Annotated in this window: 51 protein-coding genes (1 of these 51 only partly in view); 25 read left to right on the plus strand and 26 right to left on the minus strand. The window is 66.8% G+C overall.

What is annotated here, in order from left to right:
- Nucleotides 1-344 precede the first annotated feature (344 nt).
- On the minus strand, nt 345-794 hold the full coding sequence (locus tag AC5P53_RS06860) for a carboxymuconolactone decarboxylase family protein (protein WP_049398766.1): 450 nt from the start codon (nt 792-794) through the stop codon (nt 345-347).
- Nucleotides 795-830: 36 nt separating this feature from the next.
- Nucleotides 831-1727, minus strand: a complete 897-nt coding sequence (locus AC5P53_RS06865; RefSeq protein WP_075076677.1) for an RNA polymerase sigma-70 factor — start codon at nt 1725-1727, stop codon at nt 831-833.
- Nucleotides 1728-1873: 146 nt separating this feature from the next.
- Between AC5P53_RS06865 and AC5P53_RS06870 the strand changes: the two genes are divergently transcribed.
- The 3 genes from AC5P53_RS06870 (at nt 1874) to AC5P53_RS06880 (ending at nt 4548) form a co-directional block, all read left to right on the plus strand.
- Nucleotides 1874-3391, plus strand: a complete 1518-nt coding sequence (locus tag AC5P53_RS06870) for a fumarate hydratase (RefSeq protein ID WP_014647726.1) — start codon at nt 1874-1876, stop codon at nt 3389-3391.
- Between the two features lie 125 nt (nt 3392-3516).
- Nucleotides 3517-3855 carry a hypothetical protein gene (locus AC5P53_RS06875; protein ID WP_046431623.1) on the plus strand — a complete coding sequence of 113 codons (339 nt, stop codon included), beginning with the start codon at nt 3517-3519 and terminating at the stop codon, nt 3853-3855.
- A gap of 57 nt (nt 3856-3912) precedes the next feature.
- The gene (locus tag AC5P53_RS06880) at nt 3913-4548 is read left to right on the plus strand and encodes a glutathione S-transferase family protein (RefSeq protein ID WP_014647724.1); all 636 of its coding nucleotides are present in this window, start codon (nt 3913-3915) and stop codon (nt 4546-4548) included.
- A 71-nt stretch (nt 4549-4619) separates the two neighbouring features.
- Here AC5P53_RS06880 and arsC read toward each other — a convergent pair whose 3' ends face one another.
- The 3 genes from arsC to AC5P53_RS06895 all read right to left on the minus strand — a co-directional run bounded on the left by arsC (nt 4620) and on the right by AC5P53_RS06895 (nt 6719).
- Nucleotides 4620-4961 carry an arsenate reductase (glutaredoxin) gene (gene arsC, locus AC5P53_RS06885; RefSeq protein WP_014647723.1) on the minus strand — a complete coding sequence of 114 codons (342 nt, stop codon included), beginning with the start codon at nt 4959-4961 and terminating at the stop codon, nt 4620-4622.
- Entirely contained in the window at nt 4961-6115 is a 1155-nt protein-coding gene (locus AC5P53_RS06890; protein ID WP_032958894.1) for a phospholipase A, read from the minus strand. The genes arsC and AC5P53_RS06890 overlap by 1 nt, the downstream gene beginning before the upstream one ends.
- 118 nt (nt 6116-6233) lie before the next feature.
- Complete coding sequence (locus AC5P53_RS06895) at nt 6234-6719, minus strand: DUF456 domain-containing protein (protein ID WP_014647721.1); 486 nt, start codon at nt 6717-6719, stop codon at nt 6234-6236.
- A gap of 235 nt (nt 6720-6954) precedes the next feature.
- On the opposite strand from AC5P53_RS06895, the gene AC5P53_RS06900 reads away from it, so the two are divergent.
- On the plus strand, nt 6955-7164 hold the full coding sequence (locus tag AC5P53_RS06900) for a cold-shock protein (RefSeq protein WP_014647720.1): 210 nt from the start codon (nt 6955-6957) through the stop codon (nt 7162-7164).
- Between the two features lie 72 nt (nt 7165-7236).
- Here AC5P53_RS06900 and AC5P53_RS06905 read toward each other — a convergent pair whose 3' ends face one another.
- A complete protein-coding gene (locus tag AC5P53_RS06905; RefSeq protein WP_005417545.1) occupies nt 7237-7731 on the minus strand; it encodes a glycine zipper 2TM domain-containing protein in 495 nt (164 codons plus the stop codon).
- A gap of 136 nt (nt 7732-7867) precedes the next feature.
- Nucleotides 7868-8302, minus strand: coding sequence for a cytochrome c (locus tag AC5P53_RS06910; RefSeq protein ID WP_014647719.1), 435 nt, complete (start codon nt 8300-8302; stop codon nt 7868-7870).
- Nucleotides 8303-8381: 79 nt separating this feature from the next.
- Between AC5P53_RS06910 and AC5P53_RS06915 the strand changes: the two genes are divergently transcribed.
- The gene (locus AC5P53_RS06915) at nt 8382-9206 is read left to right on the plus strand and encodes a tRNA threonylcarbamoyladenosine dehydratase (protein WP_049442438.1); all 825 of its coding nucleotides are present in this window, start codon (nt 8382-8384) and stop codon (nt 9204-9206) included.
- 34 nt (nt 9207-9240) lie between these two features.
- On the opposite strand, the gene AC5P53_RS06920 is transcribed toward AC5P53_RS06915, so the two are convergent.
- Nucleotides 9241-10014: a TatD family hydrolase gene (locus AC5P53_RS06920; protein ID WP_046431615.1), complete on the minus strand. Its 774-nt coding sequence runs from the start codon at nt 10012-10014 to the stop codon at nt 9241-9243.
- Nucleotides 10011-10226, minus strand: coding sequence for a DUF6116 family protein (locus tag AC5P53_RS06925; RefSeq protein ID WP_014647716.1), 216 nt, complete (start codon nt 10224-10226; stop codon nt 10011-10013). Before AC5P53_RS06925 ends, AC5P53_RS06920 begins: the two co-directional genes overlap by 4 nt.
- Before the next feature lie 163 nt (nt 10227-10389).
- Between AC5P53_RS06925 and AC5P53_RS06930 the strand changes: the two genes are divergently transcribed.
- From AC5P53_RS06930 to AC5P53_RS06980, 11 genes are all read left to right on the plus strand, one after another.
- Nucleotides 10390-11235, plus strand: a complete 846-nt coding sequence (locus tag AC5P53_RS06930; protein ID WP_046431690.1) for a glycine zipper 2TM domain-containing protein — start codon at nt 10390-10392, stop codon at nt 11233-11235.
- A gap of 126 nt (nt 11236-11361) precedes the next feature.
- The gene (locus tag AC5P53_RS06935; RefSeq protein WP_032958898.1) at nt 11362-11904 is read left to right on the plus strand and encodes a GNAT family N-acetyltransferase; all 543 of its coding nucleotides are present in this window, start codon (nt 11362-11364) and stop codon (nt 11902-11904) included.
- A gap of 176 nt (nt 11905-12080) precedes the next feature.
- Entirely contained in the window at nt 12081-12737 is a 657-nt protein-coding gene (locus AC5P53_RS06940) for a glutathione S-transferase family protein (RefSeq protein WP_495227195.1), read from the plus strand.
- Nucleotides 12738-12815: 78 nt separating this feature from the next.
- Entirely contained in the window at nt 12816-15095 is a 2280-nt protein-coding gene (locus tag AC5P53_RS06945; RefSeq protein ID WP_046431612.1) for a thiamine pyrophosphate-dependent enzyme, read from the plus strand.
- A 3-nt stretch (nt 15096-15098) separates the two neighbouring features.
- Nucleotides 15099-17042 carry an asparagine synthase (glutamine-hydrolyzing) gene (asnB, locus tag AC5P53_RS06950; RefSeq protein WP_049442440.1) on the plus strand — a complete coding sequence of 648 codons (1944 nt, stop codon included), beginning with the start codon at nt 15099-15101 and terminating at the stop codon, nt 17040-17042.
- Between the two features lie 66 nt (nt 17043-17108).
- Complete coding sequence (locus tag AC5P53_RS06955) at nt 17109-17669, plus strand: NADPH-dependent FMN reductase (RefSeq protein WP_014647710.1); 561 nt, start codon at nt 17109-17111, stop codon at nt 17667-17669.
- Between the two features lie 298 nt (nt 17670-17967).
- Nucleotides 17968-19398 carry a replicative DNA helicase gene (locus AC5P53_RS06960; protein WP_014647708.1) on the plus strand — a complete coding sequence of 477 codons (1431 nt, stop codon included), beginning with the start codon at nt 17968-17970 and terminating at the stop codon, nt 19396-19398.
- A 174-nt stretch (nt 19399-19572) separates the two neighbouring features.
- Nucleotides 19573-21810, plus strand: a complete 2238-nt coding sequence (locus tag AC5P53_RS06965; RefSeq protein ID WP_241887535.1) for a TonB-dependent receptor domain-containing protein — start codon at nt 19573-19575, stop codon at nt 21808-21810.
- Nucleotides 21810-23402 carry an alkaline phosphatase D family protein gene (locus AC5P53_RS06970; RefSeq protein WP_241887536.1) on the plus strand — a complete coding sequence of 531 codons (1593 nt, stop codon included), beginning with the start codon at nt 21810-21812 and terminating at the stop codon, nt 23400-23402. The genes AC5P53_RS06965 and AC5P53_RS06970 overlap by 1 nt, the downstream gene beginning before the upstream one ends.
- Before the next feature lie 210 nt (nt 23403-23612).
- Nucleotides 23613-23825, plus strand: a complete 213-nt coding sequence (locus AC5P53_RS06975; RefSeq protein ID WP_032958903.1) for a hypothetical protein — start codon at nt 23613-23615, stop codon at nt 23823-23825.
- Entirely contained in the window at nt 23822-24070 is a 249-nt protein-coding gene (locus tag AC5P53_RS06980; RefSeq protein WP_053495588.1) for a hypothetical protein, read from the plus strand. The genes AC5P53_RS06975 and AC5P53_RS06980 overlap by 4 nt, the downstream gene beginning before the upstream one ends.
- A 148-nt stretch (nt 24071-24218) precedes the next feature.
- On the opposite strand, the gene lpdA is transcribed toward AC5P53_RS06980, so the two are convergent.
- From lpdA to purB, 6 genes are all read right to left on the minus strand, one after another.
- Nucleotides 24219-25655 (minus strand): dihydrolipoyl dehydrogenase, encoded by a 1437-nt coding sequence (lpdA, locus tag AC5P53_RS06985; RefSeq protein WP_014647703.1) that lies wholly within the window; start codon nt 25653-25655, stop codon nt 24219-24221.
- A gap of 63 nt (nt 25656-25718) precedes the next feature.
- A complete protein-coding gene (gene sucB / locus AC5P53_RS06990; protein ID WP_049442446.1) occupies nt 25719-26927 on the minus strand; it encodes a dihydrolipoyllysine-residue succinyltransferase in 1209 nt (402 codons plus the stop codon).
- Between the two features lie 40 nt (nt 26928-26967).
- Nucleotides 26968-29799, minus strand: a complete 2832-nt coding sequence (locus AC5P53_RS06995; RefSeq protein ID WP_014647701.1) for a 2-oxoglutarate dehydrogenase E1 component — start codon at nt 29797-29799, stop codon at nt 26968-26970.
- Between the two features lie 186 nt (nt 29800-29985).
- On the minus strand, nt 29986-30882 hold the full coding sequence (locus AC5P53_RS07000; RefSeq protein ID WP_241887537.1) for a GNAT family N-acetyltransferase: 897 nt from the start codon (nt 30880-30882) through the stop codon (nt 29986-29988).
- Nucleotides 30883-30891: 9 nt separating this feature from the next.
- A complete protein-coding gene (locus AC5P53_RS07005) occupies nt 30892-32304 on the minus strand; it encodes a ribosomal protein uL16 3-hydroxylase (RefSeq protein ID WP_049420425.1) in 1413 nt (470 codons plus the stop codon).
- Between the two features lie 653 nt (nt 32305-32957).
- Entirely contained in the window at nt 32958-34325 is a 1368-nt protein-coding gene (gene purB, locus AC5P53_RS07010; RefSeq protein WP_111207021.1) for an adenylosuccinate lyase, read from the minus strand.
- A 292-nt stretch (nt 34326-34617) separates the two neighbouring features.
- On the opposite strand from purB, the gene AC5P53_RS07015 reads away from it, so the two are divergent.
- Entirely contained in the window at nt 34618-36045 is a 1428-nt protein-coding gene (locus AC5P53_RS07015; protein WP_032962093.1) for a class II fumarate hydratase, read from the plus strand.
- Nucleotides 36046-36149: 104 nt separating this feature from the next.
- On the opposite strand, the gene AC5P53_RS07020 is transcribed toward AC5P53_RS07015, so the two are convergent.
- The 6 genes from AC5P53_RS07020 to AC5P53_RS07045 form a co-directional block, all read right to left on the minus strand.
- Nucleotides 36150-36575, minus strand: coding sequence for a hypothetical protein (locus tag AC5P53_RS07020; protein ID WP_014647695.1), 426 nt, complete (start codon nt 36573-36575; stop codon nt 36150-36152).
- Between the two features lie 106 nt (nt 36576-36681).
- A complete protein-coding gene (locus tag AC5P53_RS07025) occupies nt 36682-37287 on the minus strand; it encodes a YggN family protein (RefSeq protein WP_049442450.1) in 606 nt (201 codons plus the stop codon).
- A 30-nt stretch (nt 37288-37317) separates the two neighbouring features.
- Nucleotides 37318-38205: a GIN domain-containing protein gene (locus tag AC5P53_RS07030; protein WP_014647693.1), complete on the minus strand. Its 888-nt coding sequence runs from the start codon at nt 38203-38205 to the stop codon at nt 37318-37320.
- A 26-nt stretch (nt 38206-38231) separates the two neighbouring features.
- On the minus strand, nt 38232-39260 hold the full coding sequence (locus tag AC5P53_RS07035; RefSeq protein WP_014647692.1) for an ABC-2 transporter permease: 1029 nt from the start codon (nt 39258-39260) through the stop codon (nt 38232-38234).
- Complete coding sequence (locus tag AC5P53_RS07040; RefSeq protein ID WP_014647691.1) at nt 39257-40132, minus strand: ABC transporter ATP-binding protein; 876 nt, start codon at nt 40130-40132, stop codon at nt 39257-39259. The genes AC5P53_RS07035 and AC5P53_RS07040 overlap by 4 nt, the downstream gene beginning before the upstream one ends.
- The gene (locus AC5P53_RS07045; protein WP_005410261.1) at nt 40132-40491 is read right to left on the minus strand and encodes a GntR family transcriptional regulator; all 360 of its coding nucleotides are present in this window, start codon (nt 40489-40491) and stop codon (nt 40132-40134) included. Before AC5P53_RS07045 ends, AC5P53_RS07040 begins: the two co-directional genes overlap by 1 nt.
- Before the next feature lie 604 nt (nt 40492-41095).
- On the opposite strand from AC5P53_RS07045, the gene AC5P53_RS07050 reads away from it, so the two are divergent.
- From AC5P53_RS07050 to AC5P53_RS07075, 6 genes are all read left to right on the plus strand, one after another.
- Entirely contained in the window at nt 41096-41683 is a 588-nt protein-coding gene (locus AC5P53_RS07050) for a glutathione peroxidase (protein ID WP_014647689.1), read from the plus strand.
- 96 nt (nt 41684-41779) lie between these two features.
- Nucleotides 41780-42757 (plus strand): FKBP-type peptidyl-prolyl cis-trans isomerase, encoded by a 978-nt coding sequence (locus tag AC5P53_RS07055; RefSeq protein WP_032962085.1) that lies wholly within the window; start codon nt 41780-41782, stop codon nt 42755-42757.
- Nucleotides 42758-42780: 23 nt separating this feature from the next.
- Entirely contained in the window at nt 42781-44130 is a 1350-nt protein-coding gene (locus tag AC5P53_RS07060) for a UDP-glucose dehydrogenase family protein (protein ID WP_014647687.1), read from the plus strand.
- Nucleotides 44123-44365 (plus strand): SlyX family protein, encoded by a 243-nt coding sequence (locus tag AC5P53_RS07065; protein WP_005410256.1) that lies wholly within the window; start codon nt 44123-44125, stop codon nt 44363-44365. Before AC5P53_RS07060 ends, AC5P53_RS07065 begins: the two co-directional genes overlap by 8 nt.
- A 10-nt stretch (nt 44366-44375) precedes the next feature.
- The gene (locus tag AC5P53_RS07070) at nt 44376-45056 is read left to right on the plus strand and encodes a DUF2058 domain-containing protein (protein ID WP_111207023.1); all 681 of its coding nucleotides are present in this window, start codon (nt 44376-44378) and stop codon (nt 45054-45056) included.
- A gap of 48 nt (nt 45057-45104) precedes the next feature.
- A complete protein-coding gene (locus tag AC5P53_RS07075; RefSeq protein ID WP_241887795.1) occupies nt 45105-47177 on the plus strand; it encodes an acyltransferase family protein in 2073 nt (690 codons plus the stop codon).
- Nucleotides 47178-47189: 12 nt separating this feature from the next.
- Here AC5P53_RS07075 and AC5P53_RS07080 read toward each other — a convergent pair whose 3' ends face one another.
- The 4 genes from AC5P53_RS07080 to AC5P53_RS07095 all read right to left on the minus strand — a co-directional run bounded on the left by AC5P53_RS07080 (nt 47190) and on the right by AC5P53_RS07095 (nt 53237).
- Entirely contained in the window at nt 47190-48374 is a 1185-nt protein-coding gene (locus tag AC5P53_RS07080; protein WP_241887796.1) for an MFS transporter, read from the minus strand.
- Nucleotides 48375-48460: 86 nt separating this feature from the next.
- Nucleotides 48461-51145 carry a methionine synthase gene (metH, locus tag AC5P53_RS07085; RefSeq protein ID WP_241887797.1) on the minus strand — a complete coding sequence of 895 codons (2685 nt, stop codon included), beginning with the start codon at nt 51143-51145 and terminating at the stop codon, nt 48461-48463.
- Nucleotides 51146-51202: 57 nt separating this feature from the next.
- Nucleotides 51203-52294 carry a homocysteine S-methyltransferase family protein gene (locus tag AC5P53_RS07090; protein WP_014647681.1) on the minus strand — a complete coding sequence of 364 codons (1092 nt, stop codon included), beginning with the start codon at nt 52292-52294 and terminating at the stop codon, nt 51203-51205.
- 13 nt (nt 52295-52307) lie between these two features.
- Nucleotides 52308-53237 (minus strand): ArsR/SmtB family transcription factor, encoded by a 930-nt coding sequence (locus tag AC5P53_RS07095; RefSeq protein WP_014037755.1) that lies wholly within the window; start codon nt 53235-53237, stop codon nt 52308-52310.
- A gap of 153 nt (nt 53238-53390) precedes the next feature.
- Between AC5P53_RS07095 and AC5P53_RS07100 the strand changes: the two genes are divergently transcribed.
- Both AC5P53_RS07100 and AC5P53_RS07105 read left to right on the plus strand, forming a co-directional pair.
- Nucleotides 53391-54539, plus strand: coding sequence for an acyl-CoA dehydrogenase family protein (locus AC5P53_RS07100; protein ID WP_014647680.1), 1149 nt, complete (start codon nt 53391-53393; stop codon nt 54537-54539).
- Nucleotides 54540-54669: 130 nt separating this feature from the next.
- The gene (locus tag AC5P53_RS07105) at nt 54670-54957 is read left to right on the plus strand and encodes a hypothetical protein (RefSeq protein ID WP_277878426.1); all 288 of its coding nucleotides are present in this window, start codon (nt 54670-54672) and stop codon (nt 54955-54957) included.
- A 151-nt stretch (nt 54958-55108) separates the two neighbouring features.
- Here the strand turns inward: AC5P53_RS07105 and AC5P53_RS07110 are convergent, their stop codons facing one another.
- Nucleotides 55109-56783, minus strand: the 3' portion of a protein-coding gene (locus AC5P53_RS07110; RefSeq protein ID WP_046431562.1) for a multidrug efflux RND transporter permease subunit. Its footprint extends 1499 nt past the window's final position; only the last 1675 of its 3174 coding nucleotides appear in the window; its start codon lies off the right edge, out of view; its stop codon occupies nt 55109-55111.

The raw sequence follows: 56783 nt of genomic DNA on the forward strand, positions 1-56783 counted from the left end.
CGTGATACGTGCAGGGGGAGTCAGTGCAGCCGTGTTGCCGGCACCGGGGTCAGATCCCTTCGCGAAGCGAAGGGATCTGACCCTCCTGCATCCACGCACTGCGTGGATCCACCGTGCCGACCAAGGTCGACACCTACCAGCAGCACCGATGAACTGTCGAAGGCGGGGTGGGTCAGGTCGTAGGGGCGTGAGCCGCATGGATGCGGCGACCGAGCTTACATGGACGTACTTGCAGCGTCCCCTGCGACCTGACCCACCCCGCCAACTCACAGTAGTGCCGGTTTTTGATGTTGCTCTGGTTGTTGCCTCTGCGGGTGCCGGGCGGCAGCCCGGCCAGCCCCCCTTTACGGCAGCGGCGGCAGCAACCCCGCACCGAGGCGGTTCCAGGCATTGATCACCGCGATGCCCATGCTCAGGTCACTGATGCCCTTCTCATCGAAGTGCGGTGCCAGGGCATCGAACGCGGCCTGCGACGGCGCGCCGTCGGTCAGCCGGGTCAGCGCCTCGGCCCAGCCCAGTGCCGCGCGCTCGCGGGCATCGAAGAAGCGGCTTTCGTGCCAGGCGGGCAGGGTGTCCAGCTTGCGCGGCTCGATGCCGCCCTTGCGCAGCGCGGTGCCGTGCATGTCCATGCAGTAGCCGCAGCCGTTGAGCTGCGACACGCGCAGGAACACCAGTTCCATCAGGGTCGGATCGATCGAGCTGTCATGCACGGCCTGGCTGGTGGCCAGCAGGCCCTTGAAGGCCTCGGCGGCCAGGCGGGTGTAGGGGACGCGGGGAGAGGCGTGGTCGGACATTTTCGGCTCCACGGCGGCCACGGTGGCCGCCTTTCACTACCAGGACGCCGTACCGTCATCGCGCGTGACAGCACCCGGCAGCTTTTCCGGATTCAACACGCTGTACACGTTGGCGATGCGGCCATCGACCACTTCGATGGTGGTGACCGAATGCAGGCGCTCACCCTGGAAACGCAGGATCGCCGGCTCGCCGTTGACGTAGCCCAGCTGGGCGGGATGCACCGCGCCGCGGCGGGCGATGGCCCAGAACAGGCGGCCGATGCGTTCGGCGCCCAGCAGCGGCCGCACCGCCGCAGTGACCACGCCACCGCCGTCGGAAACCAGCACCGCGTTGGCGTGCAGCAGGGCCTGGATCGCGTCGCTGTCGCCGCGCTGCGAGGCCTCCATGAAGCGCGCCAGCAGCTGCCGGTGCTGGCTGGCATCGGCATTGAAGCGCGGTCGTCCGGCCTGCAGGCGTTGCCGGGCACGGTGCACCAGCTGCCGGCAGTTGGCCTCGCTGTGGCCGATCAGCTCGGCGATCTCACGGTAGTCGTGGTCGAACGCCTCCTTCAGCAGGAAGGCGGCGCGTTCCTCCGGGCCGAGCTGTTCGAGCAGGGTCAGGAAAGCGACCGAGACGTCGTCGGCCAGCGCATGCAGCTGGGCCGGACCGGGCGCCGGGTCCGGCTCCAGGGTGACCGCCAGCGGTTCGGCCAGCCATGGGCCGACGTAGTGGACGCGCTCGCGCTTGGCCGCACGCAGCCGGTCCAGGCCGAGCCGGGTGGTGGTGGTGACCAGCCAGGCCTCGGCATCGCGGACGGCCGCAGGATCGGCGCCGGACCAGCGCAGCCAGGCGTCCTGGACCACGTCTTCGGCGTCGGTGCGGCTGCCGAGCAGGCGGTAGGCCAGCGCCATCAGGCGCGGGCGGTGGGTCTGGAAAGCGGTTTCGGCGTTCATGTGGGCAAAGACGCCGCAGTGGCGCGTGGCGTGACAGAGCGTCGGGGGAATCTTGCCGGCCAGCGGCCGGCACTACCACCCCGGGGCCGGGGGAGGGGGTAAAATAGGTGGATTACCCCCGCCAGCCTCGAGCAAGCGAGCAAGACGTGACATCGATCAAGCAGGAAGACCTCATCCAGTCCATCGCCGACGCGCTGCAGTACATCTCGTACTACCACCCGGTCGACTACATCAAGAACCTTGCCGCCGCCTACGAGCGCGAGGAGTCGCCGGCCGCGAAGGAAGCGATGGCGCAGATCCTGATCAATTCGCGCATGTGCGCCGAGGGCCACCGCCCGATCTGCCAGGACACCGGCATCGTCACCGTGTTCCTGGAAATCGGCATGGACGTGCGTTGGGATGACGCCACCATGGGCGTGGAAGACATGGCCAATGAAGGCGTGCGCCGCGCCTACATGCACCCGGACAACAAGCTGCGCGCCTCGGTGCTGGCCGATCCGGCAGGCAAGCGCATCAACACCAGGGACAACACCCCGGGCGTGGTCAACGTCAAGGTGGTGCCGGGCAACAAAGTCGACGTGATCGTCGCCGCCAAGGGCGGTGGTTCGGAAGCGAAGACCAAGTTCGCCATGCTCAATCCGTCCGACTCGATTGTCGACTGGGTGCTGAAGACCGTGCCGACCATGGGCGCCGGCTGGTGCCCGCCGGGCATGCTGGGCATCGGCATCGGTGGCACCGCCGAGAAGGCGATGCTGCTGGCCAAGGAAGCGCTGATGGAGCCGATCGACATCACCGAGCTGCAGGCCCGTGGTGCGTCCAACCGCATCGAGGAGCTGCGCCTGGAGCTGTACGAGAAGGTCAACGCGCTGGGCATCGGTGCGCAGGGCCTGGGTGGCCTGACCACCGTGCTCGACATCAAGATCAACGACTACCCGACCCACGCGGCCAACCTGCCGGTGGCGATGATCCCGAACTGCGCGGCCACCCGCCATGCGCACTTCACCCTGGATGGCAGCGGCCCGGTGATGCTGGACCCGCCGTCGCTGGAAGACTGGCCGAAGCTGACCTACGACGCATCCAAGGGCACCCGGGTGGACCTGGATACGATTACCCCGGAAGACGTGGCCAGCTGGAAGCCGGGCCAGACCCTGCTGCTCAACGGCAAGCTGCTCACCGGCCGCGACGCCGCGCACAAGCGCATGGTCGACATGCTCAACAAGGGCGAGCAGCTGCCGGTCGATCTGAAGGGCCGCTTCATCTACTACGTCGGCCCGGTCGATCCGGTGCGTGACGAAGTGGTGGGCCCGGCCGGCCCGACCACGGCGACCCGCATGGACAAGTTCACCGAGCAGGTGCTGGCACAGACCGGCCTGCTGGGCATGGTCGGCAAGGCCGAGCGCGGCCCGGCCGCGATCGAGGCGATCAAGAAGCACAAGTCGGCCTACCTGATGGCCGTCGGTGGCTCGGCCTACCTGGTGTCCAAGGCGATCAAGGCGGCCAAGGTGGTCGGTTTCGCTGACCTGGGCATGGAGGCGATCTACGAGTTCACCGTGCAGGACATGCCAGTGACCGTGGCCGTCGACTCCGCCGGCGAATCGGTGCACAAGACCGGCCCGCGCGAGTGGCAGGCCCGCATCGGCAAGATTCCGGTGGTGGTGGAGTAATTCCCGCACGCTTCGGTCCAGACAACGGCGCCCGTGTGGCGCCGTTGCTGTATCTGGAGGCAGGATTAACACGCCTGTAGCCCTGGCTCTGCTACGGTCGGCACACCCTCGCACAGGACGTGTCCATGGCCCTGCATCGCTTCATCGTGGCCGGCGTGCTGCTGGCCCTGGCCGGCTGCAGCACCCCGGCGTCGTACGAAGGCGCGGATTTCCCTGCATCGGCGCAATGCCGCATGCAGTGCCAGGCCGGCTATCGCAGCTGCATGGCGCAGAATGACTCTCTCGGCAGCCGCCAGAGCAATTGCGAGCAGCGGATGGTGCCGGCGCCGGACAAGCGCTGCAAGGACGTGGACAACCCGGACCTGCGCCGTGCCTGCGAACTGAAGACGCATGACTGCACGCTGCGCGCGCCGATGATGTCCTGTGGCGAGCGCCGCGATACCTGCATGAGCAGCTGCGGCTGAGCGACGGCTCCCGCACGGGCGCATAATCGGCCGGCCCACCTGCACAGGATCCGCCGCATGAGCACCACGCTGTATGGTTCGACAAGCACCGCCGCGCTGGTGGTGCACTGGCTGCTGATCGAGCTCGGCATCGAGCACGAGTTGGTGCTGCTGGATTTCGACGCGCGCGAGCACAAGTCGGCGGAGTACCTGGCACTGAATCCGGCCGGCGTGGTGCCGACGCTGCTGATCGATGGCCTGGTACTGACTGAAGCGGCGGCGATCGCCCTGTACCTGGCCGACCGCCATCCGGACGCCGGTTTGTTGCCGGCACTGGGCACGCCGCAGCGCGCCGATGCCTACCGCTGGATGTTCTGGTGTGCCAATACGTTGCAGCCGGCCTATCGCGCCTGGTTCTATCCGCACGAGGTGGCGGGCGAGGCAAACGTGGAGGCCAGTCGCGAGATGGCGCGACAGCGCCTGGAAGCGGCCTGGCAGCATGTGGCCACGCACCTGCTGGCGCATGGGCCCTACCTGCTGGGCGCCACGCCCTGCGTGGTCGACTACATGCTGGTGATGCTGATGCGCTGGTCGCGCAACATGCCCAGGCCCAGTGACACCTGGCCGTCGCTCAAGGCACATGCCACCTCGATGAAGGCGCGCCCGGCGTTCGCCGAGGCCTACCGCCGCGAAGGCATCACCGACTGGCGGTAACCAGAAAAGGGGACGGAGGGGATTAAGTCGTTTGTGCACAAACGACTTAATCCCCTCCGTCCCCTTTTCCGTTACAGGATCTCCAGCACCGTTTCCGGCGGGCGGCACAGCCGTGTGCCCTTGGGCGTGCGCACCACGGGGCGGTTGATCAGGCGCGGGTGTTCGGCCATCGCAGCCAGCAGGGTGGCATCGTCGGCATCTTCCAGCCCGAGTTCGGCGAACTGGGTCTCCTTGCTGCGCACCAGGTCGCGCGCGCTCAGGGCCGACTCGGCCAGCACCTGGCGCAGCGTGGCCGCGTCGGGTGGGGTGCCCAGGTACTCGATCACCACCGGGTCGAAGCCCGCATCGCGGATCAGCTTCAGTGCGCCGCGCGAGTTGCTGCAGGCCGGGTTGTGCCAGATCGTCACGTCCATCAGAACCACTCCAGCAGCGACACGCCCACGCCCACATAGGTGGCCTTGTGGTTGTAGTCGATCATGCTCTCGCCATAGCCGTCGAAGACCTGCACATGGCCACGCAGCAGATTGCTGATCGGAAAGCCGTAATCCAGCTGCAGTGCACCGTGGGAGCGGCTGCCGGTGCGCAGCGAATGACGCGCCATCAGCGCGACCTCATGCCCGTTGCGGTTCCAGATCAGGGTCGCGTCACCCCGGCCCATGTAATCCTCGATGTCCGGATTATTGTCTTCGCTGCGGCTTTCCGGGATGCGGTACCACGGGCGCAGCACCAGCGCCCAGTTCTCGCGATCCAGGCCGATGTTGAGCATGACCCGGTTCCAGCTGCGCGAGAGCGGATCGGCCCGTCCGTTGGACTGGTGGTTGAGGCTGATGCCGGTCATGCGCCCGCGCCAGCCACCGATCGAGTAGCCGTTGCGGAACACCATCATCACTTCGGGTTCGTAGTTGGTTTCGCGGAACGGGCGCGAATCCTCGCTGTTGTAGGCCTGCCAGCGCGAACTCTGGGTGTAGCCAGCCCAGATGTCGCCGTTGTCGCCGAACAGGTTCTCGGCGATCTTGGTCTTGAAGCTGATCTGGAACTTCAGCTCGGTACTGTCGAGTACCTGCGGGGTCGTCACGCTGTTGGCCGGGTTCGGCGAATGCGGCGTGGTGTTGCGGTCGCTGGTCCAGAACGCCGGCAGCAGGTACACCGGCTTGTAGGCACGCAGCTGGAAGGGCCCCAGCTTGGAGTCCTCGGCCAGCTCCCAGCGGCTGTCCAGCAGCGAACCGCGGCCAGCATTGGCCAGCGCGCTGTCCGGTGCCGCCGGACGGAACAGGTCGCTGACCCGCTCGCGCAGCTTTTCCTCGCCCTGGCTCACGCGCGCGGTCTGTCGTTCCTCGCGGCGCGCCTGCGCAGCCGATTCGGCGGCGGCATCGGCGGCGGCGGTGGCCTCCGGGGTGTGCCCGAAGAGGCGGTCATAGCAGGCCAGGCGGGCCGCGTCGGTGGTGATCGCCGCGCAGGCGGCCGGCGAGGTGTCGGCACTGGGCGCGAACTCCTGCGCAGCCAACGGTGCACTGGCCAGGGCAAGCGCCAGCGGCGCCAGACGGGGAAGCAGCGTGGGGAGGGTCATTGCAGCAGGCCCTTCGATGGATACGGGAATCGCACAGTGTGGCGGCTGCACCGGATCGCGGCCAGCCCCACCGTTTATGCACGGCCACGGCGTGCGCGTGGCGTGAAGGCTAGGTGGCTCAGAAGAACCAGGCGAACGCGAACAGGCCCAGCATCGCGATCACCACCGCCAGTTTCAGTGCCAGGCCGAGCAGGATGCCGAGCCAGGTCGCCAGGCCCACCTTGGTCGAGCGGCCGAGTTCGCGGGTGTGCCAGTACTCGCCGAGCAGGGCGCCGAGCAGCGGACCGGCAAACAGGCCGATGGGCATGAAGAACAGGCCGACGATGCTGCCGACGAAGGTGCCCCACAGGGCCTTGCGGCTGGCGCCGACGCGCTGCGCGCCAACTACGGTGGCGAGCACGTCCACCAACAGTGAAAGCAGGGTCAGCACGCCCAGCGCGACCAGGGTGGGCCAGCCGACGTGGGCGAAGCCGTCCGCCCAGGCCGCCAGCAGCAGCCCGATGAACACCAGCGGGATGCCCGGGAGGGCCGGCAGGATGATGCCGGCGATGCCGATCAGGACAAAAATGACCGCTAGCAGATATAAGATGAATGAGAGTCCCATGCTGTCCCGTATGGTGGCCGTTTTGGGGTTGACAGTGAAAGATTTTGCCAGTTGCTTTTTCGTTTTGGGCGGGTTAAGTTGCAGTCGCTGAGCTTGGCAAGGTCACCGTGGATCGTGGCCTGATGAAGCAAGATCTTTCCGATCCGCTGCATCGATGCACCTCGCTTCCCCCTTGCTTGTCAGCCGCCCACCGGGCGTTTCCAACAACAAGAGAGAGTCAAAGGGAGTTAGTGAGATGGCTGAGCGCGAGACCGGTACCGTAAAGTGGTTCAATGATGCGAAGGGCTTCGGCTTCATCAGCCGGCAGAATGGCGAGGACGTGTTCGTGCACTTCCGCGCCATCGAGACCCAGGGCTTCAAGAGCCTCAAGGAAGGCCAGACTGTGAGCTTCGAAGTCGTGCAGGGCCAGAAGGGCCTGCAGGCTGACAAGGTGCAGCCGGTGTAATACCCGCCGCCCGTCGGCATGAAAAAGGCCCGCGCAAGCGGGCCTTTTTCTTTGCCGTTGGCCCGGTGCAGGTCAGCGCAGGATGACCTTGCCATTGACGACGCGCACGTAGGTGTTCTCGCGGATGCCGCCGAGATCGCGCTGGTTGACCACGATGGTGCGGCCATCATCCATGCGCACGCTGATGTCATAGGTATCGCTGGTGACGTTCTTCTGGATCTGGTTGCCGGCCAGGGCACCACCGACCGCGCCTGCGGCGGCGGCGATGTTCTTGTTGCCACGGCTGCCACCGGTGTGGTCGGAGATTTCATGGCCGGCCACGGCGCCGACGATGCCGCCGAGGATCGCGCCGGTCGCGCTGGGCGCGGTGCGGCCCGAGGGCACGGTGTTGATGCGGGTGACGATGCCACAGTCAGCGCAACGGCCCTGGTTGTAGCCGCCATTGTTGCCGTAGCCGCCGTTGTTGTAGCCGTTGTTGTAACCACCGCCGCTGTAACCGGGCGAGGTGGCACAGCCAGCCAGCGCGAGGGTAGCGATGGCGCTGGCGGCGATGAGCTGGATCTTCATGGGGCGTCTCCTGGCCGTGAAGGCGGGTGGGTTGGGTGGTACTGCGTCGTGCAGCAGGGTGGACGAATCCTCTCCTTTCGAACGTGAACAACGCGCCAACCGTGTGCGTGCTGCCCGGCTGCAGGATGAATGCGGCTCAGCGGAAATCCTGGTGGCAGGCGCGGCAGTCCGCCTGCAGTGTTTCCACCAGCTGGGCGAGGGCCCTGCAGTCGCCGGGGGGTGAGGCCAGCGCCGTGTTGAGGTTGCCGCGCAGCTGGCTGGCGTGCTGCTGGAACTGCGCACTGTCCTTCAGCCCGGGAAACGCCTGGTCCAGGTCATTGGACAGCAGGCGCAGCACCTGCAGCCGCGGCACGCTGTCAGCCAGGCTGCAGCGGTTCTGCAGCTGGGCCTGCTGCAGCAGCTGTGACTGCCGCTGCATCACCTGCATCAGGCTGCCCGGGAACGGATCGCGACGCGCCTGCAGGGCGCGGCCGACCATTACCGTGGCGATCAGGCCGATCAGCAGGCCCAGGCAGAGCACGAACAGGTAGCGATGGGCGCTGGACAGGCGGCGGGGCGGGCTGGCATTCATGCGGGCACTCCGGGCGTGCAACGGTGGGTTCGACGCCGGCGTACTGCGGGCGCCAGCACCTGCACGTTAAAATAGCCCGATGAACGAACAGGTCAAACAACGCTTCGCCGGCATCGAACGGCTGTACGGCGTGGGTGCACTCGAGCGCCTGCAGGGCAGCCGCGTGGCGGTGGTCGGCATGGGCGGCGTCGGCTCGTGGGTGGTGGAGGCGCTGGCCCGTTCGGCCGTCGGCCACCTGACCCTGATCGATGCCGACGATATCTGCGTGTCCAACACCAACCGGCAGCTGCCGGCGATGGAAGGCAACTACGGCCGCAACAAGGCCGAGGCGATGGCCGAGCGTTGCCGTGCGATCAATCCGGACATCGGGGTCGACGCGGTGCAGGCATTCCTGACCGTGTCCAACATGGCCGAGCTGCTGGACCGGGGGTTCGATCTGGTGATCGATGCCTGCGACAGCTTCCGGGTCAAGGTCGAGACGATCGCATGGTGCCGCCGCCGCAAGCTGCCGTTGCTGACCGTCGGTGCCGCCGGTGGCCGTACCGATCCGACCCTGGTGCGCATCCGCGATGTCTCTCGCACCGAGCACGACGCCATGCTGGCGCTGATCCGCAAGAAGCTGCGCAGCGAATTCAACTTCCCGAAGAACGCCAAGCGCTATTTCGGCGTACCGGCGGTGTATTCGCTGGAGAATGTGAAGTACCCGCAGGCCGATGGCAGCGTCTGCGGCATCCGTCCGAACCTGGGCGCCGATGCGGCGTTGAAGCTGGACTGTGGTGCCGGCCTGGGCGCGGCAACCCACATCACCGGCGCGTTCGCCTTCGCGGCGGTTGGCAAGGCGCTGGAGATGCTGCTGGAGCCGAAGAAGGTGAAGGTGGATGCGGTAGAGGCCAGCGCGGTGTGATGGATCGTGCCGGCCAGCGGCCGGCACCTACCCGTTACATTGCCGGCAGCGCGAACAATCGCCGCGCATTCTCCGTCGTGGCCTGGGCCACGGCTTCCAGCTCCATCCCGCGCAATGCGGCCACGTGCCGGGCAATGGTCGCCAGCCGCGCTGGCTCGTTGCGCTGGCCGCGGATGCCGGCGTCGGGCTGGTCGGGCGCGTCGGTTTCCAGCAGCAGCTGTTCCAGCGGCATCTCGCGCACCAGCCGCTGCAGCCGTTGCGCGCGATCGTAGGTCAGTGGGCCACCGAGGCCGAGCAGGAAGCCCTGCCTGTGCAGTTGCGCGGCCTGTTCCGGGCTGCCGGAAAAGCTGTGCACCACGCCGCGCAGGCCGCCGACGCGGCGGATGGCGGCGATCACCGCATCCACCGCGCGTCGCGCGTGCACGATCACCGGCAACTCGAATTCGCGGGCCAGTTCCAGCTGGCCGATGAAATACGCCTGCTGGGCGTCGGCGTCCAGCCCTTCGACAAAGAAGTCCAGGCCGCATTCGCCGATCGCACAGGGGCGTTCGCGCTCGATCCACTCGCGCAGCAGTGGCAGGTGCCCGGGCTGGTGATCGGCCAGGAACATCGGATGCAGGCCGTAGGCCGGGTACAGCCCCGGCGCCTGCTGGCAGACCTCACGCAGCTTCGGCCAGCTGGCCGCGGTCACCGCCGGTACCACCTGCTGGCGCACCCCCGCGGCCTGCGCACGCTCGATCACCGCAGCGCGGTCACGGTCGAACCCGCTGGCATCCAGATGGCAGTGGCTGTCAACCAGGATGCTCAACGCTGTTCCAGCGGCGGAGGTGTTGCGGCGTTGCGGCTCTTCCAGTTGGCCAGCAGCAGCGTGCCGAAGCCCAGCACCAGCTCATCGACGAACGGGATCGGGTCCGGGATGAACAAGGTCAGCACGAACAGGCCGGCGGTGAGCTTGAACAGGGTGGGGTAGCGCAGCCGGCGGGCCCATTGCAGTACCGGCAGCAGCATCGGGTTGGCCATGGCGGGAAGCCTCGTGGGGAATATGCAAACGCTACCACGGGCCCAGCATTTCCCGATGCTGAATGGGTTATCGGAATGAGCAGGAAATGTGGAGATTCCGTTCAGGCAGCGCATGCTGCAATCTGCCCCGAGAACGTTGCGGATGGTCCGCAAGGAGCAGGTCATGAAAAGCACAACTACAACTGTCCTGGTCGCAGCGGGCGCGCTGCTGGTCGGTGGCATCGCCACCGCCGCCTTCATGAAGAGTGGTGACAAGTCGCCCGATTCCATCAGCGCCGGAACCCCCAATGGTGAATCGCGCCTCGTTGAAGGTAACGCTTCTGACGACGGCGCACGTGGTGACAAGCTGGACCCGTCCGCGCCGCGCGGGCTTGAATATGCCGATGTGCTGAAGGTTGACCCGATCACCGAGAAGCAGAAGGCCTACGCCACCGTGATCGGCACCGATCCAGTGCGCGAGACCTCCACCACCCAGACCCCGCACGAGGTCTGCCAGGACGTGACGGTGCAGGAACGCCTGCCGGAACGTGATGGCAACGTCGGCGGCACCGTGGTCGGCGCTGTGGTCGGTGGCCTGCTCGGCAACCAGGTCGGTGGCGGCAACGGCAAGAAGGCCGCGACCGCCGCCGGTGCCGTGGCCGGCGGCTTCATCGGCAACCAGATCGACAAGCGCCATGTGGGTGGCCGCGTGGTCAACCGCACCGAGCGCCAGTGCCACACCGAGACCGCCACCTCCGAGTCGAGCCGCGTCACCGGCTACAACGTGACCTACCGCAATGAGGACGGCACCACCGGCACCATGCGCATGGCCAGCAAGCCGGGCAACCGCATTGCCATGGGTACCAACGACGTGGTGAAGGGTTACAACGTGACCTACCGCTATGACGGCGCGGAGAAGACCGTGCGCATGGACAACAAGCCGGCCAGCGATCGCCTGCCGGTGGTCGATGGCCAGCTGGTCACGCAGACCGCTGCCGCCGGTGCCACTGCCGCAGCCACGCGCCAGTAATCCCGGCGCAGCATGCAGTACCTGACGGGCCGGCTCATGCCGGCCCGTTTCATTGCGACCGGCGATATTCATCCGCGCAGCGAAGCCATCCTCCATCATGGGTGCCCCCTTCGACATGGAGCCGGCATGAGCATCTTCGACCTGCGCATCGAAACCGAGCGGCTGATCCTGCGCCCGCTGCTTCGCGAGGACTACGAGCCGTACCTGGCGTTCTGCGCCGACGAGGCCACGATGCGTACCCTGGGCGGCGTGCAGCCACCCTCGGTAGCCTGGCGCGGTTTCTGCAGCCTGGCCGGCGCCTGGCAGCTGTTCGGCTTCTCGATGTTCAGCGTGATCGAGAAATCCAGCGGCGACTGGATCGGGCGGATGGGACCGTGGCAGCCGCAGGACTGGCCGGGTACCGAGGTTGGTTGGGGCATCCGTCATGCCAGCTGGGGCCGGGGCTATGCGCCGGAGGCGGCGGTCGCGGCGATCGACTGGGCGTTCGATACGCTGGGCTGGGCTGAGGTGATCCACACGATCGCCGAGAACAACGACAACTCGCGGGCCGTGGCACGCAAGCTGGGAAGCACCCTGCTGCGCATGGGGGAGTTGCCAGCGCCATACAACGACAAGCCCATGCAGATCTGGGGCCAGTCGCGCGAACAGTGGCGGCAACGCGCGCGCTGAGCGTGGCTTGGTAGTGCCGGCCGCTGGCCGGCAATCGCTTGGATCCAGCTGCATCGAGGATGCCGGCCAGCGGCCGGCACTACCGTGTAGTCATGCTGCACCCGCGCTTGGCATTCACTGGCGTGCTTGCCAGACTGCACGCAGCCGGCCGCCGGCCGGATCCGAGGGAGCAGGCAATGGTGGAAGAGCGCGTCCCGTTGACGGTGCACGGCATGTCGGTGTCAGGCAATTGCCACAAGGTCCGCCTGCTGCTGGAGCAGCTCGGCAGCCGCTACCGCTGGGTGGAAGTGGACAGTGCCCACGGCCAGACCCACACCCCCGAGTTCCTCGCGCTCAATCCCAATGCCAAGGTGCCGTTGATCGTCCGCGACGATGGCCGCGTGCTTACCGAGTCCAATGCGATCCTTTTCTGGCTGGCCGAAGGCACGCCCTACCTGCCCACCGATGGCTGGGAGCGCGCGCAGGCACTGAGCTGGATGTTCTTCGAGCAGTACACGCACGAGCCGCGCGTAGCGGTCGCGCGCTTCATCCGCGGCTGGACCCCGCCTGGGTCGCCGCGCCGCGCCGAACTGCCACGCCTGCACGAGCGCGCCGCCACTGCACTGGCGGTGATGGAGCAGCACCTGCGTGATGCGCAATGGTTCACCGGCAGTGGGTACGGCATCGCCGACATCGCGCTGTTCGCCTACACCGACGTCGCAGGCGAGGGTGGAATCAGCCTGCAGCCGTTCCCGGAAGTTCGCGCCTGGTTGCAGCGCGTGCGCGGGCAGCCGCGCTTCCTGCCGATGCCGGCGGTGACCGCCGAGGTGCGCGCCCGCTTCGAGGCCGCATGACTCTCACCAAGGTGATCCCCACAGGGTAGCGCCTGGCCAACCCCGGGCGGAATGCAACAACGACACGGAGGGTGTTCGATGTTCGCTGTGGTTCCAGATCCGATTCCCGCACGCATGCGCGTGCTCAACCGCGCCGACGTGTGCGACGCCAATTTCCTCGACGCGGTGCGTGGCTGGCGCGGTACCCCGCGCCCGCGCCCGGCGCCGGATGCGCCGATCCTGCCGGGCAGCACGCTTACCGCCGCCGCGTTTGGCGAGCTGTTCGATTCGCAACTGGCCAGCCGCCAGCTGGACCTGATGGCGCGCGTGCTGCGCGTGCAGAACAAGGTTTTCTACACCATCGGTTCATCCGGCCACGAAGGCAATGCGCTGCTGGCGCGGGCCTGCCGGCATACGGATCCAGCATTCCTGCACTATCGCTCCGGTGCCTTCATGGCCGAGCGCTCACGCCAGGTGCCGGGGATCGACCCGCTGCGCGATGCCGCGCTGTCCTTTGCTGCCAGCGCCGATGACCCGGCCAGCGGTGGGCGGCACAAGGTGTGGGGCAGCAAACCGTTGTGGGTGCTGCCGCAGACCTCGACCATCGCCTCGCATCTTCCGAAAGCGCTGGGCACCGCGCTGGCCCTCGAAAGCGGCAAGCGGCTGGGCCACGAACTGCCCATTCCGGCCGACAGCATCGTACTGTGCTCGTTCGGCGACGCCTCGGCCAACCATGCCACCGCGCAGACCGCGTTCAACACCGCGATGTGGTCGGCCTACCAGAAGCTGCCGGCACCGGTCCTGTTCGTCTGCGAGGACAATGGCCTGGGCATCTCGGTGAAAACGCCTGAAGGCTGGATCGCCGAACGCTTCAGCGGTCAGCCCGGGCTGGACTATTTCTACGCCGATGGCCTCGACCTGGCCACCGGCCATGCGCAGGTGCAGGCGGCGGTGGAGCACTGCCGGCGTACGCGGCGGCCGACCTTCCTGCATCTGCGCACCACGCGCCTGATGGGGCACGCCGGCACCGACTTCGAGGTGGAATGGCGCGCGTTGCCGGAGCTGTGCGCGGCCGAGGCGCAGGATCCGCTGCTGCGCTCGGCACAGATCGCGATGGAATCGGGCTGGATGGATGCGGCCGCCATCGAGGTGGCCTACGAGACGATGCGCGCGCGCTGCATGGCCGCCGCCGCCGATGCCGAAGGACGGCCGAAGCTGCAGTCGCTGCGGGAAGTGATGGAGCCGCTTGCGCCCTATACGCCGGCTGCGGTGCAGGCCGAAGCACGGCGCGAGGTGCCCGCCGGAACGCGTGAAGCGCTGTATGGCGGTGCGGAGGCGTTGCCCGAACGGCAGGCGCCACGCCACCTCGCGATCCAGATCAACCATGCCCTGCAGGAACTGCTGGCGAAGTATCCGCAGAGCCTGCTGTTCGGTGAGGACGTCGCACAGAAGGGCGGTGTCTACACCGTCACCAAGGATCTGCTGCGCCGCTTCGGCCCACGCCGGGTGTTCAACACCCTGCTGGACGAGACCATGATCCTGGGCATGGCTCAGGGCCTGGCCAACCTGGGCATGCTGCCGATTCCGGAGATCCAGTACCTGGCCTATCTGCACAACGCCATCGACCAGGTGCGCGGCGAAGCGTGTTCGCTGCAGTTCTTCTCCAACGACCAGTACCGCAACCCGATGCTGGTGCGGGTGGCCGGGCTGGGGTACCAGAAGGGCTTCGGTGGCCACTTCCACAACGACAACTCGATCACCGCGTTGCGCGACATCCCGGGGCTGGTGGTGGGCTGCCCGTCGCGTGGCGACGATGCGGTGATGATGCTGCGCACGCTGGCCGCACTGGCGCGGGTGGATGGGCGCGTGGCGGTGTTCCTGGAGCCGATCGCGTTGTACATGAGCAAGGACCTGCACGAAGCCGGCGATGGCCAGTGGCTGTTCGACTTCCCCGCACAGGGCCAGTCGCTGGTGCCGGGGGAGGGCCGGGTCTATGCGCCGGAGGCCGGCGATCTGGTGATCTATACCTATGGCAACGGCGTGCCGATGGCATTGCGCGCATCGCGGGCGATCGAGCAGCAGCTGGGCTGGCAGGTGCGGGTGGTCGACCTGCGCTGGCTGGTACCGCTGGACGCCGGTTTCATCGCTGCCCAGGCCGCCAGCGCACGGCGGGTGCTGGTGCTGGATGAAGGCCGCCACAGCGGCGGGGTGGGCGAGGGCGTGGTCACCGCGCTGGTCGAGGCCGGGTTCGGCCATCTGCCGTTGCGCCGGGTCTGCGGTGCCGACACCTACACGCCACTGGCGGGGGCAGCAATGTTCGGGCTTCCAAGCGACAATGCGGTGATTGGCGCCGCCCTCGACCTGGCGCAGGAACCCTGATGCATGTGTGGATTGGCGGGAATGTTGTTGCCGGCGCCGGTGGCGTCGGCCGAGGCGCTGCAGGCGCAGGCCCTGGCCATGGGCCTGGCGCTGCACCACCGCGGGCCCGATGATGGCGGCAGCTGGGTCGATGCCGAGGCGGGCATCGCGCTGGCGCATCGCCGCCTGAGCATCCTCGACCTGTCCCCGCTGGGCCACCAGCCGATGGCCTCGGCCGACGGCCGCTACGTGATGGCCTACAACGGCGAGGTCTACAACTTCGCCGCCCTGCGCGAGGAACTGGAGCCGCTGGGGCATGCCTTCCGCGGCCATTCCGACACCGAAGTACTGCTGGCGGCGATCCTGCAATGGGGCGTGGAAGACACCCTGCAGCGCTGCAACGGCATGTTCGCCATCGCGCTGTGGGACCGCCAGGAGCGTTGCCTGTGGCTGGCCCGCGATCGCGTCGGCAAGAAGCCGCTGTACTACGGCTGGGCCGGCGACACGCTGGTGTTCGGTTCGGAACTGAAGGCGCTCTGGCAGCACCCGGCGTTCGACAACGACATCGACCGCGATGCGCTCACCTTGCTGCTGCGGCTGGATTACATCCCGGCGCCGCACAGCATCCACCAGCGCTGCTACAAGCTGATGCCGGGCCGGGTGTTGCGCCTGGACGCGGCGGCCGTCGCTGCCGGCGCATCCGCGCATCGTCCGGAACAGGCACAGCGGCCGTACTGGGATGCGCGCGCGCGCATGCAGGCGGCGCTGGCCGCACCCTTCCAGGGCCGCATCGAGGACGCCGAGGAACAGCTGGACACGCTGCTGCGCGACGCGGTGGCGCTACGCATGGTGGCCGACGTGCCGGTCGGCGTATTCCTGTCTGGTGGCACCGATTCCTCACTGGTGGCGTCGCTGATGCAGGCCCAGAGCGGGCAGCCGGTGCACAGCTTCAGCATCGGCTTCACCGATTCGGGACATGACGAGGCGCCGCTGGCCCGGGAGCTGGCGGCCCACCTGGGCTGTGACCATACCGAGTTGTACGTCAGCGGCGCCGACGCGCTGGCGGTGGTGCCGCAGTTGCCGGCGATGTTCGATGAGCCTTTTGCCGACGCGTCGCAGGTGCCGACCGCGCTGGTCGCCCGGCTGGCGCGGCAGGGCGTGACCGTGGCGCTGTCTGGTGACGGTGGCGATGAGCTGTTCTTCGGCTATACCCGGTATGTACGCGCGCTGCGCAACTGGCAGATGCTCGGCCGCGTGCCGGGGCCGCTGCGGCGCTGGATGGGCGCGCGTGCGCAGCAGCAGGGCGAAGCCTCGCGCACCGGCGGCCTGGCCGCGCTGCTGGCCGAGACCGGTGCGCGTGGCATCGGCGACGTCTACCGCAACCGCATCTCGCGCTGGCGCGACCCGGCCGCGGCGGTGACCGGCGCGCGGGCCGCCGGCAGCTTCTACGACCTGGCCGATCCGCTGCACGGCGCGGGTACGCCGGCCGACGCGATGATGCTGGCCGATTTCGTGACCTACCTGCCGGACGATCTGTTGTGCAAGGTCGACCGCACCTCGATGGCGGTCAGCCTGGAGGCGCGCGCACCGCTGCTGGACTGGCGGGTGGCCGAGTTCGCCTGGTCGCTGCCGTTGGGCTTCAAGCGCAGCGAGACCACCAGCAAGGTGCTGCTCAAGCGCGTGCTGGGCCGTTACGTGCCGCATTCGATGGTGCACCGTCCCAAGCGCGGTTTCGGCGCGCCGGTCAGTGACTGGCTGAAAGGCGACCTGCGGCCCTGGGCCGAGGACCTGCTGCAGCCGGCGCGGCTGGAGCGTGAGGGCGTGCTGTCGGCGGCGGCGGTGCAGCCGCTGTGGCAGCAGTTCCTGGGAGGGCAGCGCAAGTGGCATACCCATCTGTGGAACGTGCTGATGTTCCAGGCCTGGCAGGCGCATTGGCGGCAGGTGCGCGCAGGCATTGTGGGCGGCTGATCTTCACCGGCCTGCACGGGCCCGGCGACTAGGCTGGGCCTCCCGCACCATGAGGAGTATGTCCCGATGTCCGTCCCCACCATCGCCGTGTTCGTCGGCAGCCTGCGCAAGGACTCGTGCAACCGCAAGCTGGCCCATGCGCTGGAGAAGATCGCCGGTGATCGCGCACGCTTCCAGTACGTGCAGATCGGCGACCTGCCGTTGTATGACCAGGACTTCGACGCGCAGTACCCGGCGCAGGGTACCCGGCTGAAGGACCAGGTGCGCGCCGCCGACGCGGTGCTGTTCGTCACCCCCGAATACAACCGGTCGGTGCCGGGCGTGCTCAAGAACGCCATCGATATCGGCTCGCGTCCCTACGGTGACAGTGCGTTTGCCGGCAAGCCGGCGGCGGTGATCGGCGCCTCCATCGGGCAGATCGGTACCGCCGTGGCCCAGCAGCACCTGCGCAACACCCTGGCCTTCCTGGACATGCATGTGCTTGGGCAGCCCGAGGCGTTCATCCACTTCAAGGAGGGCCTGATCGATGCCGACGGCACGATCCACAACGAGGGCACGCAGAAGTTCCTGCAGGGCTACGTGGACCGGTTCCTGGCGCTGATCGCGGTGCACGTCAAGGGCGATTGACGCCTGCGGGGTCGGAGTTCCCTGCGTCGCAGAGGGATCCGACCCCAACCACGCCCCGGGGTCGGATCCTGACGCGCAGCGACGGGCTCCGACCCGTGGCGCCTGATCTGCGATAATGCTCCGCTCGGGTGCCGCAATGGCGCCTGTCGCAGGCAGTGCGACGCCCCCACGCCAGTCTGGCCAGGCGCCGGCGGATATCCCCCGTTTCTCCACGGCTTATCCACAGGCTTGTCCATGGTCGCCGGGGTCGGCGCATGCCTACACTCGTCTGGCCCACTTTTGCAGGAAACACCGCAGCATGTCCGCTCGTCCCGGCTTCCGTTCCAACCGCAGAGAGCGCGGTGATGGCTTCGATCGCGATCGCGACGAGTCGCGCATCGACCAGTTGCGGGTACCGCCGCATTCGGTGGAAGCCGAGCAGGCGGTGCTGGGGGGGCTGATGCTGGCGCCCGAAGCGTATGACCGGGTCAATGACCAGCTGACCGAAGGCGACTTCTACCGTCGCGACCACCAGATGATCTATCGGGCGATCCGCGAGCTCTCCGAGCGCGAGCGTCCGTTCGATGCGGTGACCCTGGGCGAGTGGTTCGAGTCGCAGGGCAAGATGGAACTGGTGGGCGACGGCGCCTACCTGATCGAACTGGCCAGTACCACGCCGTCGGCTGCCAACATCGTGGCCTACGCCGAGATCGTGCGTGACAAGGCAGTGTTGCGCCAGCTGATCCAGGTGGGCACCGACATCGTCAACGACGGTTTCCAGCCCGAAGGCCGCGACAGCAGCGAGCTGCTGGCCTCGGCGGAAAAGAGCGTGTTCGCCATTGCCGAACAGGGCGCACGTGGTCGCACCGATTTCGTGGCCATGCCCGGTGCGCTGAAGGATGCATTCGAGGAGCTGCGCAACCGCTTCGAGAACGGCGGCAACATCACCGGCCTGCCGACCGGGTACACCGATTTCGATGCGATGACCGCCGGCCTGCAGCCGACCGATCTGATCATCCTCGCGGCGCGCCCGGCCATGGGCAAGACCACCTTCGCGCTGAACATCGCCGAGTACGCGGCGATCAAGTCAAAGAAGGGCGTGGCGGTGTTCTCGATGGAAATGTCGGCATCGCAGCTGGCGATGCGCCTGATTTCCTCCAATGGCCGCATCAACGCGCAGCGCCTGCGTACCGGCCAGCTGGAAGACGAGGACTGGAGCCGCGTCACCAGCGCGATCAAGATGCTGAAGGAAACCAAGATCTTCATCGACGATACGCCGGGCGTGTCGCCGGAAGTGCTGCGCTCCAAGTGCCGCCGCCTCAAGCGCGAGCATGACCTCGGCCTGATCGTGATCGACTACCTGCAGCTGATGAGCGTGCCCGGCAACAGCGAAAACCGCGCGACCGAAATCTCGGAGATCTCGCGTTCGTTGAAGGGCCTGGCCAAGGAATTGAATGTGCCGGTGATCGCGCTGTCACAGCTCAACCGCTCGCTGGAAACGCGTACCGACAAGCGCCCGGTGATGGCCGACCTTCGCGAGTCGGGCGCAATCGAGCAGGACGCGGACATGATCGTGTTCATCTACCGCGACGACTACTACAACAAGGAAAACTCGCCGGACAAGGGCCTGGCCGAGATCATCATCGGCAAGCACCGTGGTGGCCCGACCGGCTCGTGCAAGCTGAAGTTCTTCGGCGAGTACACCCGCTTCGACAACCTGGCCCACGATTCGGTCGGCTCGTTCGAATAACGGCCATGCCGGCCGCTGGCCGGCAATCGCCTTCCGGACGGTAAAACCATTCGGAACGCAAGGATTCCGCATGTGGCGTGTAAATGACATGTAACGCGCCGCTTCTACGATTCCGCCGCTGCTGCTCTTCGACGCCGCCCTTCGGCGTCCAGCGTGCCCAAGGAATCCGCCTCCATGTCGTCCCACGCTCCGCTTCGCCGCAATCTGCTGGCCCTGCTGGTCTGTGCTTCGCTGCCGTCGCTCGCTGCCGCTGAAACCGCCCCCGACGCACCGTCGGCGACCAACCTCGATTCGATCTCGGTGATCGGCCGTGGCGAAGCCCGCCAGGTGCAGCGCGTGACCGCCGAGGACATGAAGATCCTGCCGCCCGGTGCGAACCCACTGAAGCTGCTGGCCAGCAAGCCGGGCGTTCACTTCGAGTCGGCCGATGCCACCGGCGCCTACGAATGGTCCACCACCATCAGCCTGCGTGGCTTCAACCAGAGCCGCCTGGGCTACACGCTCGATGGCATCCCGCTGGGCAACATGGCCTATGGCAACAGCAACGGCCTGCACATCAGCCGTGCCGTGATCAGCGAGAACCTGGGCGGAGCCGAAGTGTCCACCGGCATCGGCGCGCTGGGTACGCCGTCCACCAGCAACCTCGGTGGCGTGTTCCAGTTCTATTCGATCGATCCGTCCACCGAGTACGGCGTGGTGCTGGCGCAGGGCTTCGGCAGCGACAGCGCGCGGCGCAGCTATGCGCGCCTGGAGACGGGTGAGCACCAGGGCTTTGCGGCCTATCTGTCCGGCGTGTACTCCGAAGGCGACAAGTGGAAGGGCAAGGGCTCGCAGGAGCTGAAACAGTTCAACGGCAAGGCCACCTACAATTTCGGAACGGACAGCAGGATCACCGCGCTGTTCAACGCCTCGCGCCGCGTCGAGGCGGACTACCAGGACCTGTCGCTGGAGATGATCGATCGCCTTGGCTGGGACTGGGACAACTACGCGCCGGACTGGGATCGTGCCGTCGCCGCCGCGCGCGGCAGGTTCACGGGCGGCGTCAACAGCCCCTGGGATGCGTACTACTCCGGCCACGGCCTGCGCAACGATGACCTGTCCAGCATCGCCGGCGATTTCGGCCTGAACGAGTCGATGCGGCTGAAGGTCAACGTCTACAACCACAGCAACCGTGGCCAGGGCCACTGGTTCAGCCCGTCCAATCCATCCAACCCGGGCACCGGTCGCGAGATTCCGATCTCGATCCGCACCACCGAGTACGCGATCGACCGTACCGGCGTGACCTCGGCGTTCACCTGGAACGTCGGCGGCCACGACCTGGAAGCCGGCCTCTGGTACGAGGACAACGGCCACAGCGTGCAGCGCAACTTCTACTACATCGACGGCCCGGTCACCGATGACTTCTTCCTGCGCAACCCGGACCAGCGCGTGTGGCACCAGCGCTACACCACCATTACCCGCCAGTTCTACATGCAGGACCGCTTCCGCCTGTTCGATGACCGGCTGACCATCGACATCGGTGCGAAGTCGCCGCACACCCGCACCCGCGTGCGCACGCCACTGGGCAGCTATGCCAACAACAGCAGCCTGACTTCGAAGAAGGGCCTGCTGCCTCAGGCGGGTTTCAACTTCAAGCTCAACGAAGGCAACGAGATCTTCGGTTCGTTCGCCAGGAACATCGCCGCCTACGCGTTGGGCGTGGGCAGCCCGTTCAACGTGCCGCAGGCGGCGTTCGATGCCAGCGCGCAGGACTTGAAGCCGGAACAGTCACGCACCCTGGAACTGGGCTGGCGCGGCTACGGGAAGGGCTATGAAGCCTCGGTTGCGGTGTACGACGTCAAGTTCGACAACCGCCTGCTGGCGATCGCCCAGTGCGTGGGCATCCTCGGCTGCCCGGCGCTGTTCTCCAACGTCGGTTCGGTGACCAGCCGCGGCGCCGAGGCGACACTGCAGCTGAAGCCGATGCAGGACCTGGCCTGGTCCAACGCGCTGTCCTGGAATGACAGCACCTACGACAACGACTACGTGAACAATGGCGTGGTGCCGACCCGCGGCAAGAAGACCGTCGACACCCCCGAATGGATGTTCGCCAGCACCCTGGCCTGGACCCCGGGCCCTTGGGACATGCGCCTGTCGGCCAACCACGTCGGCAAGCGCTACGTGACCTATACCAACGACGCGTCGGTGCCGAGCTACTGGCTGGTCAATGCCTCCGTGGCCTATGACTTCGGCGCGCTGGGCCCGGCGCAGAACCTGACCATGGCGCTTAACCTGACCAACCTGACGGACAAGCGCTACCTGTCTTCGATCAACACCAACGGCACCTACGCCGCCGACCCGACCCGCAGCCTGGCGACCATGCAGGTCGGCGCGCCGCGCCAGGTGATGGCCACCGCCACCGTGCGCTTCTGATGCGCGGGCCTGTGGATCCGGAACGCCGTCGTCGCCTGCTGCGCATGGCGTGGCAGGGCACGGGGGCGGCGATCGCGCTGGCGGCGATGCCGGGGCTGGCCACGGCCGGCCCACGGCCGCGGCTGGGGCGTGATCCGTTCACCCTTGGTGTCGCCGCCGGTGATCCGGATCCACAGGGGGCCGTGTTGTGGACGCGGCTGGCGCCGGACCCGCTCAACGGCGGCGGCATGCCGTCGCGGGCGGTGCCGGTGCGCTGGTTCGTGGCCGAAGACGCCGGCATGCGCCGGCTGGTACAGCGGGGCGTCGCTGCCGCGGTGCCGGAGCTGGCCCATTCGGTGCACGTGGAGGTCAATGGCCTGCGCCCGGGCCGCGACTACTACTACCGCTTCGCCTGCGATGGCGATGAGGAAAGCGCGGTCGGCCACTTCCGCACCGCGTCGCTACCGGACACGCAGCTGCAGCAGCTGCGGCTGGCCCTGTGCACCTGCCAGGCCTGGAACAGTGGCTACTATCCGGTGCTGCGCGATATCGCACGGAGCGATGTCGACCTCGTGCTGCATGCCGGCGACTACATGTACGAATACAGCCCGCTGCAGAACGTGCGTGGCACCATGCTGGACGCGGCGCGTTTCAGTGGCGAGACGGTGAGCCTGGAGCGCTACCGTGACCAGTACGCGCTGTACAAGCTCGACCCGGATCTGCAGGCGGCCCATGCCGCACACGCCTTCGCGGTGATCTGGGACGATCACGAGGTGCAGAACGACTACTCGGGCATCCATCCGGAGAAGCCCGGCGTGTCGATCGAGGACTTCATCGTTCGCCGCGCGGCGGCCTACCGCGCGTTCTACGAACACCTGCCGATGCGCAGCACGCCTGCGGGCAATGGCGGCCTGCGCGTGCACCGGCGCCTGCGTTACGGCGATCTGGCACAGCTGACCCTGCTCGACTGCCGCCAGTTCCGCCCGGCCAATCCCTGCGGTGTGGGCGAGTCACCGCGCTGCGAAGCGGCGCTGGATCCGCGCATGAGCATGCTCGGCACGGGGCAGGAAGCGTGGTTCACGCAGTCGATGGCCGCCGCGCAGGGCACGCGCTGGAACGTGGTGGTGCAGCAGCTGCTGATGTCGCAGCTGCGGCTGGACGGCGGCACGCCACGCGAGCGCTTCTGGAACGACGCCTGGGATGGCTATCCCGCCGCACGCAGGCGTCTGCTGCAGGCGATGCAGGCGGGCGGGCAGGGCAATGCCATCGTGCTGGGCGGCGACTGGCATTCCACCTTCGTCAATGACCTGAAGCTGGATTTCGACGCGGCCAGCGCGCCGGTCGTGGCCACCGAATTCATCGCCCCGGCGATCAGCAGTGGCGGCGACGACACGCCGTACGGGCCGTACTACGGGCCATCGATTCCGCAGAATCCGCATATCCGCTATTTCGACGGCGACCGCCGCGGCTGGTGGGAGCTGCAGCTGAACCGGCAGACCGTGGACGCCGAGCTCCGCTTCGCCGACAGCGTGCTGCGCCCGGATGCCGCAGTGCGTACCGCGGCGCGATTCCAGGTGACCCATGGCCGCCCGGGCGCGGTGCAGCTCCTGTAGAGCCGAGCCCACGCTCGGCTGTCGCGCGCAGCGCGGGTTTTCTGTGATCGCAACGAAGAGCAGCCGAGCGCGGGCTCGGCTCTACAACGACGGCCCTGCACCGGATTTCATCGCCCCCAGCCCGGGTTTCGTCGCAAACCGTTTGCCGGCGGCGAGGGCAGGGCGCCAAGGTGTCCGCAGGCGGCAGGGTGCCGCCCCAAGGAGACCGTGATGAAGACCCTGTTCGCGCTCGGTGTGTGGTGCCTGCTGTTCGTGCTGTGCTGGCCGCTGGCGATCCTCGCCCTGATCGCCTGGCCGCTCGTGTGGCTGCTGAGCCTGCCGTTCCGCCTGGTCGGCATCACCTTCTCGGCGTTGTTCGCCTTCCTGCGCGCGCTGTTCATGCTGCCGGCGCGGTTGCTTGGCGGCCGGGCGGTTCCCGCATGAGGAGGGTGCTGCTGGCCGGTCTGGTCCTGTTGCCAGGCCCGGTGCTGGCCGCACCCCCGGTACCCCCGTCGGCGTGGCTGGAGCGCGAGCAGAGCGCTGCGGCTGACGAAGCCAATGCAGCGGCGGTCCCTGCGCCGAAAGCCGAGGCGCGCTGCCGGGTGGTCAAGCAATGGAAGGCCGGCGATACGGTGGTACAGCACAGGGTCTGTGAGGATCCACCGAAGAAGCCGGCTGGAAAGGTGTAGCGCCGAGCCCATGCTCGGCGGCCTTTGCCGGGCAGCCGAGCGTGGGCTCGGCGCTACAGGGAAACGGGCAACAAAAAACCCCGCCGGGGCGGGGTTTTTCGTCTGCAGGTGAGTGCCGACCAACGGTCGGCACCTACCATGATGCCGATCAGTTCGCCTTGTGGATGGCGCGCTTGCTGACCGCCATCGCCGCGTCGTGGACCACTTCCGACAGCGACGGGTGGGCGTGGCAGATGCGGGCCAGGTCATCGGCCGAACCGCTGAACTCCATGGTCAGCACGCCTTCGTGCACCAGCTCGGAGACGTTGGCGCCGACCAGGTGCATGCCGAGGATGCGATCGGTTTCGGCATGGGCCAGGATCTTCACGAAGCCTGCCGGCTCGATCATCGCCACGGCACGGCCGTTGGCGGCGAACGGGAAGCTGCCGGCCTTGTACGGAATGCCTTCGGCCTTCAGCTGCGCTTCGGTCTTGCCGACCCAGGCCAGTTCCGGTTCGGTGTAGATGACCCACGGGATGGTGTCGAAGTTGACGTGGCCCGGCAGGCCGGCGATCAGCTCAGCCACCGCGATGCCTTCCTCGAAGCCCTTGTGCGCCAGCATCGGGCCGCGCACGCAGTCGCCGACTGCCCACACACCGTTGACGCCGGTGTGGCAGTGCGCATCGACTTCGATCTGGCCGCGCTCGTTGATCTTGACGCCGGTGCCTTCGGCCAGCAGGCCCTTGGTGGCGGCGCGACGGCCAACGGCCACCAGCAGCTTGTCCACGGTCAGGGTCTTTTCGCCTTCCGCGTCGGTGTAGGTGACGATGACTTCCTTCTTCTTGCCCTTGCCGGTGATCTCGGTCTTGGAGACCTTGGCATTGAGCTTGATGTCCAGGCCCTGCTTCTTGAATTCCTTGGCAGCCGCCTTGGCCACTTCGGCATCGGCAGCCGCCAGGAACTCCGGCATGGCTTCCAGGATGGTGACTTCAGCGCCCAGGCGCTTCCACACGCTGCCCAGTTCCAGGCCGATCACGCCGGCGCCGATCACGGCCAGGCGGTTCGGCACTTCGGTGAAGTCCAGGCCGCCAACGTTGTCGACGATGGTCTCGCCGTCGAACTTGGCGAACGGCAGTTCGATCGAATCCGAACCGGCCGCGATGATGACGTTGGTGCCCTTCAGCTCGACGATGGAACCGTCATGCTGGGTGACCTTGACCACGTTGCCCGGCTGCAGTTCACCGAAGCCGTAGTAGGCGGCGACCTTGTTGGCCTTGAACAGCATGCCGATGCCGCCGGTGAACTGCTTGACGATCTTGTCCTTGCGGCCAACCATCGCCTCGACGTCGATCTTGGCATCCTTGAAGCTGATGCCGTGGTCGCCAAAGATGTGGCCCATGTTCCAGAACTGGCGCGAGGAATCCAGCAGCGCCTTGGACGGGATGCAGCCCACGCGCAGGCAGGTGCCGCCGAGGGCCGGCTTGCCGTCCTTGCCCAGCGCTGCATCGATGCAGGCGGTCTTCAGGCCCAGCTGGGCCGCGCGGATGGCAGCGTGGTAACCGGCCGGGCCGGCACCGATGACGACGACGTCGAATTGTTCAGCCATTGAATTATTCCTTGATGCATTACCAGAACCCCTCCGCGCAGGCGCGGAGGGGCGGGAGGTGTCTTACAGGCCGAACAGCATGCGGCCCGGGTTTTCCAGCTGGTTCTTGATGTCCACCAGGAACTGCACCGAGTCCTTGCCGTCGATGATGCGGTGGTCGTAGGACAGCGCCAGGTACATCATCGGCGCGATCACGACCTGGCCGTTCTGGGCGATCGGACGCTCCTTGATGGCGTGCATGCCCAGAATGGCGCTCTGCGGCGGGTTGATGATCGGGGTCGACAGCAGCGAACCGAAGGTGCCGCCGTTGGTCACGGTGAAGGTGCCGCCCTGCAGTTCTTCCAGGCCCAGCTTGCCGTCACGGGCCTTCTTGGCGTAGTCGGCGATGGTCTTCTCGATGTCGGCGAACGACATGCGCTCGACGTTGCGCAGCACCGGCGTGACCAGGCCCTTCTCGGTCGAGACGGCGATCGAGATGTCCGAGTAGCCGTGATAGATGATGTCGTCGCCGTCGATCGAGGCGTTGACCAGCGGGAAGCGCTGCAGCGCGTTGGCGGCGGCCTTCACGAAGAAGCTCATGAAGCCCAGCTTGATGCCGTGTGCCTTGACGAACTCGTCCTGCAGTTCCTTGCGCGCCGCCGACACCTTGGACAGGTCGACTTCGTTGAAGGTGGTCAGCATCGCGGTGGAGTTCTTCGACTCCATCAGGCGCTCGGCGATGCGCTTGCGGATGCGGGTCATCGGCACGCGCTCTTCCGGGCGTGCGCCACCGGCCTTGCCGGCGCCGCCGTTGCGGGCGAAGTTGACGATGTCTTCCTTGGTGACCGCGCCGCGACGGCCGGTGCCGTCGACATCGGCCGGGTTCACGCCTTCAGTGATGGCGGTGAAGCGGGCGCCCGGCGGCAGCGCATCGGCGGCCGACTTGGCGGCCGGGGCCGGCGCAGCGGCAGCGGCAGCGGCCGGAGCCGGAGCGGCGGCGGCCGGAGCAGCGGCCGGAGCGGCCTCGGCGGTCGGTGCCGGAGCAGCTGCAACGGCGCCTTCCTCGATGATCGCCACGACCTGGCTGGAGGTCACGGTCGAGCCTTCGGCGAACTTGATTTCCTTCAGCACGCCGTCGACCGGCGACGGCACTTCCAGGACGACCTTGTCGGTTTCCAGGTCAAGCAGGTTTTCGTCGCGCTTGACAGCGTCGCCCACCTTCTTGTGCCAGGTGGCGATGGTGCCGTCGGCGACGGATTCGGGCAGTACCGGGGCTTTGACTTCGGTGGCCATTGCGGGAGCTTCCTGGTTTGTCTTCTAAATAGGGGGAGGATTATTCAGCGAACGTGTCGTTGAACGGGTTGACCAGTGCGTCGGCGATCAGCTGCTGCTGCTCGCGGACGTGGTCAGCCATGTGACCGGCAGCCGGCGAGGCCGAACGTGCGCGACCGGCGTAGTGCAGGTTCTGGCCATCGGCCAGGCAGAACTGCAGGTGGTGGCGGATCTGGTACCACGCGCCCTGGTTCTGCGGTTCTTCCTGCGTCCACACCACGTCGGTGGCCTTGCCGTACTTCTTCAGTTCGGCCGCCAGCAGCGCACGCGGGAACGGATACAGCTGCTCCACGCGGATGATCGCCACGTCGTCCTGGCCACGCTTGATCTGGTCCTCCAGCAGGTCGTAATAGACCTTGCCCGAGCACAGCACCACGCGCTTGACCTTCTTGGCGTCTGCGTTGGCGTCGCCGATCAGGTGCTGGAACTCGCCGTTGGCCAGCTCGTCCAGGGTCGACACGGCCAGCTTGTGGCGCAGCAGCGACTTCGGCGACATCACCACCAGCGGCTTGCGGGTGGTCATGTGCAGCTGGCGACGCAGCATGTGGAAGGCCTGGGCCGGGGTCGACGGCACGACCACCAGCATGTTCTCCAGCGCGCACAGCTGCAGGAAGCGCTCCAGGCGCGCCGAGCTGTGTTCCGGGCCTTGCCCTTCATAGCCATGCGGCAGCAGCAGGGTCAGGCCGGAAATGCGGCCCCACTTGGCTTCACCGGCGGCGATGAACTGGTCGATCACCACCTGGGCACCGTTGGCGAAGTCGCCGAACTGGCCTTCCCAGATGCACAGCGTGTTCGGATCGGTGGTGGAGAAGCCGTACTCGTAGGCCATCACCGCTTCTTCGCTCAGCAGCGAATCGATGACGGTGGCCTTCTCCGGCGAATCCACCAGCTGCCGCAGCGGCATGTAGTAGTTGTCGGTCTTCTGGTCGTGCAGGATCGCGTGGCGATGCGTGAACGTACCGCGGCCCACGTCCTGGCCGACCAGGCGCAGTGCATGGCCTTCGTCGAGCAGGGTGGCGTAGGCCAGGTTCTCGGCAAAGCCCCAGTCGCCCGGGATCTCGCCGGCGGCCATCTTGCGGCGGTCGTCATAGACCTTGGCCACGCGCGAGTGCAGCTGCACTTCATCGGGAATGGTGTTGATCAGCTTGGCCAGCTCGACCAGCTTGTTCTTCTCGACCTTGGTCGAGACCGGGTCGGACAGCTTGCCTTCCAGCAGCTTCGGCCAATCGACGAACAGCGGGCTGCTCGGCGGGGTCTTCTCGACCTTGGCCAGCTCGGTGGTCACTTCACCGGCGTCCAGCTTCTCGCGGTAGGCATCGACCATCGCCTTGCCGGCGCCGGCGGCGATCACGCCCGCCTTTTCCAGCTGCTCGGCGTACATCTCGCGGGTGGTCGGGTGCTTGCGGATCACCTGGTACATCAGCGGCTGGGTGATCGCCGGTTCGTCGGCCTCGTTGTGGCCCCAGCGGCGGTAGCACATCAGGTCGATGACCACGTCCTTGGCGAACGTCTGGCGGAATTCGAAGGCCAGCTGTGCGGCGAACACCACTGCTTCCGGGTCATCGCCGTTCACGTGCAGCACCGGCGCGGCGATCATCTTCGCCACGTCGGTGGCATAGCGCGTGGAACGCGTATCCAGCGGGTTGGAGGTGGTGAAGCCGACCTGGTTGTTGACCACGATGTGCACGGTGCCGCCGACGGCGAAGCCGCGGGCCTGTGACATCTGGAACAGTTCCATGACCACGCCCTGGCCGGAGAAGGCCGCGTCGCCGTGGATCAGGATCGGCATGACCTGCTTGCGCGCGGTGTCCTTGCGGCGCTCCTGGCGCGAACGCACGGAACCGGCCACGACCGGGTCGGCGATTTCCAGGTGCGACGGGTTGAACGCCAGCGCCAGGTGCACCGGGCCGCCATCGGTGGCGACGTCGGCGGAGAAGCCCATGTGGTACTTCACGTCGCCGGCCGAGGCGTGCTCGTCGTGCTCGAACTTGCCTTCGAACTCGTCGAACAGCTTGCGCGGGTTCTTGCCCAGGGTGTTGACCAGCACGTTCAGGCGGCCACGGTGGGCCATGCCGATCACCACATCCTTGACGCCATCCTTGCCGGCGTTGCGGATGATGGTGTCCATCATCGGGATCAGCGAATCGCCGCCTTCCAGCGAGAACCGCTTCTGGCCGACGTACTTGGTGTGCAGGTAGCGCTCCAGGCCTTCGGCCGCAGTCAGGCGCTCCAGGGTGCGGCGCTGGGTGTCAGCGTCCAGCTGGTAGTTGCCACCGGCCGCTTCCAGCTTCTTGTAGATCCACTGGCGCTGCTCGACCTCGGAGATGTGCATGAACTCCGCACCGATCGAGCCGGTGTAGGTCGCCTTCAGGCGTGCCAGCAGGTCGCGCAGCTTCATGCGCGGCTGGCCGCCGACGCCGCCGGTGCTGAACTCGCTGTTGAGGTCGGCATCGGACAGGCTGTGGAACGGCAGGCCCAGATCCGGGGTGTTGACCGGTGCGGCCAGGCCCAGCGGATCGAGGCGGGCGTCCAGGTGGCCGCGCGAACGGTAGGCGGTGATCAGACGACCGACATTGCGCTCGCGCTCGTCGCCTGCACCGTTACCGGTACCGGCCTTCAGCGCATCCTTGGCCGCGTCCGCAATGTGGGAGATGACGGCCGAGTGCGGAATGTCACCTGCTTCGCGGCCCTTGAAGCCGTCGAAGTAGGTTTTCCATTTGGGATCGACACTATCCGGGGAGACCAGGTACTGCTCGTACAGGTCCTCGACATAGGAGGCGTTGCCGCCGGCGAGTTGCGAAGATTGCGCAAACTGCTTCAGTTGATTGTCCACGATGGAGGGTGTTGATTCGCTTTGTGGGGTATGGCTTCAGAAGGACCCGGCAGGAAGATGAATAGCCCTGCGCGGGCGCGTTCAAACAGCCAAATTGTACCCCCAACCGGACACGAAGGGGCACCACCACAGGTATCCCGCGTCCGCCGGTGCCGGTTCCAGACAGGTTCGGTCGGCTGTGCCGACTCAGATGCCGAGCGCACGCAGTTCGCTGCAGACGCGCGAACGGTCCCAGACACGCTGCAATTGCTGCTCGAACGGCTGCGAACGTGCTGGCAGCGCGATGCCGGCCTCGCCGTCGAGGCGATGGCCGATCAGACGAAAGTAGAAGTCGCCCGCATCGTTGAGCAGGCAGGCCGAGGCCAGCGCGCGGTCGACCGGATCGCTGACCTCGCGGAACTGGATCACGCTGGGCAGGCGCTGGGCCAGCACCAGCAGCGGCGACCCGGCAGACGCGATCGCGGCGGCGTCGTGCACGATCACCCGCAGCTGCTTGTCGTGGCGGGCGGTGACGAAGCGGCGCAGGGCGGACTGTACCGGGGGCGCATCGAGCAGCCCCGGGTCCAGTTGGCGGCTGTGCAGCCACAGCTGGCGACGGGCGCGGTGGATGATGGCCGTGGTGATCGCCACCGCCTCGGCGCGGCTGTCGATGGCGCTGGCCACGCCCAGCCGGCGGCGCATCTGCTGGTGTCCGATGCCGGCTTCCTCGAACACCTCGCCCTCGGGCAGGAAGCCCTGGCGTGCATAGAAATCGCGCGCGGGCAGCTGGGCGTGCAGGTGCAGTTCGGCCAGGCCGAGCCGGCGCCCGGCCTCGACCAGGGCCGCCAGCAGGGCCTCGCCGACCCCGTTGCTGCGATGGGTGGCCAGCACGGCCATGCGGCCGATGCGGCCGTCCGGAGCCAGCCTGCCGGTGCCGACCGGCTGGCCGTCACTGTCCAGCGCCAGCACATGGGCACTGACCGGGTCCAGCGCATCGCGTTCCAGCTCGGCGGCGATGCCCTGTTCCTGCACGAACACGCGTTGGCGCACGTCGTGGATGGCAACGTGGGCGTCGGCGTGGCTGACCTGCTGGACCCGGATCATGACGATGGCTCAGGCCCGGCCGGTGCTGTCGTCTTCGTCGTCGTCCTCGAAGTTGACGATGACCTCGATACCGTCGTCGTGCACGGTCACGGAGTGGACATCGTCGGACACCGCGTCGGCGTCGATCGCCTCGACGCGGTCGCGGCCTTCGACGACCTCGCCGAGCACCACGGCATCCTCGCTGTCTTCCTCGTCTTCGGCCTCGTACACCTCATTCGGGTCGATCAGCTGGAACACACCCCCGACCAGCAGCTGCTGGACCACGGCACGTCCCTTGTCGGACAGGCCGCGATAGGCGGCGGCGTCGAGCTGCTCGGCGCCGGCCAGGCGCTGCGCGTCCTTTACCGGCAGCGCGAAGTCCTGGCCGCTGACATACAGGCTGGCGCCACGCTTGGCCCGGCGCCAGGCCAGGCGGGCCCACGGGTGGCGCTGCAGCAGCATGCCCGAGGCCAGCGCTTCGACCACTTGCTCCGCGGCCGGCGCGGCCTGGTGGGCCATTACTTCGCCGGCGGCGCGGTAGGTGGTGATGAAGCGGCCGAACCAGTCACCCAGCTTGTCCGGGTCATTCATGCGGATGGCGTTGAGGGCGGTGATCACCCGCGCCATCGCCACCGTGTCGATTTCGTTCGGGTCGGCCGGCACCTTCAGGTCGGCATCCTGGTAGCGGATGTTCTCATCGGCATCGGCGATCAGGGTGTCCAGATAGTCGCTGATCAGCTCGGCAGAAGACGGCGCACGCATGCCGAACGAGAAGGTCAGGCAGGGGTCTTCGGCGACGCCGTGGTGCGGCACGTTCGGCGGCAGGTACAGCATGTCGCCCGGCGCCAGCACCCAGTCGTGGGTGGGCTTGAACACCTTCAGCAGCTTCAGCTCCACGTCCGGGCGGAAGCCCAGCGGCGGCTGCCTGCCCTTGATCGATTCGCTGGCATCGATCTGCCAGCGGCGGTGGCCGTGGGCCTGCAGCAGGAACACGTCGTACTGGTCGACATGGGCGCCGACCGAGCCGCCGGTGGCGGCGAAGCTGATCATCACGTCATCCATGCGCCAGCGCGGCAGGAAGCTGAAGTGTTGGATCAGGGCGCGCACGTCCGGGTCCCACTTGTCCACGTCCTGCACCAGCAGGGTCCAGTCGTGGTCGGGCAGGGCGGGGAACACGTCTTCCTGGAACGGGCCGGTGCGCACGCGCCAGCCGTCCTGGGCCTTGTCGTGCTCGATCAGGCGCGCCAGCACACCTTCCTCGCAGGCCAGCCCGGCCAGGTCTTCCGGCTGTACCGGGGTCTGGAAATCCGGAAAGGCATTGCGGATCAGCAGCGGGCGCTTCTGCCAGAAGTCGCGCAGGAAGGTGGCCGGCGCCATGCCGAGCGGCTGGCCAGGGCGGGCGGTGACTTCGATCAGGGGGGCGGAGGACTTGCGGGCGGCCATGGGGGAATCCTTGCAGCGGAAAGCGGGAGGGGCGGCGTGGCGAGCCGCCAAGGGTTCCATTGTCCGCCGTTCGTCGGGATTGCGCACGTGCGGTGGTTTGTCGCGGGGTGTCCGGCCAACGGCGGAGCCCCTCGTGGCGGGGTCTGGGTTGGTCGCTGAAAGCAAAAGCCGGCCCCTGACAGTTTCCTGCGCGGCCCGCCACGGAATGGAAAGAAGAAGATCAAAGGCAACAGCGGGTCGCGCGCTGCGCTTGCTCATGCCCTTGTAGAGCCGAGCCCACGCTCGGCTTGCTGTTGCCCACGCCCAAAAGCAGCCGAGCACGGGCTCGGCTCTACAAAAGACCCTCAAACAAAGACGGACGCGGCGAAGCCGCGTCCCTCTTTCAAATTCCGTCCCGACAACCCAATGCTCTTCGATCCGTCACCGGGAATCTGCCAGAGGTGGGGCGGGAGGGGCCAGCGGGACCGTTGGCGCCATGGATGGCGCCATCGAGCCCCCATGGATGGGTTCACGGCGTGTCCCGCTGGCCCCTCCCGCCCCACCCAGCTAGCAGCAATCCAGAGCCGCTCTTGACGTTGCTATTGCCGTTGCCGTTGCCGTTGCCGTTGCCTGCCGCAGGCAGCGCCCGCGGCCGCCGCCGCAAAGGAATCCCCTTAAATCTTCTTCGCCAGCGACTCAGCCAGGCCGGTGTAGCTGCCCGGGGTCATCTCCAGCAGGCGCTGCTTCGCATCCGTCGGCAGCTCCAGCCCCTGCACGAACGCACGCATCGACTCGGCGGTGATGCCCTGGCCGCGGGTCAGCGCCTTCAGCTGCTCGTACGGGTTCGGCAGGCCGTGGCGGCGCATCACCGTCTGCACGGCCTCGGCCAGCACTTCCCAGGCCGCGTCCAGATCGGCATCCAGGCGCTGCGGGTTCACTTCCAGCTTGCCCAGGCCCTTGGCCAGCGAATCCAGTGCCACCTGGCTGTGGCCGAACGCGGTGCCCAGCGCACGCAGCACGGTGGAATCGGTCAGGTCACGCTGCCAGCGGCTGATCGGCAGCTTCGCGCTGAAGTGCTCGAACAGCGCGTTGGCGATGCCGAAGTTGCCTTCCGCATTCTCGAAATCGATCGGGTTGACCTTGTGCGGCATCGTCGACGAACCAACTTCGCCTTCCTTCAGGCGCTGCTTGAAGTAGCCCAGCGAAACGTAGCCCCAGATGTCACGGGCCAGGTCGATCAGGATGATGTTGGCGCGGCGTGCGGCATCACCGATCTCGGCGATGTTGTCGTGCGGCTCGATCTGCGTGGTGTACGGGTTGAACACCAGGCCCAGGCCGGTCACGAAGCGCTCGGCGAAGGCTGGCCAGTCCACGTCCGGGTAGCTGGCGATGTGGGCGTTGTAGTTGCCCACCGCGCCGTTGATCTTGCCGGTCAGTTCGACCGCGGCAATCTGCCGGCGCTGGCGCTCCAGGCGCGCGACCACGTTGGCCAGCTCCTTGCCCAGGGTGGTCGGCGAGGCGGTCTGGCCGTGGGTGCGCGACAGCATCGGCTGGCCAGCCTCGGCGTGGGCCAGGGTGCGCAGGGTGCTGGCGATGCCGTCCAGGGTCGGCAACAGCACCTCGCGGCGCGCCTGTTCCAGCATCAGGCCGTAGCTGAGGTTGTTGATGTCTTCGCTGGTGCAGGCGAAATGCACGAATTCCAGCGCCGGGGCCAGCTCGGCGTCGTCCTTCAGCTGTTCCTTGATGAAGTACTCCACCGCCTTGACGTCATGGTTGGTGGTGCGCTCGATCTCCTTCACGCGCGCGGCCTGGGCCGGGCTGAAGCTGGCGGCCAGCGCGCGCAGGCGGGCGATGGCAGCGTCGGAGAACGGAGCCAGTTCGACGATGCCCGGCTCGGCGGCCAGGGCCAGCAGCCATTCCACCTCGACCGTGATGCGGGCCTTGATCAGGCCGTACTCGGAGAAGATCGGGCGCAGGGCGTCGACCTTGCCGGCATAGCGGCCATCGAGCGGGGACAGGGCGAGCAGGGCGGAATCGGACATGTCGGCAGGGCTGGGACGAGCGGCGGGGCCGATATTCTACGACGTGCCGGCGGGGCGTGCCCTGTAGAGCCGAGCCCACGCTCGGCTGCTTCGGAGAATCCGGCGCCCCGCGGGCAGCCGAGCATGGGCTCGGCTCTACAACACGGCCCTGCGGACGGAACGATCTGGCCCGTCCTCGTCATCCCACGCTGCGGGCAAGGGAGTATCGTTGGCGCAGCCGCCAGCCCGGGAAGCGACACCCTGCCAGCCGCCGCTTCCCTTTCCCCAACTGAAGTAGTGCGGAGTTGATGCAATGAGCAGAGCTGCAAGCAAGGGTTTCAGAATCGAACACGACAGCATGGGCGAGCTGCAGGTGCCTGCCGACGCCCTGTGGGGCGCGCAGACCCAGCGTGCCGTGCAGAATTTCCCGGTGTCGGGCCAGCGCATGCCGCGCGGTTTCATCCGTGCCCTGGGCCTGGTCAAGGGCGCTGCCGCTGGCGTCAACGCCGAGCTGGGCCATCTGCCCAAGAACGTGGCCAAGGCCATCCAGACCGCTGCCGCCGAAGTGGCCGCCGGCACCTGGGACGCGCAGTTCCCGATCGACGTCTACCAGACCGGTTCTGGCACGTCCTCGAACATGAATGCCAACGAGGTCATCGCCACCCTGGCCAACCGTGCCGGCAAGGCGGGCAAGACCGCGGTGCACCCCAATGACCACGTCAACCAGGGGCAGAGCTCCAATGACGTGATCCCGACCGCGTTGCGCGTATCGGCGGTACTGGCGGCACATGAGCAGCTGCTGCCGGCGCTGGTGCACCTGCGCAAGACCCTCGACAAGAAGGGCCGCAGCCTGCGCAAGGTGGTCAAGACCGGCCGCACGCACCTGATGGATGCGATGCCGCTGACCTTCGAGCAGGAGTTCGGCGCATGGTCGGCACAGCTGGCCTCGGCACAGGAACGCATCGAAGACAGCCTCAAGCGTGTGCGCCGGCTGCCGCTGGGCGGCACCGCCATCGGTACCGGCATCAATGCCGACCCGCGCTTCGGCGCGCAGGTGGCCAAGGCGTTGAAGCAGCAGACCGGGTTCAAGTTCGACAGCGCCGAGAACAAGTTCGAGGGCCTGGCCGCGCAGGATGACGCGGTGGAACTGTCGGGCCAGCTCAATGCACTGGCGGTGGCGCTGATCAAGATCGCCAACGATCTTCGCTGGATGAACGCCGGTCCGCTGGCCGGGCTGGGCGAGATCGAACTGCCGGCGCTGCAGCCGGGCAGCTCGATCATGCCGGGCAAGGTCAACCCGGTGATTCCGGAAGCGACGGTGATGGCCTGCGCGCAGGTGATCGGCCACCACACCGCGATCACCGTGGCCGGGCAGACCGGCAACTTCCAGCTCAATGTCACCCTGCCGCTGATCGCGGTGAACCTGCTGGATGGCATTGGCCTGCTGGCCAATGTGTCGCGCCTGCTGGCCGACAGCGCGATTGCCGGGCTGAAGGTGCGTGAGGATCGCGTTGCCGAAGCATTGGCGCGCAACCCGATCCTGGTCACCGCGCTGAACCCGATCATCGGCTACGAGAAGGCGGCGGCGATTGCCAAGCGTGCCTACAAGGAGCAGCGTCCGGTGCTGGATGTCGCGCTGGAGGACAGCGGCCTGGATGAAGCCGAGCTGCGCCGCCTGCTGGACCCGGCCGCACTGACTGCCGGTGGCATCCACGCGGGGGGCGGTGGCGGCGGCGGTTGATCTGCCGGTCGTAGGGCCGAGCCCATGCTCGGTTGCTTCCTGGACCTGGGCCGAGCATGGGCTCGGTTCTACAAGAGGAAACGCCGCCCAGGGGCGGCGTTTTTTCAGCGACGGTCGGCGACGATGTTGCCGAAGGTGTCGGTGTAGTCCTTGAACTCGGGGATGCGCTGGACCAGGTCGGCCGGGATCACTTCCATGCCTTCCGGCGGCTGGATCTTCACCGGCTGCATGTTGGGATCGGCCGGGGCGGCGACCAGGGTGTTCTGGCGCAGCACCTGCAGCTTGCCGAACATGGTCTGCAGCATCTGCTTCTGTGCCTCGTCCAGCGGAATCTGGATCTCGTCCACCTTCATCGAACCATCGCCGAGGATGATGATGTTCGGCGCCGGCGGGCGACGCACAGTGACCATGCCTTCGCTGACGGAGATCTTTGGCTTGCCGCGCTCGGCGCGGTGGTTGCGGTAATCCTTGTCACAGCCGACCAGGCCCAGGCAGAGCAGGGCGGCCAGCAGCAGGAACAACTTCTTCATGGCATTCGGTTCGGGGGCCTCCGGGGCCGCCATTGTAAGCCGGCCGGCGCACGACGGCCGGCAGCGGGGCGCCGCTGCCGGCCGGGTGCGCTGATCTGTCACAGGCCTAGCGTTGGACCACGGTGTCCTTGCCGCAGTCGTCGACGTCACTCTGGTCCATCGTTGCGTAGGGCTTGAACGCCGGCAGCTCGCGCGCCAGTGCCTGCTGGCTGGCCAGCATCGCCGGCAAGCGGTTGCAGATGCGCTTGGCCTGGGCTTCGATCTTCTCGGCCTCGGCATTGATCCGCTTCTCGATGCCTTCGCTGTCGCCGCTGAAGATGCCCTTCAGTGCCTCTCCGGCAGCGCTGGCGCCGAGCTTGGCGCCGGCCAGGCCGACATCCATGCCGTCCATCGCAATGGCGACGACGTGGCCGCGGTACTCCAGCAACCGCTGTCGCTGGGCCTCGTTGGCCGGCACGTCCTTGCCGTCGATCAGCAGGTGGCCATCCGGCGTGATCTCCGCACGCGGCTGCTTGTCGGCGGAGATGTTGATGTTGCCCTGGGTAATGTCCTTCCGGGCATCAACCATGGCCTCCTTGACGGTCTGGCCGACGCCGCTGGTGGCTTCGGCGACGCTTTTGCCGACGGTCTTGTCGGGCGTGGAAGAAGTGCCGCCGCAGGCGATCAGCGGCAGGCACAGCAGGGTGGCAGGCAGCAGGCGCAGCAGGTTCATGGCAACTCCCTCGAATTGGTCCGGTGGCGGCTACTTGTTGCGGGGCAGGGTGACCGTGCCGCCGACGTTGCGGTGGCCGACATCGCCGCTGCCGCTGTGGTCGACGGTCAGGCTGCCGCGCACGCCGTCGACCTGGATGTCACCCGAACCATGGCTGCGCACGTGCACGTTGCCGCCGATGTCGGACAGATCGACATCGCCCGAGCCGACCACGCCGACCTCGACGTTGCCTTGCACGCGCTTGAACCCGATGTCGCCGGAACCGACCGTGTCCAGCCGGGCGTTGCCGCGGACATCGCTGATCTTCAGGTCACCGGAGCCGACGGTGCCGGTGACCGCATCGCCGCCAATGTTGCGCGCCTTGACGTCGCCGGAGCCGAGCGACAGCAGGTTCAGCGAGCCGCCACCGTCGATGTCCAGGTCACCCGAACCCACCGCTGCGTGGATGCTGCCGCGGGTGCCGCGAACGATCGCGTCGCCCGAGCCGACGTCCACGCTGAGCGATTGGGCGTTGTCCACGCTGGCATCGCCGGAGCCGACCTTGAGCTGCAGGGGCAGGTTGTCGGGCACGCTGCCGCGGATGTCGAGCCACGCATAGCTGTTGCCCAGGCTGATGCCGCTGTGGCGGCCGTCGCGGCGCAGGCTGACGACCAGCTTGTCGCCTTCCCTGCGCTGCTCCAGTACCAGCTGGTCCAGCCATTCCTGGCTGGAGGCGCAGGCGCGGCCATCGAGCTGGCCACCGCCCTTGCTGGCGACGACCTTCAGGTCATGCTGGTTCACCTCCAGCACCACCGCCTTGGCGCCGGCCACATCCAGCTTCAGCGTGCGGGCGGCGGTGAACTTGCAGTTCGGAGCATCGGCGGCCAGCGCCGACAGAGGCAACAGCAACAACGCAGAACAGGCGAGCAGGGAACGCATGGGTGGTGCCTCCGGGACGGATGGAATCAGATCTCGCCGGCGCGCTTGCGCAGGCGGATGGCGAGGACGATGAACACGACACCGACGGCGGCACCGATCCATAGTTCCGGCATCGCCAGCGACTTCAGCTGCGAGGCCGGCGACATCAGGCTGACCACCGATTCGAGATCGCGACGCGTGCCTTCCTCGGCGCTGAGGCGATACACCAGGTCGGTGCCCGGCACGCCGCCCAGCAGCAGTCGGCCAACGATGTTCTGCCAGAACCAGCCGGTGGTCAGGCCGATCAACGGCATCACCTTGGTGGTGCTGACAATGACGCCGGCGAACAGCGGCAGCATCACCGCCCACAGGAACGGTTTGGTACGGGCCCAGGCTGAGCACAGCAGCAGCCAGCCGGCGGTGGGCAGGGCCCACAGGGCGTAGACCGGAATCCAGGCCAGGTGACCGGCGGCCAGGGTCAACGGGCTGGCCGGACCCCAGATCAGGGTCATCGGGCTGCCACCGTGCATCAGCGCGACGATGCTGATCACCAGCATGAAGCCGAACATGGTGATGATGCCGGCGATCACCGCGATCATCGGGGCCACGACCAGTGCGCTGATCACCTTGGACAGCACGGTCTGGGTGTCCGACAGCGGCAGCGACTTCCAGAACAGGATGCTGCGGTCGCGACGGTCGTCGTACAGGGCGCCCAGGCAGTAGAAGAACACCACGAAGGCCAGCACCAGGAACGGCCAGGCCGAGCTGAGCACCAGGGTCAGGTCGAGGCCGTTGCCGAGGTCGGCCAGGTCCTTGGCGCTGATGTCGCGGGTCAGCAGGGCCAGGTCCAGGCCGTTGATGTTCACGCTCTCGCCGTCGACATGCAGTGCGCCGTTGCGTGCTGCACGGTTCAGTGCAAACAGGCCGAAGGCGATGCCGACGGTGCTCATCACCAGCGAGATCAGGCCGGCGATCAGCGGCGCATACAGGAAACCGCCACGGTTCTCCCAGTACTCGCGCTTGAGCAGCCAGCGCAGGGTGCCCATCGGGCTGACGGGGTGGTTGACGGCAGTCATGCGTAGGTCCCCTTCATGATGGCGACGAACAGATCGGCCAGGCCCGGGCTGCGGGTCTCGCCAAGGGTGGAGAGCTGGGTGCGCGGCACACCGTCGAACAGCATTACGGTCTTGCCGAACGTCAGGCTGCGCTCGTCGATCGGCTTCAGCGCACGCGCGGTCTCCAGCTGGTCGGCGTTGACCAGAAGCTCGGTGTAGCGCTGGCCGACATCGTCCATTTCTGCATCGAGCACGATGCGACCATCACGGATGAACATGACGTCGCTGAGGATGTGCTCGATCTCCTCCACCTGGTGGGTGGTGACGATGATGGTCTTCTGTTCGTCGAAATAATCTTCCAGCAGGCGCTGGTAGAACTCCTTGCGGTACAGGATGTCCAGGCCCAGGGTGGGCTCGTCCAGCACCAGGATGCGCGCATCGATGGCCATCACCAGCGCCAGGTGCAGCTGCACGATCATGCCCTTGGACAGTTCGCGCACGCGCTGCTTCGGCTGCAGCTTGGTGTTGGCCAGGAAACGCTCGCAGCGGGCACGGTCGAAGCGCGGATGGACACCGGCGACGAAATCGATCGCTTCACGGACCTTCAGCCAGCGCGGCAGCACGGCGACGTCGGCAATGAAGCAGATGTCGTTCATCAGCGCGTCGCGGTGCTGCCGCGGGTCGCGGCCGAGCACGCTCAACTCACCTTCCACCGAGGTCAGGCCGAGGATGGCCTTCAGCGCGGTGGTCTTGCCGGCGCCGTTGGGCCCGATCAGGCCGACGATGCGCCCGCTCGGAATGCTGAAGCTGGCATTGTCGAGGGCCACGGTGGTCTTGTAGGCCTTGCGCAGGCCTCGGGCGGTGATGACCGGTTCACTTGCGGTGCTATTCATCAGACTTTCCCCTGGGGCAGCAATTCGTCGAGGCTCAGGCCCAGGCGCTGGATGCGCTCCAGCACCGCCGGCCATTCTTCGTTGAGAAAGCGCTCGCGCTCGCTGCTGCGCAGCTGCGTGGCCGCCTGCTCGGTCATGAACATGCCCAGGCCGCGGCGCTTCTCGACCAGGCCTTCATCGGCCAGTTCCTGGTAAGCGCGCGAAACGGTGATGGGGTTGAGCTGGTAGTCGGCGGCCACCTGGCGCACCGAAGGCAGGGCATCGCCCGGCTTGAGGATTCCGTCGAGCATCATGGCGATCACGCGCTCCTTCAACTGACGGTAGATGGGAGCGCCGTCGCTCCACTGGATGTCGCTCATATTCAGCTCCGTGGGGTCAGCGGCTGTGCGAACGAGAAATACGGCATGGACAGGGAGCTGTGCAGCCGACGCGGGGGAGAGGGGGAGGGATCGGCGTTCCCGGCCGGCGAAACGGATGCATCCTGCGCACTGTCGGCGGAGGCGGGAGCGGTTGGCATGGCCAGCCAGGCCAGCACGATCAGGGTCGAAACGGCAGCGGCCGCGGGTGCGGCGAGGTTGCGACGGATCCGGGCGTTCATGGCTCCCCCTGTCTCAGGTGACTGGTGTTGTATGCAACTATAACACCGGCACGCCCACGTGCAACCCCTTGCCGTGCCCAACTGATGGCAGGGGTGGTCAAACCGCTGAAATATCCCCTTATCCCCTTGATTGAAAAGGGAAACGGAATTGTCGTGCGGGCCGATCACGCCCTGCCTTCCATTCAGCGTTGTCCATGCTATGTCATCCCTGCGCCGTTGAGGGTGGGTCCTCCCGGGAAAGGCCACGCCGCGCAAAGCCGCCGGCGCCCGCCGCAACAAGGGGCAACGGAGCCCGGTGCTATAGTTCGGCCGATTCCCGGCCGCTATCGGCCGGCCCTGTGAATGGCTACCGCGGACTGCTCTCGATGCCCCTGCCGACCGTTGTCCCGCGCCGACTGCGCGGCCTGTCCCTGTTGACCCTGCTGGTGGCCGGCCTGGCCGGTTCCGCCCACGTGCTGGCGGCCGATCTGCTGGACCTGGACTATCGCCCGCTGGCCAGCAAGCAGCAGGTCAACCTGCAGCAGCGCTACCACGGGCAGGTGCTGCTGGTGGTCAATACCGCAAGCAAGTGCGGCTATACCCCCCAGTACGAAGGCCTGGAGGCGCTGCAGAAGCGTTATGCCGGCCGCGGCTTTGCCGTGCTGGGTTTCCCGTCCAACGATTTCAAGGGCCAGGAACCGGGTGACGAGAAGCAGATCCAGGATTTCTGCACGCTTACCTATGGCGTCAAGTTCCCGATGTTCGAGAAGGTGCACGTCGTCGGTGCGGAGGCCACGCCGCTGTACCAGCGGTTGACCGCAGCCACCGGCGTGGCGCCGGGCTGGAACTTCCACAAATATCTGGTCGGCCGCGATGGCAAGGTCATCGCCCAGTTCGCCAGCAAGGTGACGCCGGACGATCCACAGCTGACCGCCGCCATCGACAAGGCGCTGGCCGTCGCTCCTACGCATTGATATCCGGCACGGATGCCTCGACATCGACGGCATGCGTGCGACAATGCTTCTTTTCGCGCCGACGTCGGCGCCCAGACACTTCCAGGAATGCAGCGAATGAAGATGGGAATGCGCGGCGCCGCGGCGTCGGTTCTGATTCTGGCGATGGGCACTTCGGGTGTCGCTCTGTCGCAACAACCGGCTGCCCCCGCAGCCGCCAAGGAGACCGCAACCTTGAATTCCCCCAAGCAGAAGCTCGGCTACGCCATCGGCCTGGACGTCGCCAAGTCGTTCACCCCGATCGCCGATGAGATCGATGTGGCCGCGCTGCGCACCGCCGTGGAACGTTCGTTCGAAGGCCTGCAGCCGCAGATCACCCAGGAACAGGCCAAGGCCACCGATGCCGCACTGCGTCAGGTCGTGATGGCCCGCAGCGGGCAGCAGGTGCCGGGCATGGCGCCGGGTTCGCAGCCGCCGAAGGTCGACCGCGTCAAGGTGTCGCAGATGATCGGTTCCTACTCAGTCGGCCCGTCGCTGGCACAGCTGAAGGACGACATCGACGTCGCCTCGCTGTTTGACGCGATCAGCACCGGCCTGAGCAAGGGTCAGCCGAAGATGACGGAAGCTGACGCGACCGCCACCATCCAGGCGTTCATGGGCAGCAAGCAGGCCGAAATGCAGGCCAAGGCCGCCGCTGCCGCGCAGACCAACCGCGAGGAAGGCAATGCGTTCCTGGCCAAGAACAAGACCCAGCCGGGCGTGGTGACCACCCCGTCGGGCCTGCAGTACCAGGTCATCCGCCCGGGCAGCGGCGAGCGTCCGCTGCCGAGCAGCAAGGTGCGCGTGAACTACGAAGGCAAGCTGCTCAATGGCACCGTGTTCGACAGCTCCTATGGTCGTCAGCCGGCCGAGTTCGGCCTGGACCAGGTGATCAAGGGCTGGACCGAAGGCGTCGCGCTGATGCCGGTCGGTTCGAAGTACCGCTTCTGGATCCCGGGCGAGCTCGCCTACGGTGAGAACGGCACCCCGGGTGGCCCGATCGGCCCGAACGCGACTCTGACGTTCGACGTCGAGCTGCTGGGCGTCCTGCCGTAAGCGACCACGGAGCCAGCACGGACATGCGCGTTGCGATTTTCGGTACCGGTTACGTAGGGCTGGTGACCGGTACCTGCCTGGCCGATGTCGGCCACCAGGTGGTCTGCGTCGATATCGACCAGGCCAAGGTCGATGGCCTCAACCAGGGCATCATCCCGATCTATGAGCCGGGCCTGGAACCGATGGTGAAGGCCAATCACGCCGCGTCGCGGCTGACGTTCACCACCGATGCCGCAGCCGCGATCGGCCACGGCCAGGTCGTGTTCATCGCCGTCGGCACGCCGCCGGACGAGGATGGCAGCGCTGATCTGCAGTACGTGCTGGCCGTGGCCCGCACCATCGGCCAGCACATGAGCGTGCCGACCGTGGTGGTCAACAAGTCGACGGTGCCGGTGGGCACCGCCGACAAGGTCCGTGCCGCCATTGCCGCAGAGCTGGCGGCACGTGGCGCCGACATCGCCTTCGACGTGGTGTCCAACCCGGAATTCCTGAAGGAAGGCGACGCCGTTGCCGACTGCATGCGTCCGGATCGCATCATCATCGGTGCGACCAGCGCCGAGTCGGTGGCGGTGATGCGGCGCCTGTATGCACCGTTCAACCGCAACCACGACCGCGTGGTGGAAATGGACGTGCGTTCGGCCGAGCTGACCAAGTACGCCGCCAACGCGATGCTGGCGACCAAGATCTCGTTCATGAACGAAATCGCCAACATCGCCGAACGTGTCGGCGCCGATGTGGAGCAGGTCCGCCAGGGCATCGGCTCGGATCCGCGCATCGGCTGGCATTTCATCTACCCGGGCGCCGGCTATGGTGGCTCGTGCTTCCCCAAGGATGTGCAGGCGCTGGCCCGCACCGCGCAGCAGGCCGGCCTGGAGCCTAAACTGCTGAACGCCGTGGAAGCGGTCAACGATGCGCAGAAGGGCCATCTGTTCGCCCTGGTCCAGCGCCATTACGACAAGGGCGAGGACGAAGGCGTGCGTGGCAAGACCTTTGCCGTGTGGGGCCTGGCATTCAAGCCAAACACCGACGACATGCGCGAAGCCTCCAGCCGACGCCTGCTGGCGCAACTGTGGGAAGGCGGTGCGACGGTGCGTGCCTACGATCCGGAAGCGATGCATGAGGCGCAGCGCATCTTCGGTGAACGCGATGACCTGGTGTTCTGCAGCAATGCCAGCGAGGCGCTGCAGGGCGCCGATGCACTGGTCGTGGTGACCGAGTGGAAGCAGTTCCGCAGCCCCGATTTCCAGACGCTGCGCGAGCAGTTGAAGGACGCGGTGGTGTTCGACGGCCGCAACCTGTACGAGCCGGCGGACGTGGAAGCAGCGGGCCTGGCGTATTACGGCATTGGCCGGGGGCGCTCGCTGCATGTCTGATCTGCTGCCAACCGAACGCGAGCAGGCGCTGGAAGCGCGCCTGGTCGAACTGGAAATGCGCGTGTCCTTCCAGGAACAGGCGCTGGCCGAACTGAGCGATGCGCTGGCCGATGCCCGCATGCAGGGCATGCGCAACGCCGACGTGCTGCGCGTGCTGCTGGAAGATCTGGGCAAGGTCCGCAACGCGCTGAATTCTTCCGATCCGGCGAGCGAACCGCCGCCGCCGCACTACTGATCCGAATCCTATGAGCGATACCCTCCGTGACCAGCTGATGGGCCTGGGCTTCAAGCCTGCGCCCAAGCCAGAGCGCAAGAATGATGGCCCCCGCCGTGATGGCCGCCCGCAGGGCAAGGGTGGCAACGGCAATGGAAAGCCGCAGGGCGCTGGCAAGGGCGAGCACAAGCCCGGCCAGCGTCGCGGTCCTGGCCATGGCGGCCCGGGCAAGCCCGGCCAGTCGCGTGGCCCGGGCCAGCAGGGCCCGCGCAAGCCGCGCAGCGCAGAAGAGATGGACCTGGCCAAGGCCTACGCCATCCGCGCGCAGAAGGAAAAGGAAGAGCGCATCGAAACCGAGCGCCTGAAGCAGGAAGAGGCGCGTGTGCGCCGCGAGGCCAAGACCAAGCTGGAAGAACTGCTGAAGGACAAGGGCCTGAATGCCGAAGCGGCGGACATTGCCCGCCACTTCCCCTACGGCGGCAAGATCAAGCGCATCTATGTGACCGCCGAACAGCTGACCGCGCTCAACGCCGGTGAGCTGGGTGTGGTCCAGCTCAATGGCCGCTACCTGCTGGTGACCGCCGAGGTGCTGGCGCAGTGCGAGGCGGTGTTCGCCGCATCGGTGGCGCTGAAGGTCGATCCGAATGCGCCGGCCGAGGAAGATCCGTACGCGGACCCGCAGTACCAGGTGCCGGACGACCTGGTCTGGTAAACGCGTGACCGCCGCGGGCGCGCTGCCGTCGCGGCCGTGGGGGTAGGGATGACCGCTGATCCAAGCCGTGGCTACGTGCCGCACATTGACGGCCTGCGCGCGATCGCCGTGCTGGCCGTCATCGTGTTCCACCTGGACCCGGCCTGGTTGCCAGGCGGGTTCACCGGCGTGGATGTGTTCTTCGTCATCTCCGGTTTCGTGGTCAGCGCGTCGGTACACCGGCTGCCGCCGCTGTCGCTGGGGCAGTCGATGCTGCGCTTCTATGCGCGCCGCATCCGTCGCATCGCGCCGGCGCTGTTGGCCTGCCTGTTGCTGACTGCCGTGGCAAGCGTGCTGTTCATTCCCGAGTCCTGGCTCAGCGAAGCCAGTGACAGGACCGGACTGATGGCGTTCTTCGGCTTCAGCAACTGGGTGCTGGCAGCGATCGGCAACGACTATTTCGCACCCAGGGCCGAATTCAATCCCTACACCCACACCTGGTCGCTGGGCGTGGAAGAGCAGTTCTACCTGCTGTTCCCGCTGCTGTTCCTGGCTTGGGCGCGCGGTGCACGCGGGCGCTGGATCAGCCTGGGCCTGTTCGCCCTGGTCAGCATGGCGTCGCTGCTGCATGCGGCGGTGCTGGGTCTGCGCGAGGCGCCGCCATCGTGGGCGTTCTATGCCACCAGCACCCGCCTCTGGCAACTGGGGGTGGGCGTGCTGCTGTTCCAGCTGCTGCATGTGCGCGAATCGCTGGACCCGGCAACCGGCCAGGCACTGAAGCGCGCCGCGCCGGTGTTCTCCCTGCTGGCCATGGTGGCGCTGGGCCTGCTGGGGTGGGCGTTGTGGTCCGCGCGTGCCGGGCGGTCACCGTGGCCTGACGGCGTGCTGCCGGCCTTCGCCACCGCGGGCCTGCTGTGGGCGCTGCATCATCATCCGCAGGCATGGGTGGCGCGCCTGTTGGCCAGCGCCCCGATGCGCCGTATCGGCCTGCTGTCGTACTCGCTGTACCTGTGGCACTGGCCGGTGTTCGTGCTGATGCGCTGGACCGTGGGCCTGCAGACACCCTTGCAGATGACCACCGCGATGGCGTTGGTGCTGCTGCTGTCATGGCTGTCGTGGCGCTGGGTGGAACAGCCGTTCCGCGGCACGTTGGCGCAGCGCCTGCGTCCCGGGCGTTGGGTGCTGGCCGGCGCGGTCGTACTGCTGTGCGCCGCCGGCATCCAGACAGTGCTCTACCTGCAGGCGCCGCGGCTGTCGTTGAGTACGGTCAGCCGGCATCCGGCCGATTGGTACCCCAATGGCAAGAGCGTGGCCGGTGACTATCCCGAGTGCGCACTGGTGGTCGCCAAGCATCGTTTCGAAGGCGGTAGTGCGCGCACCTTTGCCCGTGGAGACTGCGACCGCCCGCTACCGGTTGGCGCGCCGAAGCGGGTGTTCGTTGCTGGTGATTCGCATGCGATGGCCTACATCGAGCTGCTGCAGCGACTGGCCCTGGAAACCGGCTCGGCGGTCTCCCTCTATGGCCGCGGCGGATGCCCGCAGGTGAGCCTGCAGAAGTGGCGCGGTGCCGGTGCCGGTTGCGCTGATTTCGACGCCGCGGTGTTCGCCGATATCGTGCGGCGTGCGCAGCCGGGGGATGCCGTGGTGCTGGTGTCGTTGCGCGTGCCACGCCTTTCCGATCAGTTCGTGCTGTTCGATGCGCAGGCGCAGCTGGCGGGCGAACTGACGGCAGAGGCCGCGGCAGGACGCGACGCCGAAGTGGCCGAGGCGGTCGCGCAGTGGAGACCCCTGGCCGAGCGTGGCGTGCGCATCGTGCTGGAGGCGCCCAAGCCAGTGCTGCCAGCGCCTCCTTATCGCTGCTCGGACCGCTTCAATGCCCGCAACGAGGTCTGCCGCAACGGCCTGGACAGCACGCGCGTCGCGATGGAAACGTTGCGGGCACCCATGCTGGGCAGCCTGCAGCAGGTGGTCGATGGACTGCCAGGTGGCGTGCTGTGGGACCCGATGCCGGCGCTGTGCGACGACGCGTTATGTCCAGCCCAGCGCGATGGGCGGCCGCTGTTCTTCGATGGCGATCATCTCAGTGCGCATGGCAACCGGGTGCTGCTGCCCTCGCTGCAACAGGTGCTGTTGCAGCGCTGAGCCGGGCAGGGGTCAGCGCACGCGGCTGTTCCGTCGCGCACGTATGAGCGGCAGGCTCAGTGCGAAGAAACAGAGCAGGGCGCCAATCAGGGCGAAGCCGCTGCCGGCCAGGAACGCGGTGCGACCATCGTCGATCTTCCACAGTTGGCCGGCAATGAGTGCGCCGAGCACACCGCCGACACCGGACGAGAATCCGTACAGCAGCCCCTGGCCATGCCCATTGAGGCGACCGGGGAAGTAGGTCGCCAGCATCTGCATCGCTGCTGCGAAGAACGCCGCAAAGCCCAGCGCGTGCGCGCTCTGCGCCAGCAGCATCACCGGCAGGTTTTCCGGGAACAGTGCGGTCACGGCCCAGCGCAGGCAGGAACTGACCAGCGCGATCAACAGCATCCAGCTGGCGTCATAGCGGCGGAAGAAGCGGCCGATGGTGAAGAACACGCCCACTTCGAAGACCACACCGATGGTCCACAACAGGCCCAGGGTGGAGGTGCGGTAGCCGTGATGGTCCATGTAGACCGAAAAGAACGTGTAGTACGGGCCGAAAGACAGTTGCTCCATGAAGGCGGCCAGGAAGAACGCCAGCACCGGCGGTCGGCGCACGATCTGCCAGAAGCCGCTGGCGTCGCCGCCGGTCTTGCCGATGCCGCGCGCGTAGTGGTTGCTGAAGGCCGAGGCGACCAGCAGCGCGAACAGTGGCAGCATCATCCACGGCAGCAGCCCGGCGTGGCTGGCCGTGCCGTCATCTTCGATCAGCCAGCCGAACAGGGTCACGACGGCGATGAAGCCGAGCGAGCCCCAGACCCGGATCAACCCGTAGCGATGGCTGTCGTTGCCCAGATGGGTGAGGGTGATCGACTCGAACTGCGGCATCACCGCGTTGTAGAAGAAGCAGAACACCACCATCGCCGGGTACATCCACGTCTGTGGCAGCGGCAGCAGGAATACCGCGAAGCTGAGCAGGGTCAGCACGCAGCCCGCGCGCAGCAGGCGGATCGGTCGTGGCGATGCGGCCGCCAGCGAGGTCCAGGTGCTGGGCGCGATCACGCGGGTGGCGTACCACAGGCCCATCATCACGCTGATGGCCGTCACGCTCATGCCGCGCGCGGTCAGGAACAGGCTCCAGTACGGCGTGAACGCGCCCAGCGCCGCGTAGTAGAACAGGTAGAAGCTGGAGAGGCGTGCAACGGGAACGGTCATCGCGGAATGATGAGGCAAAAAAGGGGACGGAGGGAATTAAGTCGCGAATGCATAAACGACTTAATCCCCTCCGTCCCCTTTTTGTGTCATTCGGGGTCGTAGTCGAGGTTGGAGGCCAGCCAGCGTTCGGACTGGGCGCGGTCCACGCCCTTGCGGCGGGCGTAATCGCTGACCTGTTCGCGGCTGAGCCGGCCGACCACGAAGTACTGGCTCTGCGGATGGCTGAAGTAGTAGCCCGAGACAGCGGCCGTGGGCAGCATCGCGAAGCTCTCGGTCAATTCCATGCCGGCGTTTGCTTCGGCCTGCAGCAGGTCGAACAGGCGCCGTTTCTCGCTGTGTTCCGGGCAGGCCGGATAGCCAGGCGCCGGCCGGATGCCGCGATACTGCTCGTCGATCAGGGCGTCGTTGTCCAGCGCCTCGGCGCGCTCATGGCCCCAGAATTCGGTACGCACGCGCTGGTGCAGGCGCTCGGCCAGCGCCTCGGCGAGGCGGTCGGCCAGTGCTTTCAGCAGGATCGCGTTGTAGTCGTCATGCTCGGCCTCGAAGCGCGCGACGTGCGCGTCGATGCCGATACCGGCAGTGACTGCGAACGCGCCGATCCAGTCCTGCTTGCCACTGTCGAGGGGCGCGATGAAATCGGCCAGGCAGAAGTCCGGGCGCTCGGCAGGCTTGTCTACCTGCTGGCGCAGGAAGTGCAGGGTGGTTTCGCCCTGCGGGTGCTGCACGCGGACGTCGTCGCCGATGCTGTTGGCCGGCCACAGGCCGAACACGGCCTTGGCCGTCAGCCACTTCTCGCCGACGATGCGCTCGAGCATCGCGCGCGCATCGCGGTACAGCTCGCTGGCCTGGGTGCCGACGATCTCGTCGGTGAGGATGGCCGGGAACTTGCCGGCCAGCTCCCAGGCCTGGAAGAACGGCGTCCAGTCGATGTAGTCGACCAGCTCGTCCAGCGGGTAGTCGTCGAATACGTGCAGGCCGGGGTGTTCCGGTGCCGGTGGCATGTAGCTGTCCCAGCCGCCCTGGAATTTCTGCGCGCGCGCATGTTCCAGCGTCACCAGGCGCTTGGCGTCGCCACGGTTGCGGTGGCGGGCGCGGATCTCGGCATAGTCGGCCTCGTTGGCCGCGACGAAGGCTTCGCGCAGGTCGCGTGAGATCAGCGACTGGGCCACGCCCACCGCGCGCGAGGCGTCCTTCACCCACACCGTAGGCGCTTTGTAGTGCGGGTCGATCTTCAGCGCGGTGTGCGCGCGCGAGGTGGTGGCGCCGCCGATCAGCAGCGGCAGGTCGAAGCCCTGGCGCTCCATCTCGCGGGCGACGTGGCTCATCTCCTCCAGCGACGGGGTGATCAGTCCGGACAGGCCGACCAGGTCGGCGTTGTGCTCGCGGGCGGCATCGAGGATCTTCTGCGCCGGCACCATCACGCCCAGGTCGACCACCTCGAAGTTGTTGCAGGCCAGGACCACGCCGACGATGTTCTTGCCGATGTCATGCACATCGCCCTTCACCGTGGCCATGATGATCTTGCCATTGCTCTTGGCGGTATCACCGCTGCGTGCCTTCTCCGCCTCGATGTACGGCAGCAGGTAGGCCACCGCCTTCTTCATCACGCGTGCGGATTTCACCACCTGCGGCAGGAACATCTTGCCGGCACCGAACAGGTCGCCCACGATGTTCATGCCGTCCATCAGCGGGCCCTCGATCACGTCCAGCGGGCGGCTGGAGGCCTGCCGGGCCAGCTCGGTGTCTTCCTCGACAAAGGCATCCAGGCCGTGCACCAGCGCATGTGCCAGGCGCTGCGCCACCGGCTTCCCGCGCCAGGCCAGGTCCTCGGTCTTCGCCGCGCCCTTGCTGCCCTTGTAGCGCTCGGCGATCTCCAGCAGGCGCTCGGTGGCATCGCTGCGGCGGTTGAGGATCACGTCCTCGACGCGCTCGCGCAGCTCAGGCTCCAGCTCGTCGTAGATCGGCATGGCGCCGGCGTTGACGATGCCCATGTCCATGCCGGCGGCGATGGCGTGGTAGAGGAACACCGAGTGGATGGCCTGGCGCACCGTTTCGTTGCCGCGGAACGAGAACGAGACGTTGGAGACGCCGCCGGAGACGTGGCAGTGCGGCAGGGTCTGCTTGATGATGCGGGTGGCTTCGATGAAGTCCACCGCATAGTTGTCGTGCTCTTCGATGCCGGTGGCGACGGCGAAGATGTTCGGGTCGAAGATGATGTCCTGCGGCGGGAAGCCGATCTCGTCGACCAGGATGCGGTAGGCGCGGGTGCAGATCTCGACCTTGCGCGCGCAGGTATCGGCCTGCCCACTTTCATCGAAGGCCATGACCACCGCGGCGGCGCCATAGCGCAGGACCTTGCGCGCGTGTTCGCGGAACAGCGCCTCGCCTTCCTTCAACGAGATCGAATTGACCACGCTCTTGCCCTGCAGGCACTTCAGCCCGGCCTCGATCACGCTCCACTTGGAGGAGTCGACCATGACCGGGATGCGGGCGATGTCCGGCTCGGACATGATCAGGTTGAGGTAGCGGGTCATCGCCGCTTCCGAATCGATCAGGCCCTCGTCCATGTTGACGTCGAGGATCTGCGCGCCGCTGGCGACCTGCTGGCGGGCCACGTCCACCGCTTCTTCGTAGCGGCCTTCCTTGATGAGCTTGCGGAACTGCGCACTGCCGGTGACGTTGGTGCGTTCGCCGACGTTGATGAACAGCAGGTCCGGAGTGATGACCAGGGGTTCCAGGCCGGACAGGCGGGTAGGGCGGACAGGCGTCATGGCAGGCGTCGGCTCAACAGCAGGAGGGCGGGAAGTGTGGAACGGTGGCGGCGACATTCATGCGGCCTGCTCCTGGACACCGGGCAGGGCGCGCGGCGGCAGCCCGGCCACGGCGCGGGCGATCGCACGGATGTGGTCGGGGGTGGAGCCGCAGCAGCCGCCGACCAGGTTCAACAGGCCATCCTCGGCGAAGCCGCGCAGGGTGGTGGCCATCTCTTCAGGCGTTTCGTCGTACTCGCCGAAGGCGTTGGGCAGGCCGGCGTTGGGATGTGCGCTGACGTAACAGTCGGCGACCTGCGAGAGGGTTTCCACGTGCGGGCGCATCGCCTCGGCGCCCAGCGCGCAGTTCAAGCCGATCGACAGCGGGCGCGCATGCGCCAGTGACGCATGGAAGGCCTCGGCGGTCTGCCCGGACAGGGTGCGCCCGGAGGCGTCGGTGATGGTGCCGGAGATCATCACCGGCAGGCGTGCACCACGCGCGTCGAAGGCCTCCTCCAGCGCATACAGCGCGGCCTTGGCATTGAGCGTGTCGAAGATGGTCTCGACCATGAGGGTGTCGGCGCCGCCATCGATCAGGCCCTCGATGGCTTCGCGATAGGTGTCGCGCAACTCGTCGAAGCTGGTGTTGCGGAAGCCCGGATCGTTGACGTCGGGACTGATCGAAGCGGTGCGGCTGGTGGGACCGATCACCCCGATCACGAAGCGCGGCTTGCCCGGCGTGGCCGCAGCCACCGCATCGCAGCAGGCGCGTGCAACGGCGGCCCCGGCCTTGTTCAGCTCGTACACCAGGTGTTCGAGGTGGTAGTCGGCCTGGCTGACCGAAGTGGCGTTGAAGGTGTTGGTCTCGACCAGATCCGCCCCGGCATCCAGGTATGCGGTATGGATGTCGGCGATGACCTGCGGCCGGGTCAGCAGCAGCAGGTCGTTGTTGCCCTTCAGGTCATGGCCTTCAGGCGTGCCGTGGTCGCAGCCGGGACCGTGCGCATGGTCATAGCCACCGGCGAATCGCTCGCCGCGGTAGTCGTCTTCCTGCAGGCCATGGCGCTGGATCATCGTGCCCATCGCGCCGTCGATGATCAGGATCCGCTCGCGCAGGGCGTCGAGCAGGGCGTTGGCACGATCAGGATGCAACCAGGGCAGGGCGGGCATGGTGGTCTCGGGCTCAGGGCTTGTTGGCGATCAGCGAAATCACTTCGAAGTGCGGCGGACGCTTCTCGCGGGTGACCGTTTCCAGGCTGGACACCTGCAGGCCGGCCTTGTCGACGAACTTGCGCAGCTCCTTGTCGCTGAAGCCGAGGTTGACGTGGCCATAGGCCTCCACCGCTGCCTTGTGCTCGTGACGGGCCAGGCTGCACAGCAGCAGGCGGCCGCCCGGGCGCAGCACGCGTGCGGCTTCGGTTACGGCCTGCGCAGGCTTGCTGGCATAGGTCAGCGCGTGCATCAGCACCACCAGGTCGAAGCTGCCGTCCTTGAACGGCAGGGCATGCATGTCGCCCTCGCGGACTTCCACATTGGGCAGCCGGCGCAGACGCTCGCTGGCAGCGGCGACCACGCGCGCGCTGGTATCGATGCAGATGTAGCGCTTGGCGTGGGGGGCGACCAGTTCGGCCAGCACGCCGTCACCGGAGGCGATGTCCAGCACGTCGCCGGTCTCCAGCAACGGCAAGGCGGTGCGCGCCAGCGCCTCCCAGGTACGGCCCGGAGAGTAGTGGCGCTCCATGTCGCCGGCCACGCTGTCGGCCCAGTTCTGGTCAGAGGCGCGATGGGCCAGCACTGCAGCCACGCGCTCGGCATCCTGGCGCAGCAACGGGTCGTCGCTTCCGTTGCTCAAGGCATGCCACAATGCACGCTGCGCCGGGTCCAGCTGGGCTTCGTCGAAACGGTAGTAGGCCGACACGCCGGCACGGCGGTCGCGGACCAGGCCGGCTTCCTTCAGGCGCGCCAGGTGGGTGGACACGCGCGGCTGCGCCAGCCGGGTGATTGCCGACAGTTCGGCCACGGTCAGCTCCTCCTGCTCCAGCAGCGCCAGCAGGCGCACGCGGGTGGCATCGGCGAACACCTTCAGGCGGGTCGACCAGTCTTCCAGATCCATAAATATCTACCTATCGCGATATAGAGATATATTCGCCGAGAAGGCCTGCCGCGGTCAAGTCGCCAGCGTACGGAAACAGCCGGCCCCCGGTACAATCGGAGCACCTGGGCGCGCCGTATGCGGCCCATAACTTCATGTACCCGGGAGGGTGTTGTGGATTTCAGCTTTACCGAAGAGCAGTTGATGCTGCAGGACGTGGCGCGGCGCATCGCGCAGGAAAAGATCGCCCCCAGCGCGGAGCACCATGACCGCACCGGCGAGTTCCCGCTGGACAACATCCGCCTGCTGGGCGAGAACGGCCTGATGGGCATCGAAGTGCCGACCGAGTACGGCGGTGCGGGCATGGACCCGGTTGCGTACGTGCTGGCGATGGTGGAGGTCGCCGCCGCCGACGCCGCTCACTCGACCATCATGTCGGTCAACAACTCGCTGTTCTGCAACGGCATCCTCACCCACGGTACCGAGCAGCAGAAGCAGACCTACGTGCGTGCCATCGCCGAAGGCACCGCCATCGGCGCGTTCGCGCTGACCGAGCCGCAGTCCGGTTCCGATGCCACTGCCATGCGCTGCCGCGCGGTGAAACAGGCCGACGGCACCTTCGTCATCAATGGCAAGAAGAGCTGGATCACCTCCGGCCCGGTGGCCAAGTACATCGTGCTGTTCGCGATGAGCGAGCCGGACAAGGGCGCGCGCGGCATCACCGCCTTCATCATCGATACCGACAAGGCCGGTTTCGGTCGTGGCAAGACCGAGCCCAAGCTGGGCATCCGCGCCTCGGCCACCTGCGAGATCGAGTTCAACGATTACGTGGCGCAGGCCGAGGACGTGCTGGGCCAGGAGGGCGAGGGCTTCAAGATCGCCATGAGCGTGCTCGATGCCGGCCGCATCGGTATCGCCTCGCAGGCCATCGGCATCGCCCGTGCCGCCTATGAAGCGACCCTGGAGTACGTGAAGGAGCGCAAGGCCTTCGGTGCCGCCATCGGCACCTTCCAGATGACCCAGGCCAAGATTGCCGACATGAAGTGCAAGCTGGATGCAGCGCTGCTGCTGACGTTGCGCGCGGCTTGGGTGAAGGGCCAGGGCAAGCGCTTCAGCAACGAAGCCGCCATCGCCAAGCTCACCGCCTCGGAAGCGGCGATGTGGATCACCCACCAGGCGGTGCAGATCCACGGCGGCATGGGGTATTCGAAGGAGATGCCGCTGGAGCGTTACTTCCGTGATGCCAAGATCACCGAGATCTATGAAGGCACCTCGGAAATCCAGCGCCTGGTGATCGCCCGCAACGAAACCGGGCTGCGCTGAGACGCAACGGCCGCGCCGCTGCAATGGCGGCGCGGCCGGTCGATCCACGCCACGCGTGGATGCGCTGTGCTCTTGGCCGAACGATGCCGGATCTGTTCCAATGCAGGCCGTTTCCATACGGTCTGCACAGATGATCTATCGTGGTTGGGGAATCCTGACACTGATCACGCCGATCGCAGCGATCCTGCTGCTGGCGTATTTCTTCCCGCACGCAGGCCCCAAGGGCAACACCCCACTCTCGCAGGTGTTGCTGGGTGCCAGCATTGGCGCGGCGGTGAACGTGCTGCTGGGCCTGTGGCTCAACCGGGCACCCCGGCAGAAGGGCGAAGTGGCGCCCCATCATTTCTTCTTTGTGCCCATGCAGTGGGCTGCACTGGTAATCGTGGCAGTGTGCCTGGTGGTCGCGCTGTTGCGCTGAAACGTGACTCGAACGGCGCCCACCAAGGTTGGCGGCTACCGGGCATGCCGTTGCCCTGGTAGATGCCAACCTTGGTTGGCATGAATTCAAAGGCGGCAAGAAAAAGGCCCCGGATCGCTCCGGGGCCTTTTCGTTTCAGCGCACTGCCGGATCAACGATCCGGGCGGTGTGCAGCATCCGCGTCGCGCTGGCGTTCCATGAACTCCTTGGACGGTTCATCCAGCTTGTCGCCCAGCATGCGGCGCACGACCACGAAGAACACCGGGATCATCAGCAGGCCGAGCAGGGTGGCGAACAGCATGCCGCCGATCACGCCGGTACCGATGGCGTGGCGGGAATTGGCGCCGGCGCCGGTGGAGATCGCCATCGGGATCACGCCCATGATGAACGCGAACGAGGTCATCAGGATCGGGCGGAAGCGCAGGCGGGCCGCTTCGATGGTGGCATCGCGCAGGTTCTTGCCGGCTGCGCGCTGCTCCACCGCGAACTCCACGATCAGGATCGCGTTCTTCGCGGCCAGGCCGATCACGGTGATCAGGCCGATCTTGAAGAACAGATCGTTGGGCAGGCCGCGCAGCATCGACAGGCCCAGTGCGCCCAGCACGCCCAGCGGCACCACCAACAGCACCGCCACCGGGATCGACCAGCTTTCATACAGGGCGGCCAGGCACAGGAACACCACCACGATGGACAGCACCAGCAGCAGCGTGGCGGCATTGCCGGCCAGGATTTCCTGGTAGGACATGCCGGACCAGTCGTAGCCGAAGCCGGCCGGCAGGTCGTCGTTGACGATGCTCTCCATGGTCTGCATCGCTTCGCCCGAGCTGGTGCCCGGGGCCTGCGAGCCGACGATGTTGATCGCCGAGTAGCCGTTGTAGCGGCTCAGCGACGGCGGTGCCGACACCCATTCGGACTTGACCACCGTGTTGAGCGGGATCATCGCGTTGGTGCCATCGGCGTTCTGGGTCAGGGTGGAGGGGCTGTAGAAGCTCTTCAGCGACTCCTGGCCGGTGCGGTACGGGCCATCGGCCTGCATGGTCACGCGCTTGATGCGGCCTTCGTAGAAGAAGTCGTTGACATAGACCGGGGCCAGCATCAGCTGGATGGTGCTGTACACGTCCGACACCGACATGCCCATCGACTGCGCCTGCACGCGGTCCACGTGCAGCTGCAGCTGCGGGGCGTTCTCCAGCCCGTTCGGACGCACGCCGACCAGGGCTTCGGGCTTCTGCGCGGCCTTGCCCAGCAGGATGTTGCGCGCCTGGGTCAGCTGTTCGTAGCCGGCACCACTGCGGTCCTGCAGCCACATGTCGAAGCCGCCGAACTGGCCGAGGCCCTGCACGGTGGGCAGGTTGACCACGAAGATCTGCGCTTCCTTGATGCCGTAGAACGCGCCGTTCATGTTCTGGATGAACTCGGGCGCGGTGAACTTGCGTTCCTCCCACGGCTTCAGGCGGATGAAGCCCATGCCCACGTTCTCGCCGGAACCGACGAAGCTGAAGCCGGCCACCTGCAGCATGCCTTCATAGCCATCCTGCTTTTCCAGGATGCCACGCATCTGCGCGAACACTTCGTTGGTCTGGCCCTTGGTCGAGCCCGGCGGCAGCTGCACGATCGCCAGCGCATAGCCCTGGTCTTCTTCCGGCAGGAAGCTGCCCGGCATGCGGGTGAACAGGAAGCCGCACAGCGCGGTCAGCACCACGAACAGGATCATCCAGCGCGGCGCATGGCGCACCGCCGAGGTGATGTGGCCCACGTAGGTGTGGCTGATCTTGTCGTAGTACTTGTTGAAGGTGCGGTAGACGATGTTCGGGTTGTCGTTGTGC

The organism is Stenotrophomonas sp. YJH_SMC_82 (assembly GCF_059368875.1).

Excerpts from the sequence above, each read along its gene's own strand:
- AC5P53_RS07045 (WP_005410261.1), bottom strand. The coding sequence starts at position 40,491 with ATGAGCGACATCCAGTGGAGCGACGGCGCTCCCATCTACCGTCAGTTG.
- arsC (WP_014647723.1), bottom strand. The coding sequence starts at position 4,961 with ATGGACGTGACGATCTGGCACAACCCGGCCTGCAGCAACTCGCGCGGC.
- AC5P53_RS06860 (WP_049398766.1), bottom strand. The coding sequence starts at position 794 with ATGTCCGACCACGCCTCTCCCCGCGTCCCCTACACCCGCCTGGCCGCC.
- AC5P53_RS06955 (WP_014647710.1), top strand. The coding sequence starts at position 17,109 with ATGTCCGTCCCCACCATCGCCGTGTTCGTCGGCAGCCTGCGCAAGGAC.
- AC5P53_RS07055 (WP_032962085.1), top strand. The coding sequence starts at position 41,780 with ATGAAGATGGGAATGCGCGGCGCCGCGGCGTCGGTTCTGATTCTGGCG.
- AC5P53_RS06865 (WP_075076677.1), bottom strand. The coding sequence starts at position 1,727 with ATGAACGCCGAAACCGCTTTCCAGACCCACCGCCCGCGCCTGATGGCG.
- AC5P53_RS07025 (WP_049442450.1), bottom strand. The coding sequence starts at position 37,287 with ATGAACCTGCTGCGCCTGCTGCCTGCCACCCTGCTGTGCCTGCCGCTG.
- AC5P53_RS07050 (WP_014647689.1), top strand. The coding sequence starts at position 41,096 with ATGCCCCTGCCGACCGTTGTCCCGCGCCGACTGCGCGGCCTGTCCCTG.
- AC5P53_RS07000 (WP_241887537.1), bottom strand. The coding sequence starts at position 30,882 with ATGATCCGGGTCCAGCAGGTCAGCCACGCCGACGCCCACGTTGCCATC.
- AC5P53_RS06905 (WP_005417545.1), bottom strand. The coding sequence starts at position 7,731 with ATGAAGATCCAGCTCATCGCCGCCAGCGCCATCGCTACCCTCGCGCTG.
- AC5P53_RS07070 (WP_111207023.1), top strand. The coding sequence starts at position 44,376 with ATGAGCGATACCCTCCGTGACCAGCTGATGGGCCTGGGCTTCAAGCCT.
- lpdA (WP_014647703.1), bottom strand. The coding sequence starts at position 25,655 with ATGGCTGAACAATTCGACGTCGTCGTCATCGGTGCCGGCCCGGCCGGT.
- AC5P53_RS07040 (WP_014647691.1), bottom strand. The coding sequence starts at position 40,132 with ATGAATAGCACCGCAAGTGAACCGGTCATCACCGCCCGAGGCCTGCGC.
- AC5P53_RS07030 (WP_014647693.1), bottom strand. The coding sequence starts at position 38,205 with ATGCGTTCCCTGCTCGCCTGTTCTGCGTTGTTGCTGTTGCCTCTGTCG.
- AC5P53_RS06930 (WP_046431690.1), top strand. The coding sequence starts at position 10,390 with ATGAAAAGCACAACTACAACTGTCCTGGTCGCAGCGGGCGCGCTGCTG.
- AC5P53_RS07075 (WP_241887795.1), top strand. The coding sequence starts at position 45,105 with ATGACCGCTGATCCAAGCCGTGGCTACGTGCCGCACATTGACGGCCTG.
- AC5P53_RS07060 (WP_014647687.1), top strand. The coding sequence starts at position 42,781 with ATGCGCGTTGCGATTTTCGGTACCGGTTACGTAGGGCTGGTGACCGGT.
- AC5P53_RS06895 (WP_014647721.1), bottom strand. The coding sequence starts at position 6,719 with ATGGGACTCTCATTCATCTTATATCTGCTAGCGGTCATTTTTGTCCTG.
- metH (WP_241887797.1), bottom strand. The coding sequence starts at position 51,145 with ATGACGCCTGTCCGCCCTACCCGCCTGTCCGGCCTGGAACCCCTGGTC.
- AC5P53_RS06925 (WP_014647716.1), bottom strand. The coding sequence starts at position 10,226 with ATGGCCAACCCGATGCTGCTGCCGGTACTGCAATGGGCCCGCCGGCTG.
- AC5P53_RS07015 (WP_032962093.1), top strand. The coding sequence starts at position 34,618 with ATGAGCAGAGCTGCAAGCAAGGGTTTCAGAATCGAACACGACAGCATG.
- AC5P53_RS07035 (WP_014647692.1), bottom strand. The coding sequence starts at position 39,260 with ATGACTGCCGTCAACCACCCCGTCAGCCCGATGGGCACCCTGCGCTGG.
- AC5P53_RS06980 (WP_053495588.1), top strand. The coding sequence starts at position 23,822 with ATGAGGAGGGTGCTGCTGGCCGGTCTGGTCCTGTTGCCAGGCCCGGTG.
- AC5P53_RS07005 (WP_049420425.1), bottom strand. The coding sequence starts at position 32,304 with ATGGCCGCCCGCAAGTCCTCCGCCCCCCTGATCGAAGTCACCGCCCGC.
- purB (WP_111207021.1), bottom strand. The coding sequence starts at position 34,325 with ATGTCCGATTCCGCCCTGCTCGCCCTGTCCCCGCTCGATGGCCGCTAT.
- AC5P53_RS06935 (WP_032958898.1), top strand. The coding sequence starts at position 11,362 with ATGAGCATCTTCGACCTGCGCATCGAAACCGAGCGGCTGATCCTGCGC.
- AC5P53_RS07020 (WP_014647695.1), bottom strand. The coding sequence starts at position 36,575 with ATGAAGAAGTTGTTCCTGCTGCTGGCCGCCCTGCTCTGCCTGGGCCTG.
- AC5P53_RS06960 (WP_014647708.1), top strand. The coding sequence starts at position 17,968 with ATGTCCGCTCGTCCCGGCTTCCGTTCCAACCGCAGAGAGCGCGGTGAT.
- AC5P53_RS06915 (WP_049442438.1), top strand. The coding sequence starts at position 8,382 with ATGAACGAACAGGTCAAACAACGCTTCGCCGGCATCGAACGGCTGTAC.
- AC5P53_RS06875 (WP_046431623.1), top strand. The coding sequence starts at position 3,517 with ATGGCCCTGCATCGCTTCATCGTGGCCGGCGTGCTGCTGGCCCTGGCC.
- AC5P53_RS06900 (WP_014647720.1), top strand. The coding sequence starts at position 6,955 with ATGGCTGAGCGCGAGACCGGTACCGTAAAGTGGTTCAATGATGCGAAG.
- AC5P53_RS06965 (WP_241887535.1), top strand. The coding sequence starts at position 19,573 with ATGTCGTCCCACGCTCCGCTTCGCCGCAATCTGCTGGCCCTGCTGGTC.
- AC5P53_RS06880 (WP_014647724.1), top strand. The coding sequence starts at position 3,913 with ATGAGCACCACGCTGTATGGTTCGACAAGCACCGCCGCGCTGGTGGTG.
- AC5P53_RS06975 (WP_032958903.1), top strand. The coding sequence starts at position 23,613 with ATGAAGACCCTGTTCGCGCTCGGTGTGTGGTGCCTGCTGTTCGTGCTG.
- AC5P53_RS06970 (WP_241887536.1), top strand. The coding sequence starts at position 21,810 with ATGCGCGGGCCTGTGGATCCGGAACGCCGTCGTCGCCTGCTGCGCATG.
- AC5P53_RS06890 (WP_032958894.1), bottom strand. The coding sequence starts at position 6,115 with ATGACCCTCCCCACGCTGCTTCCCCGTCTGGCGCCGCTGGCGCTTGCC.
- AC5P53_RS07105 (WP_277878426.1), top strand. The coding sequence starts at position 54,670 with ATGATCTATCGTGGTTGGGGAATCCTGACACTGATCACGCCGATCGCA.
- AC5P53_RS06910 (WP_014647719.1), bottom strand. The coding sequence starts at position 8,302 with ATGAATGCCAGCCCGCCCCGCCGCCTGTCCAGCGCCCATCGCTACCTG.
- AC5P53_RS07090 (WP_014647681.1), bottom strand. The coding sequence starts at position 52,294 with ATGCCCGCCCTGCCCTGGTTGCATCCTGATCGTGCCAACGCCCTGCTC.
- sucB (WP_049442446.1), bottom strand. The coding sequence starts at position 26,927 with ATGGCCACCGAAGTCAAAGCCCCGGTACTGCCCGAATCCGTCGCCGAC.
- asnB (WP_049442440.1), top strand. The coding sequence starts at position 15,099 with ATGTGTGGATTGGCGGGAATGTTGTTGCCGGCGCCGGTGGCGTCGGCC.
- AC5P53_RS06945 (WP_046431612.1), top strand. The coding sequence starts at position 12,816 with ATGTTCGCTGTGGTTCCAGATCCGATTCCCGCACGCATGCGCGTGCTC.
- AC5P53_RS06940 (WP_495227195.1), top strand. The coding sequence starts at position 12,081 with ATGGTGGAAGAGCGCGTCCCGTTGACGGTGCACGGCATGTCGGTGTCA.
- AC5P53_RS07080 (WP_241887796.1), bottom strand. The coding sequence starts at position 48,374 with ATGACCGTTCCCGTTGCACGCCTCTCCAGCTTCTACCTGTTCTACTAC.
- AC5P53_RS07065 (WP_005410256.1), top strand. The coding sequence starts at position 44,123 with ATGTCTGATCTGCTGCCAACCGAACGCGAGCAGGCGCTGGAAGCGCGC.
- AC5P53_RS07095 (WP_014037755.1), bottom strand. The coding sequence starts at position 53,237 with ATGGATCTGGAAGACTGGTCGACCCGCCTGAAGGTGTTCGCCGATGCC.